Here is a 56,224-nt window from a genome sequence, read left to right as displayed (position 1 = left end):
CCTGTCGGCCGTCGGCGCGGGTGACCTGGACGACGTCGCCGGGCCGGAGCCGGCCGAGGTCGAAGAAGACCGCCGGACCGGTCTGCGAGTCGACGTGCCCGACCAGCACCGCGTTGCCGGCTTCGCCGGGGGTGGCGCCGTGGCGGTACCAGCCGGCCACCTCGGGCCGGTCCAGCGGCGGCACCTCCAGGGCGCCGTCGCTGTCGGTGGCCACCGGGACGATCTCGGCGTTGACGCCGATCCGGGGGACGGTGATCCGGACCGGTTCGGACCGGGGCAGCACCGGCCCGGGCGAGCCGGAACGTTCGCCGGTAGGGGCGGCCGAGGCGCCCGGCTGGGGCGGCCGGACGGACGTGGTGCCCAGGCCGGCGGCGACCAGCCCGGCCCCGGTCGCGCCGGTCAGCGTGACGGCCGCGACCACCGCGGCGGTGCGGGCCCGCGACGGCCCGCGCTCGGGGTTGCGCTGCGGCGACAGGTTCCCACCTCCGTCCGACGTGGGCGCGGTGCCCGCACCGGTCACGCCGGCGCGGGCACCCTCGCACAAGGGATGGTGTGTGGCGACGCCTCAGGCGACGACGGAGGCGCGGCGCCGGCGGCGCAGCAGCACGTACGTCCCCCCGGCGACGGCCCCGGCGGCCAGCGCGCCGCCCGCGACGAGGACGCCGGTGTCCGGCCCGTGGCCGCCGGCGCCGGCCGGGGCGCCGCCGATCGGCGTGACGGTGAACTGCGCGGTGCCGCCGTTGCTGCCGTCGCCGCAGGTCGTCGTGACCGTGTACGTCCCGAGGGTGAACCCGGCGGTGAAGAGTTCGGCGCTCAGGCCGCCGCCGGCCGCCGCGGTGGTGGAGCGGACGTTCTGATCCCGGTTGGGCCCGGTGACCCGGAAGATCGCGTCACCCACCTTCGGGTTGCAGGTCGTGGTGAGCACGACGGTCCCGCCGACCGGGGTGGTCGCTGGTGAGACGGTCGTGGTTTGCGCGAGCGCGGCGGCCGGGAGCAGGAGTGTGCCGAGGCCCACGCCGAGCGCCGCCGATCCGAGAATTGACTGTGCCTTCATGCGCGTCTTCCCTCACTTTTCGTCCGCTGTCTGCGTGGGACGTTGTTCGGGTGGCCAACTCCGTGACTAGCACCGGTGTGGCCAACACTAGGAGGGTTGGGGTGCCCGTCCGGTGTAAATGAGAAATCTTCGTTGCCGTCACGTGTTCCCCCTCCCGCCGGGGAGCTGCGGAAATGCCCACCCAGGACCGCCCGTAACGCCCGGCGCTCGTGGTCCCTCGTGGGGCGTCCGTCCGGTTCGTGCCCGCTCGGGCCGCCGCGGCCATGCGCCCGGTGCGACCGCTCCTGTCCTCAATGTCCGAAACCCCGGCGAGGAGCCCGGCGGCCCCGGGTGCGCCCGCCGGCCGGTGCCCGGGCGGAGCCGGCTCGCGCCCGCCGACGTGACCGGCGGTGGGTGACCGTGGCCGGGCGCGGCGTATCCACAGTGGAGGATCTCCATCCCGACCTGCCGCTCGCCGCCCGGAAGGCACCGTTCGCCGCACCGGGCCGACCGCTCCCGGCGACTGTGCCGTCACTCAGGTCGGGGCCCGACCGGCGAGAACTACAGTCGGCAGGAGCACACCGGATAGATCGCGACACATGTCACGGTGAGGAGCGAGTCGATGGCCAACCCTGCGGGCGTCGAGGTCACGGGACCGATGCACCCCCGGTACGACGAGATCCTCACCCCGGAGGCGCTGGCCTTCCTCGCCGATCTGCACCACGCCTTCGACCCGCGCCGCCGGGACCTGCTCGACCGCCGGCGGCGACGCGAGGCCGAGCTGGCCGACGGCGCGCTGCTGGACTTCCTGCCCGGGACCCGGGAGATCCGCGAGGCCGACTGGCGGGTCGCCGAGCCGGCGCCCGGCCTGGTCGACCGCCGCGTCGAAATCACCGGCCCGACCGACGCGAAGATGACCATCAACGCGCTGAACTCCGGCGCGAAGGTGTGGCTGGCCGACCACGAGGACGCCAACACCCCGCTCTGGGAGAACGTCGTCTCCGGGCAGCTCAACCTGCGCGACGCCATCGACCGCAAGCTCGACTTCACCTCCCCGGAGGGCAAGCAGTACGCGCTGCACGACGGCGAACTGGCCACCATCGTGGTCCGTCCCCGCGGTTGGCACCTCACCGAGAAGCACATCCTGGTCGACGGCGAGCGCACCTCCGGCAGCCTGGTCGACTTCGGGCTCTACTTCTTCCACTGCGCCCGCCGGCAGCTCGACCGGGGCGCCGGCCCCTACTTCTATCTGCCCAAGATGGAGAGCCACCTCGAGGCGCGGCTGTGGAACGACGTCTTCCTGGCCGCCCAGGAACGGCTCGGCATCCCGCGCGGCACCATCCGGGCCACCGTGCTGATCGAGACGTTCCCGGCCGCGTTCGAGATGGACGAGATCCTCTACGAGCTGCGCGAGCACTCCGCCGGGCTGAATGCCGGCCGGTGGGACTACATGTTCAGCGTGATCAAGAAGTTCCGCACCCGGGGCGCGGACTTCCTGCTGCCCGACCGCAACTCGGTGACCATGACCGTGCCGTTCATGCGCGCGTACACCGAGCTGCTGGTGCGGACCTGCCACCGGCGCGGGGCGCACGCCATCGGCGGGATGGCCGCGTTCATCCCCAGCCGGCGCGACCCGCAGGTCAACGAGACCGCCCTGGCGAAGGTCCGCGACGACAAGACCCGCGAGGCCACCGACGGCTTCGACGGCTCCTGGGTCGCCCACCCGGACCTGGTGCCGATCTGCCGGGAGGTCTTCGACCGGGTCCTCGGCGACCGGGCGAACCAGCTCGACCGCACCCGCGACGACGTCCGGGTCGCCGCCGCCGACCTGCTGTCCGTGCACGCCACCCCGGGACCGCACACCGAGACCGGGCTGCGCAACGCGGTCAGCGTCGGCGTGCAGTACCTGGCCGCCTGGCTGCGCGGCTCCGGCGCGGTCGCCATCTTCAACCTGATGGAGGACGCCGCCACGGCGGAGATCTCCCGCAGCCAGGTCTGGCAGTGGCTGCACAACGACGTCACCCTCGACGACACCGGCGAGCGGGTCACCCGGGAGCTGGTCGAGCGGATCGCCGACGAGGAGATCGGCAGACTCCCCGGCGACCCGGGCGACTACGCCGACGCCCGGGCGCTGTTCATGGAGGTCGCCGTCGCCGACGACTTCGCCGACTTCCTCACCGTGCCCGCGTACGAACGGATGCCCTGACCGACGACCGACGCGGAGGTGTGCGATGAGCACGACCACGACGGACCTGGCCGCCCTCGCCACTGCGCTGCGGGCCGCCATCGGCGCCGACCGGGTGATCAGCGACCGGCAGGAGCTGCGCACCTACGAGTGCGACGGGCTGGCCCAGTACAAGGTCGTGCCGGCGCTGGTGGCGCTGCCGGCCGACGCCGCGCAGTGCGCCGCGGTGGTCCGGGCCTGCGTCGCCGCCGGCGTGCCGTTCGTGGCCCGCGGCTCCGGCACCGGGCTCTCCGGCGGCGCGCTGCCGCACGCCGACGGGGTCCTGATCGTCACCTCGCGGATGCGGGACATCCTGGAGGTCGCGCCCTCCGACGAGCGGGCCGTGGTGCAGCCGGGCGTGATCAACCTGGCGGTCAGCCGGGCCGCGAACCCGCACGGCTGGTACTACGCGCCCGACCCGTCCAGCCAGCAGATCTGCTCCATCGGCGGCAACGTGGCGGAGAACTCCGGCGGCGCGCACTGCCTCAAGTACGGCTTCACCACCAACCACGTCACCGGGGTCGAGCTGGTCACCCCCGACGGCGATCGGGTACGCCTCGGCGGCCGCGCCCCCGACGCCCCCGGCTACGACCTGCTCGGCGCGTTCGTCGGCTCGGAGGGCACCCTCGGCATCGCCACCGAGGTGATCGTGCGGCTGACCCGGCTGCCCGAGTCGGTGCGGACGCTGCTCGCCGCCTTCGAGAGCACCGACCAGGCCGGCGCGGCGACCTCGGCGATCATCGCGGCCGGGGTGGTGCCGGCGGCGGTGGAGATGATGGACGCCCTCGCCATCTCCGCCGCCGAGGCAGCCGTGCACTGTGGCTACCCGGCCGGCGCCGGCGCCGTGCTCATCGTCGAGCTGGACGGGCCGGAACCGGAGGTGGCCGCCCAGTTCGACCAGGTCGAGCGGCTCTGCCGGGACAACCGGGCGTTCGAGATCCGGATCGCCGTCGACGACGCCGAGCGGGCGCTGTTCTGGAAGGGCCGCAAGTCCGCGTTCGCCGCCGTCGGGCGGATCAGCCCCGACTACATCGTCCAGGACGGGGTGATCCCGCGCACCGCCCTGCCCGAGGTGCTGCGCCGCATCGGCGAGCTCTCCGCCGAACGCGGCATCCGGGTCGCCAACGTCTTCCACGCCGGCGACGGCAACCTGCACCCGCTCGTCCTCTTCGACGCGTCCGTCGACGGGCAGACCGAACGCGCCGAGGAGGTCTCCGGCGCGATCCTCGACCTCTGCGTCCGGCACGGCGGGTCGATCACCGGCGAGCACGGGGTCGGCATGGACAAGGCGAAGTACATGCCGCGGATGTTCACCGACGACGACCTGGACACCATGCAGCTGCTGCGCTGCGCGTTCGACCCGGCCGGGCTGGCCAACCCGGGCAAGGTCTTCCCGACGCCCCGGCTCTGCGGCGAGGTCCCCGGGAGACGCAGTGGGGCCCACCCCGCGCAGGAGGCCGGCCTGGCGGAGGTCTTCTGATGCCCGCCGACGGGGTCCTCGACCGGCTCCGCGCCGCCGCGGCCGGCGGCGGGCCGCCCGGCCCGGATTCCGTCCGGGCCGCCGACGAGCAGGACACCATCGCCGGGGTGCCGGCCCGGTACGTCGCCGCGCCCCGCGACACCGCCCAGGCCGCGGCCCTGTTGCGGGCGGCGGCCGACCTCGACCTGGCCGTCACCGTCCGGGGCGGCGGCACCCGGCAGGACTGGGGGAGCCCACCGCGCCGCCTCGACCTGATCCTCGACACCACCGCGCTGGCCGGCGTGGTCGAGCACGCCGCCGGTGACCTGATCACCGTGGTCCGGGCCGGCACCCGCCTCGACGAGCTGGCCGCCACCCTGGCCGGCGCCCGCCAGCAGCTCGCCCTCGACGCGCCGCTGCCCGGCGGCACGATCGGCGGGGCCGTCGCCACCAACGCCACCGGCCCCCGCCGGATGCTCTACGGCACCGCGCGGGACCTGCTCATCGGGGTCACCCTGGTCCGCGCCGACGGGGTGGTCGCGCACGCCGGCGGCAAGGTGGTCAAGAACGTCGCCGGCTACGACCTGGCCAAGCTGGTCACCGGCGCGTACGGCACGCTCGGGCTGGTCACCGAGTGCGCGTTCCGGCTGCACCCGCTGCCGGCCGCCGTCGCGTACGTCACCCGCCGGGTCGGCGACGCGGCCGAGGCGGGCCGGCTGGCCGGCGCGGTACGCGCCGCGCAGCTCGTGCCCGCCGCGCTGGAGGTGGACGCGCCGCCCGGTGGGGGAGCGGCGGTGACCGTGCTGCTGGAGGGCACCCCGGCCGGGGTGGCCGCCCGCGCCGAGGCCGCCCGGCGGCTGCTCGGCGCCGACGCCACCGCCGCGGACCGGGCCCCCGACGGCTGGGGCCGGTACCCGTGGCGGGGCGGGGACACCGGGCTGAAGCTGACCGCCGCGCTCTCCGGCGTACCGGGACTGCTGGCCGACGCCCGCGCGGCGGCCGACCGGCACGGCCTGCCGCTCGCGCTGCGCGGCTCGGCCGGCGTCGGCGTCCTCCACGCCGGGGTGCCCGGCACCGCCGACCCGGAGCGGGTCGCCGGCCTGGTCGACGCGCTGCGGACGGCGACCGCCGCGGTCGCCGGGCACGCCGTGGTGCTCACCGCGCCCCCGCCCGTGCAGGACCGGGTCGACCTGTGGGGGCCGGTCGACGGCCTGACGCTGATGCGCCGGGTCAAGCAGCGCTTCGACCCGGACGCCCGGCTCGCGCCCGGCCGATTCGTGGGAGGGATCTGAATGACCATCCCCCAGCAGCCCGACGACCGTCCGGCCCCGGTCACCTCGCCCGGCGGCACCTTCCCGGCCAGCGGACCGCGCGACGTGCTCGGCCTGGCCGCCCGCCCGCCCGGCGAGGGAGCCTTCGACGCGCACCACCCGCCCGCCGCCGAGCTGGTCTCGGACTGCGTGCACTGTGGCTTCTGCCTGCCCTCCTGCCCCACCTATGTGCTGTGGGGCGAGGAGGCGGACTCGCCGCGCGGGCGGATCTACCTGATGAAGGAGGGCCTGGAGGGCGAGCCGCTGTCGGACTCGATGGTCGCCCACTTCGACCGCTGTCTGGGCTGCATGTCGTGCGTCACCGCCTGCCCCTCCGGGGTGCGCTACGACCGGCTCATCGAGGACACCCGCCAGCAGGTCGAACGCCGGCACACCCGCGGCCCCCGCGAGCGGGCCCTGCGCGCGGCGATCTTCGCCCTCTTCCCGTACCCGCGGCGGCTGCGGCTGCTGCGCGGGCCGCTGCGCGCGTACCAGGCCAGCGGGCTGCGGCGCCTGGTCCGGCGGACCGGGCTGCTGCCCCGGCTCGCGCCCACCCTCGCGGCGCTGGAGTCGCTCGCGCCCCGGCTCGGCCGGGCCACGCGCCCGCCGCAGCGGGTGCCCGCGGTCGGCGCCCGGCGGGCCGTGGTGGGCATGCTCACCGGCTGCGTGCAGTCCGCGTTCTTCCCCGAGGTCAACGCGGCCACCGCCCGGGTCCTCGCCGCCGAGGGCTGCGACGTGGTCATCCTGCCCGACCGGCAGGGCTGCTGCGGCGCGCTGAGCGTGCACAACGGACGCGAGGCGGAGGCACGGCGCTTCGCCCGCCGGACGCTGGACACGTTCGCCGCCGCCGGCATCGACTTCTTCGTGGTCAACGCGGCCGGCTGCGGCTCCACCCTCAAGGAGTACGGCGACCTGCTGCGCGACGACGCCCGCTACGCCGCGCTCGCCGCCGACTTCGCCGGCCGGGTCCGCGACCTGTCCGAACTCCTCGACGAGCTGGGCCCGGTCGCCACCCGGCACCCGCTGCCGGTGACCGTGGCGTACCACGACGCCTGCCACCTCGCCCACGCCCAGGGCGTCCGCGCGCAGCCCCGCCGGCTGCTGCGCGACATCCCCGGGCTGGAGCTGCGGGAGATCGCCGACCCGGAGATCTGCTGCGGCTCCGCCGGGATCTGGAACGTGCTCCACCCCGGGCCTGCCGCCGAACTCGGCGACCGCAAGGCCCGCACCGTACTGGCCACCGGGGCGCGGCTGCTCGTCACCGCCAACCCCGGCTGCCTGATGCAGGTCGCCGCCTCGGTGACCCGCGCCGGGGGCGACATCGCCCTGGCGCACACCGCCCAGGTCCTCGACGCCTCCCTCCGCGCCCGTCCGGTGGAGGAGCTGCTGTAGGGCCGAACCCACCCCCACCGTCCCCAAGCGTCGAGGTGACCCATGTTCGACCAGTTCAGAGTCGTCACCGATCCCGTCGGTGACTCCGTCGCGCTCTCGGCCATCTTCGCGGTCCTGCCCCTGCTCACCCTCTTCGTCCTGCTCGGGGTGCTGAAGGTCAAGGCCTGGCTGGCCGGGCTGATCTCCCTCGCGGTCGCGCTGGTGGTGGCGGTCGCCGTCTACGCCATGCCGGTCGGGCAGGCCCTGCTCTCGGCCACCGAGGGCGCCGCGTTCGGCTTCTTCCCGATCCTGTGGATCGTCATCAACGCCATCTGGGTCTACAACCTCACCGTCGAGAGCGGACACTTCGACGTGCTGCGCCGCTCCTTCGAACGGGTCAGCCCGGACATGCGGATCCAGGCGATCATCATCGCGTTCTGCTTCGGCGCGCTGCTGGAGGCCCTCGCCGGCTTCGGCACCCCGGTCGCGATCACCGTGGTGATGCTGATGGCGCTCGGCTTCCGCCCGATCCACGCCGCCTCGGTGTCGCTGCTGGCCAACACCGCGCCGGTGGCCTTCGGCGCGCTCGCCACCCCGATCGTCACGCTGGCCAGCGTCACCTCCGGCGCGAACGACGACTCCCGGCTCACCGTGGACACCCTCGGCGCGATGGTCGGCCGGCAGACCCCGATCCTCGCGGTGGTCGTGCCGCTGATGCTGGTGGCCCTGGTCGACGGGCGCCGCGGCATCCGGCAGACCTGGCCGGCCGCGCTGGTCGCCGGCGTGAGCTTCGGGCTGGCGCAGTTCGTCGCGGCGAACTACATCTCGGTGCCGCTGACCGACATCGTCGCCGCGCTGGTCTCGGCCGCCGCCGTGGTGCTGCTGGTCCGCGTCTGGCGCCCGGTCACCCCCGCCGACCTGGGCCGCGAGCCGGCGGCCGTGCCCGCTGCCAGGGGGCCCGCCGAGGCCGAGCTGGCCGATCCCGGCACGGTCCGCGCCGCCGCCGCCAGTCGCTCCGGTACGACCACCGCCGCGCCCGCCCTGGACGGACCGGGTGGGGAGACCCCATCGGGTGACCCCCGCATCGACGCGACCGCTCCCGTCGGGCGGCATCGCACCGACGGCGACGACCTGGCGCCCCGGCCGGCGGACCAGGCTCGCGCCGCGACGGCGGGCGGACGGCGGCTCGCCGACACCCCGGCCGAGGTGGTCCGCGCCTACGCGCCCTACCTGATCATCATCGCGATCTTCTCCGTCGCCAATCTCGGGGCGGTGAAGGACGCCCTGGCGACGGAGCCGTGGACGGTGAAGTTCGGCTGGCCCGGCCTGGACATCCTGGGCGGCAACGGCAAGCCGCTGTCGTCGGTCACGTTCACCCTCAACTGGCTGCCCGCCGCCGGCACGCTGATGATCCTCGCCGGCATCCTCACCGCGCTGGTGCTGCGGGTCTCGGCCGGCCGGGCGCTGCGCGCGTACGGCCGCACCTACGTCGAGCTGCGGTACGCGATCGTCACCGTGATGGCGGTGCTCGCCCTGGCGTACGTGATGAACCAGTCGGGGCAGACCAACACCCTCGGCGCGTTCCTCGCCGCGGCCGGCGGGGCGTTCGTCTTCCTCTCGGCGATCCTCGGCTGGATCGGGGTCGCGGTGACCGGCTCGGACACCTCCGCCAACGCGCTGTTCGGGGCGTTGCAGGTGCAGACCGCGGCCCGGGCCGGGCTGGACCCGGTGCTGCTGGCGGCGGCCAACTCCTCCGGCGGCGTGCTCGGCAAGATGATCAGCCCGCAGAACCTGGCGATCGCCGCCGCCGCGGTCGGGATGGCCGGCCGGGAGGGGGAGATCTTCCGCAAGGTCTTCGGTTGGAGCCTGCTCCTGCTGCTGTTCATGTGCGCGCTGGTCGCGTTGCAGGGCTCGCCGGTGCTCGACTGGATGGTGCCCTGACCGGACGGTGCGGCGGTCCGGGCGCCGGCGAGGGGCCCGGGCCGCCACCGTGGGGAGGAGGATGGCAGGCATGCGTGACGACGAGCCGCTCGCCGCCGAGCTGACCGCCGCGATCGTCGACGGTGAGGTCGAACGGCTGGCCCGCCTGGTGCGCGAGCATCCGCACCTCGCCACCGAGCCGGTGCAGGACCGCGACGGCGGATTGCGATCACCGCTGCACCTGCTGGCCGACGCGCCCGGGCAACGCCCTCGGGCGGCCGAGACCGTCCGGGTGCTCGTCGCCGCGGGCGCGCCACTCGAGGCGCCGGCGGTGGGGATGTGGCACGTCGAGCGGCCCCTGCACTGGGCGGCCAGCAACGACGATGTCGTACTCGTCGACGCGCTGCTCGACGCCGGCGCCGACGTCGAGGCTCCCGGCTCGTCGATCGACGGCGGCCCGCCACTGTCCAGCGCGGTCGGCTACGGGCAGTGGCGCGCGGCGCGCCGACTGGTGGCGCGGGGCGCCCGCACCGAGCTGTGGCACGCCGCCGCGGTGGGCCTGCTGCCCGTCGTCGCCCGTCTCGCCGAGGACGCGACCGACCTGAACGTTCCGCTCTGGAACGCCTGTCGCGCCGGTCAGCTCGGCACCGCGAAGCTTCTGGTCGCGCGCGGCGCGTCACCGCGGTGGCCGGCGCCCTGGTCGGGGCAGACCGCCGCCGACGTGGCCAGGACCAGCGGTAACGAGGAGCTCATCGCCTGGTTGGCGTCGCGCCCGACGTAGCGGGCGCCCTCGGTTCAGGGGTGATCGTGGGTGGGCGGGGTGGCATCGATCTTCAGCTTGTAGATCCAGACGGGGTAATCGACGGACCGCGCACCACCGGCCAGTCCCGGGGTCCGGTTGAGCTGGGCGGCCGGGATCCAGAGGTGCCCTGATCCGTCGATCCACATCGCGTCGCCCCAGATCAGGCGCGGATCGGCGACGAGGGTGTCGACCTGCCGGTCGGGCGTGATGGTGAGAATCCGGCGTTGTTCCACGTCGCTGAGGTAGATCGTGCCGGCCGCGTCGATGGCGAGATCGATCGCGATCAGCCGCGCGCCGCCGGCGACGGCGGGTAGGCCGATGCCGGGGGCGCCGGCGTCAACGACCCAGAGCCGCCCGTCGGGACCTGTCCGCAGCCCGTTGACGCAGACGAACGCCCCGACCGGGTCGTGGTCGTCTGCGGGCCTGGTTCCACCCCGCATTCGGATAGGGGGCGAACCGGCCGCCGGGCCTGGCCTCCGCTACCTGGAGGCCGGGACCGTCCGCGGACGGGAAGCTGACGAATATCCGCCCGTCTTCGGTGGTCGTGACACCGGTCCAGACCCGGTCGGCGGACAGCACTGGCATGAGGCGGTGGTCCTCTTGCTGGGGTAGAACCACAATCCGCGTACTCCTCATGTCCGCGGGCCCGCCGCCCCGTTCCTCCTCAGGCGCCGCCCCGGTCGTTCGCTACATCCCCCCGAGGGCGGCCGTGGCGACCTCATGGTCCTGATCAGGGGTGCCGCCACCGGCGCCGATCGCTCCGATCTCCCGGCCGTCGACGTCGGTGACGAGATCTGGGCCACAGCGGGCATGGGCGCACCTGCGGAAGGCGACGGCTACCCGCCGTCCCGCGCCACAAACCCGGTCGACTGGCCCCGTCCAGTCAGTCCGTGAGGCCGTTGGAGTGGTGGATTGTGGATGACGCGCCGACCGGGTCCTGGCGATCTACCGGGCCGAGCCTGGCTTGTGGCGGTCGACCCGGTTCGGACCGGCGTCGGCTCGCCTTCGGCCGACCCGCGCCGCTGATCGCCCCGTGTCCCCGCCGCCGGTTGTCCTCAGCCGGCCGGGGCGGCGGGGACCGGCTCCGGCAGCGGCTCGCCGGTCTCCAGCAGCGTCTTGAGGCTGGCCAGCAGCTCCGGCCAGCCTCCGCTGCCGTCGAGCTGACCGCTGATCGCCCGGTGCATCTCGCTGTCGGGGGAGAAGTCGTCGTGGGTCACGGTCAGCCGGACCGTGTCGCCGTACGGCTCGATCTCGAAGGTGACCTTGGACCGGCGCTCGCAGAGGCGGGCGGCCAGTTCCTCGTCGGACCAGCCGAAGTGCGCGGCGTGCTCCGGCTGGAAGCCGTGCCAGCTGTAGGAGAGCCGGCGGTACGGCTCGGCCGCCAGCACCCGCTGGCCGAGGTCCTTCGCCTCCGCGTCCGGAGCGTCCTGCCAGAGCAGCGGCGAGCCGGGCCGCCAGTCGGAGACCAGCGTGACGCCGCCCCAGTAGCGGCGGGTGAACTCCGGCCCGGTCAGCGCCCGCCAGAGCTGTTCCGGGGTGGTCCTGATGTAGGTCGTGTAGACGAACGTCGGGTTCTGCATGGGCTCGGACTCCAATGCTGTCTGCAGGTCGGCGAGGGCGCGCGCCCGCTCCCGGTCGTACCGGCCGATCCAGCGGTCGGCGACGGCGTTGATCGGAGCGGCGTTGAGGTGGTGTAGCTTCTCGCGGCCCCGCCGCGTGGTGGTCACCAGGCCGGCGGCCTCCAGCACCGCCAGGTGCTTGCTCACCGACTGCCGGGTCATGTCGAGCCCGGCGCAGAGCTCGCGCAGGCTCTGCCCGTTGCGCGCGTTCAGGCTGTCGAGCAGCCGGCGCCGGCTGGCGTCGGCCAGTGCCCGGAACACCTCGTCCACCCTGTCACCGTCCTCAAATAGGCAACCGTTTGGCTGCGCTTCAGACAATAGGCAACCACGTGGCTGCCTGTCCAGTCCTCCCGGCGCCCCCGGCTTCGAGGCGGCTGAGAGCTAGCCTCCTAGGATGCCCTAGAGGTAGTGACGTGCCGCGTCAGAACAAGGGACGCCACCGCAGCGGTCGAGGGACGGGTCACCGCTCCGGGATGGCGCCGCCGGCGTGGCCGTCGATCACCTGCCGGTCCGCCAGCGGGCGGTCGAGCCGGATGCGGATCCGCCACTCCGCCGCCTCGTCGCCGCCGGACCAGAAGAGCCGGGACGGCCGCACCGAGACGTCCACGACCACCGAGCCGGCGTCCTCGGTGGTCGCCACCCGGGACACCACGTACCCCGGGTCCTTGTGCAGGTGCGCCACGATCACCTGCGGATCGTCGGTGCGGTCGTACGCCTCGACGGAGATCTGCTGGTCGTCGGGGCGGAGCACGTCCCGGGCCACCGGCACCGCGCCGATCAGCAGGACCGTGCCCAGCAGGATCCAGCCCGCGCCGCGTCGCCGCCACCAGCTCATCGCGGGGCCTAGGGGAGGAGTCCGGCGCGGCGGGCGGCGACCACGACCTCCAGGCGGGTGTGCGCGCCGAGCTTGCGCATCGCCGAGCGGAGATAGCTCTTCACCGTCTCCGGTCGCAGCCCGAGCTGGTCGGCGACGTCGGCGTTGGTGCAGCCCAGCGCCACGCAGGCCAACACGTCGGTCTCGCGTGGGGAGAGCGGATTCGCCGGAGCGGGCCCGCCGCCCTCGGGCCGGGTCACCGCGCCGGCGAGCCGGTCGGCCACCGCGTCCAGCCGGTCCCGCAGCTCCGGGTCGTCGATCCGGCGCAGCAGTCCGCGCAGCTCGGCGTGGGCCTGCCGGACCTCTTCCCAGTCCGGCCCGGCGGCACCCGGATCCAGCACCGAGCCGGGGGAACGGCCCCGGTCCGCCGGTCGGGGGGCGGCCGTCCGCAGGGTGGTGAGCGCGGCCCGGGCGGCATCCCGGTCCGTCAGCCGTCGTTCCAGCTCACGGCCGGCGTCCACGGCGGTGGCCACGAGGCGGTCGCCGAGGGCGAGCCGTTGGCGGACGGCGCCGTAGAGCACCGCGCGGACCTCCCGGCGCACCACCACCGGCACGGCGACGACCGAGCGCAGCCCCTCGGCGGCGACCGGGCCGTCGTACTCGTGGCTGATCGAGCGGGCCAGCGGGTAGTCGTCGACCCGCAGCGGGAGGCCGAGCGCGAGGGCCTTGCCGCCGAGGCCGGCGCCGGCGTTGATGGCCAGGCCGCGCAGCGCGGCGGTGGTGGTGCCGGCCAGCTCGCTGATAGTCATCCGGGGCGGGCCACCCGACTGGACCATGCCGCCGAAGGCCACCGGCAGCCCGGTGCCGCGCAGCAGGGTCAGCAGGGCGCGACGGATCGGGTCGCCGTCGTCGCGCGGATACAGCGGCTCCAGCGTCCTCACCTCCCCGGCGACCGGGCGTCCCGTGGCCACCCCCGTCCGGGGGTGGTGAGACCTGCGTCACCCGACCGAGGATCAGGGTACTGCGCGCGGCGCCGTCCCTGCCCGGCCGCGCGCCCGGTGACAGGAAGGACACCCCCATGGCCACCGCCGGCACCGACGCCTTCCGCGAGGCGCGCGACTTCCTGCTCGCGCACCGCGAGGATTACGACACCGCGTACGAGAAGTTCCGCTGGCCGCGCCTGGCCGAGTTCAACTGGGCGCTGGACTGGTTCGACGTGCTCGCCGAGGGCAACGACACCCCGGCGCTCTGGATCGTCGAGGCCGACGGGGGAGAGGGACGCTGGTCGTACACGGAGCTCTCGGCCCGCTCCAACCGGGTGGCGAACTGGCTGCGCGGCCAGGGGGTGCGCGCGGGGGACCGGCTGATCCTGATGCTCGGCAACCAGCTGGAGCTCTGGGAGACGATCCTGGCGGCGATCAAGCTGCGCGCGGTGATCATCCCGGCGACGCCGCTGCTCGGCCCCGCCGACCTGGCCGACCGGCTGGAGCGGGGCGCCGCCCGGCACGTGGTGGTCGGGGCGGAGCACACCGGCAAGTTCGCCGAGGTGCCCGGCGACTACACCCGGATCGCGGTCGGCGCACCCGTCGACGGCTGGCACCCCTACGCCGACGCGTACGACGAGCCCGACGTGTTCACGCCCGACGGGGTGACCCGGGCCGACGACCCCCTGCTGCTCTATTTCACCTCCGGCACCACCGCCCGGCCCAAGCTGGTCGAGCACACCCACTCGTCGTACCCGGTGGGGCACCTGTCCACCATGTACTGGATCGGGCTGCGCCCCGGCGACGTGCACCTCAACATCTCCTCGCCCGGCTGGGCGAAGCACGCCTGGAGCAACGTCTTCGCGCCGTGGAACGCCGGCGCGACGGTTTTCGTCTACAACTACTCCCGCTTCGACCCGACCGGGCTGATGGCGGCGATGGACCGGTGCGGGGTGACCAGCTTCTGCGCCCCGCCGACGGTGTGGCGGATGCTGATCCAGGCCGACCTGAGCCAGCTGCGCACCCCGCCGCGGACCGTGGTGGGCGCGGGGGAGCCGTTGAACCCGGAGGTGATCGAGCAGGTCGAGGCGGCCTGGGGGGTGACCGTCCGGGACGGGTACGGGCAGACCGAGACGACCGCGCAGATCGGCAATCCGCCCGGGGCGCCGGTGAAGCCCGGCTCGATGGGGCGGCCGCTGCCCGGCTACGTGGTGAGCCTGCTCGACCCGGTGACCGGCGAGCCCGGCGACGACGGCGAGGTCTGCCTCGACCTGGCGCACCGGCCGACCGCGCTGATGGTGGGCTACCACGGCGACGACGAGCTGACCGGAAGCGCGATGCGCGGCGGTTACTACCACACGGGCGACATCGCCTCCCGCGACGCCGACGGGTGGCTCACCTACGTGGGGCGCACCGACGACGTGTTCAAGGCGTCGGACTACCGGATCTCGCCGTTCGAGCTGGAGAGCGTGCTGCTGGAGCACGAGGCGGTGGCCGAGGCGGCGGTGGTGCCGTCGCCGGACCCGGTGCGGCTGGCCGTGCCGAAGGCGTACGTGGTCCTCGCGCCCGGGTGGGCGGCCGGGGAGGAGACGGCGGGAGCGATCTTCGCGTACTCGCGGGAGCGGCTGGCGCCGTACCTGCGGGTGCGGCGGCTGGAGTTCGCCGAGCTGCCGAAGACCATCTCCGGCAAGATCCGGCGGACCGAGCTGCGCTCGGCCGAGCGGGACAAGCACGCCGACGCGCAGGCCCGTCCGGCCGGCGAGTACCGCGAGGAGGACTTCCGGTGAGCCTTCCCTCCTACGCCAGCGGGATCTCCGACGCCCCGCTGCTCGGCGACACCATCGGCGCGAACCTGGCCCGGGCGGTCGAGGCGTACCCGGACCGGGAGGCGCTGGTGGACTGCCCCAGCGGCCGGCGGTGGACGTACGCCGAATTCGGCCGCGCGGTGGACGAGCTGGCCCGCGGCCTGCTCGCGGCGGGCGTCGGCAAGGGTGACCGGGTCGGTATCTGGGCGCCGAACTGCCCGGAGTGGGTGCTGGTCCAGTACGCGACCGCGGCGATCGGCGCGATCATGGTGAACATCAACCCGGCCTACCGGCGGCACGAGCTGGAGTACGTGCTGAACCAGTCCGGGGTGAGCCTGCTGGTCTCCTGGCCGAGCTACCGGACCAGCGACTACCGGTCGATGATCGAGCAGGTCCGGCACGTCTGCCCGGGGTTGCGGCGGGTCGTGTACATCGGGGAGTCGAGCTGGGACGATCTGGTCGGTGGCGCGGTGGGGGTGCCGGCGGCGCGGCTGGCGGAGCGGGCGGCGCAGCTCTCCTGCGACGACCCGATCAACATCCAGTACACCTCGGGCACCACCGGGTTCCCGAAGGGCGCGACGTTGTCGCACCACAACATCCTCAACAACGGCTACTTCGTCGGCGAGCTGGTCCGCTACACCGAGCAGGACCGGGTCTGCCTGCCGGTGCCGTTCTACCACTGCTTCGGCATGGTGATGGGCAACCTCGGTGCGACCAGTCACGGCGCGTGCGTCATCATCCCGGCGCCGACCTTCGACCCGGCCGCGACGCTGCGCGCGGTCGCGGCCGAGCGGGCCACCTCGCTGTACGGGGTGCCGACCATGTTCATCGCCGAGCTGGCCCTGCCGGACTTCGCGAGCTACGACCTGTCTTCGCTGCGCACCGGGATCATGGCGGGCTCGCCGTGCCCGGTGGAGGTGATGAAGCGGGTCATCGCCGAGATGAACATGGCCGAGGTGTCGATCTGCTACGGCATGACCGAGACCTCGCCGGTGTCGACGCAGACCCGGCACGACGACGACCTGGACCGGCGCACCGCCACGGTGGGGCGGGTGCTGCCGCACGTCGAGGTGAAGGTGGTAGACCCGGCGACCGGGGTGACCGTGCCCCGGGGCGAGCCGGGGGAGCTGTGCACCCGCGGGTACTCGGTGATGCTCGGCTACTGGGAGGAGCCGGAGAAGACCGCCGAGGCGATCGACCCGGCGCGGTGGATGCACACCGGTGACCTGGCGGTGATGCGTGAGGACGGCTACCTGACCATCGTCGGCCGGATCAAGGACATGATCATCCGGGGTGGGGAGAACGTCTACCCGCGCGAGATCGAGGAGTTCCTCTACCGGCACCCGAAGATCTCCGACGTGCAGGTGGTGGGCGTCCCCGACGAGCGGTACGGCGAGGAGATCCTGGCCTGCGTGATCCTGCGCGACGGGCACGACACCCTGACCGTCGAGGAGGTCGCGGAGTTCTGCCGGGACCGGCTGGCCCACTACAAGGTCCCCCGGTACGTCCGGGTGCTGGACGCCTTCCCGATGACCGTCAGCGGCAAGGTCCGCAAGGTCGAGCTGCGCCGCGAGGGTCTGGGCGCGGTGGGCGAGGGCTGACGCTCTACGCTTCCCGGTCGGACGGCCCCACGTGCGGCCGTCCTACGGGGCAGGTCGACGTGGGTCGACACATCAGGGCGTGGGTGCCAGCGATGCGGCCTCCCATGCAAACCCGTCCGGGTCGGTGAAAGGCCCGGCATCGCCGCCGATCATGAGCCGGTGCGATCCGGTGCCGTCGGGAGCGACGCCGACGTCCTTGGCAAGGGCACGGCGCCTGTACAGCGCCAGCTTGACGGGACTCGACCCAGCAGCGAACTCGACGTACATGCGGCCAAAGCTCTTCGCCACGGCGAGGCCGCGCTCGACGTAGAACCGCTTGCTCGCGGCCACGTCCGCGACTCCCAGCAGGAGCACGATCTCGTCGATCTGCCGGGTGGCCGGGCCGGTGTCCTTCTTCGCCGAGGTCGCGACCTTCCAGATCGTCCCGTCCGGGGCTTGTACGACACCGCCGTAACCCCAGAGCGACTTCGCGGCAGGCTTCAGCGGCGTGGCACCGGCGTCCAGGGCGGCGCCGATGAGGCCGTTGACGGTGGCCGGCTGGGACACGGTGAGCGCCAGCGTGAACCCACGGAAGCCGGTCGTCGGTGCCTCCGAGGCCCGCAGGCGTATCTGCGTGTCCAAACCGAAGGCGGCGGTGTAGAAGCGGTTGGCGGCCGTGGGGTCGGCCACGTCGAGGGTGACGGATTCGATGGATGCCATGGCCATCACGCTAGTTGCGGCTCGGCGACCGGCGCTTCTTGATTCCTGACCGGTCTTGTCACCTGCTTCGCCACACACGGCGGCATCCCCGCCGCAGCGCCCGTTGCGCGGCGCCGGTAGGCGCTGGGCGGCATGCCGACCAGTTCGGTGAAGCGGGTGCTGAAGATGCCCAGCGATGAGCAGCCGACCGCGAAACAGACCTCGGTGACGCTGAGGTCGCCACGACGCAGCAGCGCCGTCGCGCGCTCGATGCGCCGGGTCATCAGATAGGCGTACGGCGACCCGCCGTAGGCGAGCCGGAACTGGCGGCTGAGGTGCCCGGCCGACATGTTCACGCCGCGGGCGAGCGCCTCGACGTCCAGCGGTTGCGCGTACTCCCGGTCGATCCGGTCGCGGACACGGCGCAGTCGCGCGAGGTCGCTCAGGCGCTGCGCCGCGGCGAGTGCGCGCCCCCACGAGGGGTGACACATGAGAGAACTCCTTCCATCGATGTCCGCGAGCACCTGGGTTACCTGCCGAGGAGGCGGCGAGGTGCTCGATGACGATGACCGACTTGCCGGAGTCGACGAGCCGGTCGAGCAGGCCGAGCAACTGCTCGACGTCGGCCAGATGGAGGCCGGTGGTCGGCTCGGCGAGGATGTAGACGCCGCCCTTGTGGGCGGCCGGGGTGCGCGCCTCGCCCTCGGTGAAGAACGCCTCGGCCGGGCGGCCGACATCGCGAGCACCTCTACGATGGTGCGGCCGCCGAGGGTGTGCCCGAGGACAGCGGCCTGAAAGCGCTGGCCGCCGCATTCTTCGCAGGTGGTCGCGACGCCGGCCATCATGGCCGAATCGATGACCGGACGGCTCAGCGAAGCTCCTGGATGCGGACCAGGTTGCCCGCGGGATCGCGGAAGGCGCAGTCGCGGACGCCGTACGGCTGCTCTGTCGGCTCCTGGACGACCTCGGCGTCGCCGGCCTGCAGCTTCTCGAAGGTGCCGTCGAGGTCCCGGGTGGCCAGCAGGATCCAGCCGTAGGTGCCCTTGGCCATCATCTCGACGATGGTGCGGCGCTCGTCGTCGGTGACGCCGGGGTCGGCGGCCGGCGGCGCCAGGAGGATGGACGTGCCGGGCTGGTCGACGGGGCCGACCGTGATCCAGCGCATCTTGCCCTGTCCGACGTCGCTGCGGACCTCGAAGCCGAGGGCGTCGCGGTAGAAGGCCAGGGAGGCGTCCGGGTCGACATGCGGGAGGAAGCTCGTGTGAATGGTGATGTCCATGACGATCACGCTAAGTGCGGCTCCATGACCCGCACTTCTCGATTCCTGATCGATCTGGCCACTTGTTTCGCCACACACGGTTGCATCCCCGCGGCCCGGGCCGGCGTGACCGGCTGCCACGGCTAGTGCTCTGACCACAAACGTTGACCGGGTTGGTAGGGGTTGGGGAAAGTGTCGTAGGGGTGGTGTTGGCTTCGGTTCGTGCCTCGTCGTCGGGATCCCGCCGCCCCGCGGGTCGTGCACCGCACCGCGCGCGTCGCGTTGCGGGTGACGCCCGGGCAGCGGCGGCGGTGTTTCGGGCTGCTGCGCTCCGCCGGTGACCTGTGGGCGTGTGTGTTGGAGGCCAACACGTGGCGCCACCGCCGTGGCGACGCGCCACTGGTCGGCTATCAGCAGCTTTGCCGGGAGTTGGCCGCGTCGGGGCCGGGCACGTTCGCGGAACTGGATTCCACGGGTGCCCGGTCGGTGTTACGTCGGTTTTCGGATGCGTGGTTCACGGCGGCGAAACGCCGCAGCGCCGGCGACCTGTCGGCCCGGTTCCCGCGTCGCCGGCGGGGGTTGGTTCCGGTGCGCTGGTATCACGGCACGTTCACCCTCGACAGGCGCCGGGTCCGAATCCCCACAGCCAGAGGCACTACCCCGTTGTGGGTGCGCCTGGCGCGGGAGGTGCCGTATCCGGGCGAGCAGGTCCGGTCGATCACCCTGCTGTGTGAGGGAGGTCGGCTGTTCCTCGATGTGACCGCCGAGGTGCCGGTGGTGGTCTACCCGCCGGGTGAGGGACCGGATCCCGGCCGGGTGGCCGGGGTGGATCTGGGGATCATCCACCCCTACGCGGTGGCCGGCCCCGGCGGGGAGGGGTTGTTGGTGTCCGGGCGGGCGATCCGCGCCGAACACCGCATGCACCTGGCCGACACCAAGGGCCGGCATCGTGCCGTGGCCCGTCGGGGCCCGAAGCCGGGTGAGAAGGGGTCGCGGCGGTGGCGGCAGTACCGGCGTCGGGCACGCCTGGTGGAGGGCCGGCACCGGCGGCGGATCCGTCAGGCCCAGCACGAGGCCGCCCGCGGCGTCGTCTCGTGGGCGGTGCGGCAGCGGGTGGGTGTGCTGCACGTGGGCGACCCCCGCGGGGTGCTGAATCTGCCGGCGGGGCGGCGGCACAACCTGCGGTTGCGGCAGTGGCAGATCGGCCGGCTCCTGCAGGTCCTCACCGACAAGGCCACCCTGGCCGGTATCACCGTCCGGCTGGTCGACGAACGCGGCACCTCGTCGACCTGCCCCGCCTGCCGCAAACGTGTACCGAAACCTCGTGGGCGGACCCTGTCCTGCCCGCACTGCGGATTCTCCGGCCACCGTGACCTGGTCGCGGCGGCCAGCATCGCCACCCGTGTCCCGGGCGGCGGATCCACCACCCCGACAGCCGTTGCGCTGCCGCAGGTGGTCACGCACCGTCGAGCCGGCCGGCATCTCCCCGGTGCCGGCCGGTCCCGACGTGACCCCCGCCGCCCACCAGGGCGGCGCGAGGATCAGTTGGCCCGCGGAGGCCCGCCCCACCAACCGGTGGGGAGTCGCTCGCCCTCAAGGCGAGGATCCACAACACTCACCGCAAACCCCGGTGAACGTTAGTGGACACCGCACTAGGCTGCCCGGCATGGGATCGTCGGACGAGGCCGGGCTGCGCGGGTCGGGAGTGCTACGGCACGCCGCCCGGGAACGTGGGTGGGAGCCGGCCGGCGCCGGTGACCCGGACACGGCCGAGGCGATCGAGCGGCACATCGAGCACCACTTCGGACCGATCGCGTTCGTCTGGCACGAGCTGGCCTCCGACCTCGTCCACGTCGACGTGCACGTGGTCGCGCCCACTCCGGCCCGCCCGTTCCATACGTTGGTCACCTCCGGCATGAGCGACCTGCCGATGGCCGTCCCGCCAGCGGCCGGCGTCAGCCCGTACGCCGAGCTGATGCTGTGCCTGCCGCCCGACTGGCCGCTGACCGCGGAGGCGTTCCGGGACGACAGCGCGTACTGGCCGATCCGGCTGCTGAAGACGGTCGCCCGGCTGCCCCACGAGTACCACACCTGGATCGGGGAGTGGCACTCCGTCCCGAACGGCGACCCGGCCGAACCCTACGCGCCGGACACCCCGTTCGTCGGCGTCGCCGTAACCCCGATGCTCAGGTGCGCGCCGGACGCGCGGGTCGTCACGACCGGCGCCGGCAAGGAGATCTCCCTGCTCGCCCTCGTGCCCCTGCATCCCGCCGAGGTGCGGTTGAAGCTGGCCGAGGGCACCGACGCGCTGCTGGAGGCCTTCGACCGGGTGGCGGTCAGCGAGCTGTTCGACCCGGCCCGGCCGAGCAGCGTGTGACCCCGGCCGGGCGTGCCCGGGTGCTGACCCGCCTGGCCGACCGCCTGCGGAACCAGCGGGTGTCGCATCCCTTGCGGGTCGCCGTCGACGGTCCCGACGCCGCCGGGAAGACCCGTCTGGCCGACGACCTGGCGCACCTGTTGCGCCCGGAGCGGGACGTGATCCGGATCGGCGTGGACGGCTTCCACCGGCCGGCTGCGGTCCGCCGGCGTCGGGGTTCCCTGTCAGCCGAGGGTTACTACCTGGACTCCTTCGACCACAAAGCCATCATCGCGGAGGTCCTGCGACCGCTCGGCCCGGCCGGTGACGGCCGCTACCTGCCGGCCGCCTACGACCACCGCCTCGACAAGGCGGTGCCACCGTCGCACCGGCGGGCCACGCCGGACGCCGTCGTGCTCTTCGACGGCGTGTTCCTCCTGCGCCCCGAACTGTGGGACCACTGGGACGTGACGCTCTACCTGCACGTCGAGCCCGACGTAACGCTGCGCCGCGCCCTCGTCCGGGACCTCGACCTGTTCGGCTCGACCGCTGCGGTGCGGCAGCGTTACCGCGAGCGGTACCTGCCCGGGCAGGAGCTGTACCGGGCCGAGGCGCGACCGCTGGAGCGGGCGGACATCGTGCTCGGCATGGACGACCCGCTCGACCCGGTCGTGCTGAAGTGGGCGGACTGAGCCCGGGTCAGCTCCGGCGCCGGGCCTGGAGGGTGTACGTCTGCGCCAGCCGCCAGGGCCGGTCGGCCAGGCGCCACTCGCCGTGCGCGTCGCGGACCGTGGAGCCGGGCAGCGCGTCCCAGGGCGCGCTGTCGTGCTCGACCAGCATGGTGAGGTCCAGCCCCGCCTCGAGCAGGGCGGTGACCACCTCGCCGAGGCCGTGGTTCCACGAGTGCGAGACGGTGTGCTCGAAGGTCACCTCGGTCTGCACGTACGTCCCGGGCCCGTCCCACACGAGGGGCGCCGGCCGCTCGAAGTACGGGTACTCGACAGCGAGCGTGCCGTCGGGGCGGGGGTCGTCGAGGGTGGCGAGCATCGGGTGCCCCTCGCGGAGGAAGAGCCGCCCGCCGGGGCGCAGCAGGTCGGCGACGACACCGGCCCAGCGCCGGACGTCGGGCAGCCAGCACAGCGCGCCGATGCCGGTGTAGACGAGGTCGAAGCCGCCGCGTCCCAGCACCTCCGCCGCGTCGTGCACGTCGGCCTCGACGAAGTCGACCGCCGCGCCGGTCCGCTCAGCCAGGGCGCGAGCCTGGCCCAGGGAGGCACCGGAGAAGTCCAGGCCGGTCATCCGGGCCCCGAGCCGGTGCAGGGAGACCGTGTCGGTGCCGATGTGGCACTGCAGGTGCGCCCCGCGCAGGCCGGTGACGTCGCCCAGCCGGGACAGGTCGAAGCGGACCACCTCGCTGAGGTAACCGGGGTCGGTGAGGAAGCGGTCCACCGCGTAGTCCGGCGACGCGGCGTGGGCGGCGGCCCGCTCGTCCCAGCTGGCCCGGTTGATCGTGCGGTAGTCGGTCACCGACCGACCCTCGCACGGACGCGGCGGCCGGCTCAACGGAGATCCGCCTGGTAGGTTCGCTCGCCGTGACGGGGACAACGGGGGAACGGCTCGACGGGCGCTTCGCCCGGCTCTGGGCGGCCAGCACCATGTCGGCGCTGGGCAGCGGGATGGCCACCGTGGCCGCGCCGCTGTTCGTCGCCGCGAAGACCGACGACCCGTTGACCGTGTCCGCGGCCTCGGCGGTGGCGTGGCTGCCGTGGCTGCTCTTCGCCCTGCCCGGCGGCGTCCTCGCCGACCGGGTCGACCGGCGCCGGCTGATGGTCGCCATCGACTGGGTGCGCGTCGTCGCCCTGGCCGTGCTGACCGCCGCGATCGTCACCGGCCGGGCCGGCGTCGCCCTGCTCTACGCGGTGCTCTTCGTCGTCAACACCGGCGAGGTCGTGTTCCGTACCGCCGCTCAGGCGATGCTCCCGGCGGTGGTGCCCCGAGCGCGGCTGGAACGCGCCAACGGCTGGCTGGGCGGCGGCACCACGCTGGCGCAGGGCATGATCGCCGGTCCGCTCGGCGGTTTCCTCTTCGTGCTGGCGGCGAGCATCCCGTTCGGCGTCAACGCCGCCACGTACGCGCTCAGCGCCGTCCTCATCGGCCTGGTCGCCGGGTCGTACCGAGCAGGGTCCGGCCCGGAGCCGGGCGGGCGCCGCTCGGCCCGCGCGGAGGTCGTCGAGGGGTTCCGCTGGCTGATGTCGCAGCGGCTGCTGCGCACCATGACCCTGCTGATCGGGCTGCTCAACGTCACCCTCACCGCCGCCATCGCGGTGCTGGTGCTGCTTGCCACGCAGCGGCTGGGCCTCGGCTCGGTCGGCTACGGCGTGCTCTTCACCTGCATGGCGGTCGGCGGGCTGCTCGGCTCGGTGGTCGGCGACCGACTGGTCGCCCGGATCACCGCCACCTGGACCATCCGGATCGGGCTGCTGATCGAGGCCGGCCTGCACCTGGCCCTCGCGGCGTCCCGCAGCGCGGTGGTCATCGCGGTCGCGCTCTTCGCGTTCGGGGTGCACGGCGCGCTGTGGAACATGGTGTCGAACTCGATGCGCCAGCGGTTGACCCCGGCCGCGTTGCAGGGGCGGGTGGGCAGCACCACGCTCTTCATCGCCGCCGGCGGCAACTGCCTGGGCGCGCTGCTCGGCGGGGTGGTCGCCGCCCGGTTCGGGTTGACCGCGCCGTACTGGGTGGGGTTCGTGGTCGCCGTGGCGGTGACCGCGGTGACCTGGCGGGTCTTCGACCGGTCGACGGTCGCCGCCGCGTACGCCGACCCCGCGCCCGCGCCGGACGACCGCCCGGCCGCCGTCGCCTAGCGGGCCGACGGAAGAAGGGCCATGGTCAGGCGAGCGGCGGGACGGGCAGCACCACACCCTCGGCGGCGGAGCGGTGCGCCAGCTCGATCAGCGTGACGGTGGCGACCGCGTCGCGCGGGTCGACCGGCATCGGCGTGCCGTCGCGCAGCGCCGCCGCGACCTGGGCGTAGAAGTCCTGGTAGCGGCCCGGCTCGGTGGGCACCGGGCGGAGGTCGCCGTCGGCGCCGAGCTGGCCGTACCCCTCGGGCGGGACCTCGCCCCAGCCCGGCTTGTCCGGTCGGCCGCCGTCGCGCAGCGCCGCCTCCTGCACGTCCAGCCCGTACGTGGTGTAGCCGGCGCGGTCGCCGAGGACCCGCATCCGCGGCCCGAGCTGCGGGGTCACCGCGCTCATCCACAGGTGCGAGCGGACGCCGCGGGCGTGGGTCAGCGCGACGAACGCGTCGTCGTCGACCTCGGCGCCGGGACGGCGGCGGTCCACCTCCGCGTAGACGCGCTCCACCGGGCCGAAGAGCTGGACGGCCTGGTCGACCAGGTGCGCGCCGAGGTCGAACAGCGCGCCGCCGGCCTCGCCGGGCGCGGCGCTCTCCCGCCAGCCCGGCTTGATCGCCGGCCGCCAGCGCTCGAACCGCGACTCGAAGCGGCTCACCCGCCCCAGCTCGCCCGCCTCGACGAGGCGGCGGACCGTCAGGAAGTCGCCGTCCCAGCGGCGGTTCTGGAACACGGTCAGCGGCACCCCCCGGCGGGCCGCCTCGTCGACCAGCGCGCGGCTCTCCGCGGCGGTGGGGGCGAGCGGCTTGTCCACCACGACCGGGAGCCCGGCCGCCAGCGCCGCCCGGGCCATCGGCGCGTGCTGCCGGTTCGGCGTCGCCACCACGACCAGGTCGAGGGTGTCCGCGGCGCGCCACAGCTGGTCGGCGTCGTCGAGGAGCCGGGCGTCGGGGTGCTCCTGGCGGGCCTGCTCCCGTCGCTCCGGGTTGGCCGTGACGATGGCGTCCAGCCGCAGCCCGGGGGTCGCGGCGACCAGCGGGGCGTGGAACACCCGCCCGGCGATCCCGTACCCCAGCAGCCCCACTCGCAGCGGCGCCTGCGCCATGCCGTCCCCCCGTTCCTCGGTGATTCCCCGAATCTACGCGCCGCCCGGGGCGCGGGTCGGCGGGTCCCCCGGTGGGCGGCGGCCGGGGGTGTGGCAGCGTGGCGGGGTGGACGCATCCCCGGTCGACGTCGACCTCGCGCTGGTGGGCGGCGGCGGCGCCGCCTCCCTGGTGCTGGCCGCCCTCGACCGGCACGGGGTCTCCGGGCTGCGGGTGGCCGTGGTCGACCCGGTGCACAAGCGCGGCCAGGACCGCACCTGGGCGTTCTGGGGCGCCCCCGGCAACGACCTCGACCCGCTGCTCAGCGCGAGCTGGTCGCGGGTCGACGTGGTCACGCCCGCCGGCCGCCGCGTCCTGTCGCTCGCCCCGCTGCGGTACGCCATGCTCCGCTCGGCCCCGGTCTACGACCGGGCTGCCGAGGCCGGACGCCGCCTCGGCGCGATCCGGATCGGCGCGGCGGCCGGCGCCCTCGACGACGACGGTCACCGGGTGGCGGTCCGCGACCCCGACGGCCGGGTGCTGGCCCGGGCCGGCTGGGTGCTTGACTCCCGGCCCCGCCCGCCGGCGCGGCCCGGCCGGACGAGCTGGTTGCAGCACTTCCGTGGCTGGTGGCTGGAGGCCGACACGCCGACGTTCGACCCCGACCGGGCGGTGCTGATGGACTTCCGCACCCCGCAGCCCGCCCGGGGGGTCTCGTTCGGCTACGTGCTGCCGGTCAGCGACCGGTACGCCCTGGTCGAGTACACCGAGTTCGCACCCGACCTGCTCACCGACGCCGGGTACGACGCCGCGCTGCGCGGCTACCTCGACCTGCTCGGCCTCGACCCGGCGGTGCTGCGGGTCCGGGAGGTGGAGAACGGGGTGATCCCGATGACGGACGGCCCGTTCGTCGCCCGCCCCTCGCCCCGGGTGGTCCGGCTCGGCACCGCCGGGGGCGCCACCCGCCCCTCCACCGGCTTCACCTTCTCGGCGATGCACCGCCAGGCCGAGCAGGTCGCCGCGGCCCTCGCGGCGGGTCGGCCACCGGTGCCGCGGGCCGCGTACCCCGGACGTCACCTGTGGATGGACGCGGTGGCGCTGCGCGCCCTGGACCGGGGGCACGTCGGCGGGGTGGAGTTCTTCGACCGGCTCTTCGACCGCAATCCGGCCGGGCGGGTGCTGCGCTTCCTCGACGGGTCCACCTCGCCGGGGGAGGACCTGGCGGTGATGCGGTCCAGCCCGCTGCTGCCGATGGCCGGCGCGGTGCTCGGCGACGCCGTCGGCCGGCTCCGCGCCCGGCTCCGCCGCCCCTCATGAGGTGACGTCCAGCAGCAACAGCGGGGCGGTGCTGGACTCGCGGCTACCGTAGCTGCTCGACGAGGCGCCGTTCGAGGTCAGACCGACGGTGAACGTGCCGTTCCCGCTGACCAGGGGCGTGATGTCGAGGGTGGCCCAGGTGCCGGTCGTCGTCCGACCGGTGGCGGCGATCGACGTGTCGTCGATGAGGGGGGCGTTGTTCCAGTTCGTCAATGCCTCCGACCACGTCGAGTCCGCGACAGGGCGGACCACGAAGCCGCTGGACGAGCCGGCCGCGACCCAGACCTTCAGGCGCGCTCGAAGCACCACGCCGGTCTGCCCGGACACCGTGAACTTCAGATAGGCGTTCGTGGCCGGATCTCCGTCGACCCGCAGGACCGTGGCGCTCCCGTATCTGCTCGTGGGGCTGGACGCCTTGACGTAGGTGTCCGCCACCGCCAGGACCGGCGTGGCGGCTGGCGTGGTGACCAGGGCCGGCGCGCTCGGGCCGGAGAAGTTGCCGGCCGCGTCGAAGGCGGAGACCAGGTACGTGTAGGAAGTCTCCGAGAGGGCCGTGGTGTCGGTGAAGGTCGGGCCCGTGGTGGTACCGAGGATCGTGCCGTCGCGGTAGACCATGTACGCGGCCACGCCGACGTCGTCCGTCGCGGGCCCCCACGACAGCTCGACCCGGTTGGGTCCGGTGGCCGAAGCCTGCAGGTTGGTGGGCGCCGTGGGTGGGCTGGAGTCGGCGGCGGTGACGGTCACCGGGTTACTGGGGCCGGAGACGTTCCCCGCGGCGTCGACAGCGGTGACCAGATACGTGTGTGACGTGCCGGTGGTGCCGACCGTGTAGTCGGAGAAGGTCCGGTCCGGCGAGATCCCCGCCAGGAGGTTTCCGTCGCGGAACACCTGGTACTGCGCGACCCCGACGTTGTCGGTCGACGCGTCCCAGGCGAGGCTGACCGCGCCTGGCTCCACGCCGGTGACCCTCAGGTTCGGCGGGGCCGACGGTGCCAGCGTGTCGCGCACCGCGGTGACGACGTTGGATTCGGCGCTGGCGTTCGCGGCCGCATCCAACGCGCGCACGGTCCAGGTGTGCGACTCGTCCGCCGGGACGGCGTTGTCGGCGTATGTCGCGTCCGTCACGGTCGCCACCACCACGCCGTCGCGCAGCACCGTGTACCCCGTGACGCCGACGTTGTCCGTCGCCGGGGACCAGGTGAGCGTGACCGCATCCGGGGCGGCTGCGGCGGTGAGCCCGCCCGGAGCGGTAGGAGGCGTGGTGTCCGGGCCGAGGGTCGTCACGGCCACCGGTGGGGTGCGGGTGGAACGGTTTCCGGCGGCGTCGACGGCATCGACCGTGTATTCGTACCGGGTCGCGCCGGCGACGGAGGCGTCCGTCCACGAGGTCGCGGTCGCGGCCAGGTCGGCCACAGCGGTGCCGTCGCGGTAGACGCGGTAGCCGGTCACGCCATAGTTGTCGGTCGCACCGTTCCAGACAAGACTCACGGACGGGGTCGGGTTCACGGTCGCGGTCAGGTCGGCGGGTGGGGTCGGGGCCAGCCCGTCGGCGCCCTTGCAGGAGACGGTCGACGAGTCGACGAGGGTCGTGCCGGTGGCGCCCGCCGCGTGGTACCGCACATCGGCGCGGTTGCCGAAGAGTTCCATGCGCACCGCGCCGTAGCTCTTGTTCGTCTTGACCACCCGGGCGTCCGAGCTGGCGAAGCCCTGACTCGAGTGGCCGCCGCCGCCCACCACGAGTTCGACTATGCCGTCGCCGGCGAGCTCGCCGCCTGCGCCCATGGGCGCCCACCGCTGGTAGTTGTGGTCGTGTCCGGTGACGAGCAGGGTGACGTGGTGGGAGGCCATGAGGTCCCACATGGCCTGCATCCGTGGCGCGGGGTCCTCGGACCCGACCGAGAAGAGGGGATGGTGCCAGAACACCACCGTGCACGGGCTGCGGTTGGCGGCGAGGTCCGCCGCGAGCCACTCGTACTGCGGCGTGCCCGGCGCGACCTTGTTGTAGTTGCTGGTCGAGTCGATGGCGATGAAATGCCAGCCGTTGGCGTCATAGCTGTAGTAGTGCGGAATGTTGTCCCAGAAGTGGAAATAGCCCTCAGCCACCGAACCGTTGTATTCGTGGTTCCCGATGACCGGAGTGGTGACGCCGCGCAGCCGACCGTAGAATGCCGTAGCGCCCCCGTACCAGTTGTTGAACTCCGTCAGGGTGCCCTCTTCGTACACGTCGCCGAGGTAGAGGAAGAGGTCAGGGTCCCACCCGACGAGTGCGTTGGTGACGTTCACCGCGTTGGTTTCGCCGCCGGCACCGTCGCCGACGGCGGCCACCACGAAGGGTTCCTGCGGACCGCGAGCGTGGATGGGCGGGACCGACCATTGCCGGGTGTTCGGCGGGGTGGTGGCGTTGCCGTTGGCGAAGGTGGCGGTGATGACTGCCGCCGGGGTGACGTACCCGTCGCGCATCTTCGCCGAGACGGCGAGCGCGTATTCGCCGTCGGCGAAGTCGGCGGTGGACAGGGTGAACTGGTGCGGCGACTGGAAGTCCGTGAGCAGGTGCTCGCCGTCCAGGGTCCACTCCGTCTTGGCGACGCCGGGGCTCGTGCCGACCGTCACGTTGACGGTCGCCGTCACGAGGGTGTCGCCCACGATCGTGCTGTCACTCGACGGCTGGGTGAGGCAGACCAGCACGGTGTAGAGCCCGCCCGGCGCGTTCGACGTTTGACAGGTGGGGGAAGCGCTTTCCGCGCGGCCGCTCAGGGACAGGTTCAGTCCGGCGGCAATGAGCACAGCGACGACTGCGGACGCGGCCCTGGGACGGGTCGCTCTGCCTAGGTTCATCGGGAGTCCTCTCCCTGTTCAGCGGCTGGCTGAGGGGTAGATGGTGCCGGTGCCGACGTCTCGGATCGGACCGACGAGGTTGCCGGTGAGCACGTTGTCCGGGCCGACCACGGTCGAGTGGCACAGCGTCGAGGCGATGTTCAGGCCGTACTTCTGCGTCCTGGTGGTCTGGTCGTCGGTCGCGAGGTTGCCCCACACGCGGTTGCCGTCACAGGAGACCGCATCCGTCGAGGTGATACGGATGCCATCGCGGCCGGACGTGTCGTCGGAGCTGTCGGTGATGGTGTTGCCGGTGATCTCGTTGTCGTCGCCGCTGGTCACGTTGATGCCGTCCTGGCCGGCCTGGGTGATCGTGTTGCCGGCGACGACGTTGCGGGTGGCCTTCTTGTTCGGCTGGTCCGCCGTGGGCGAGGACTTGTTGATCTGGATACCGTGCCCGCCGACGTCGGTGATGCGGCAGCCGGTGATCGTGTCGCCGCTGGACGCGAGCAGTTCGATCCCGTCGCCGGGGACGCCGACGACGACGCAGTCCCGGACGGTGTTGCCCGTGGACGTCCAGTCCGCGTTCTTGCCGTCGAACACGATGCCCCGACCTCGCGCGGCGGTCACCTTCACCCGCTCCACGAGGACGTCGTTGCCCTCGTCGAAGTCGAGCGCGTCACTGGTGGACCGGGTCGGACCACCGGCCGAGACGGTCAGGTCCCGGACCGTGACCCCGAACGCGCCGGTGAAGTTGAAGGGTTCGGTGTCGCTGGCGGTGCTGCTGTAGTTGCGGATGACCGTCTCGTCGACGCCGGCGCCAGCGAACGCGATGTCGGAGATCTGCACGAGTTTGAAGTACTCGGCGCCGAGCTCGAACACGCCGGCGGCGAACTGCACCGTCCCCCCACCGGTCTCGTTGAGGTCGCTTACGGCGCGCTCCACCACGAACTTCAGGCTCCCGGCGTACGTCTGTCCGGTGGTCTGGGAGACCGCCTGGTAACCGCCGGAGGTGGCGGTGACGACGAACGGTGAGGGAGACGACGGCGCCGGCACGAGCAGTTGGGGCTTGTTCGTGCCCTCGCGGCTGGTGATCCGGACGGCGGTGTCGTCGGTGGTGGTGAGAGCGATGGTGACCGGGCCGTCGTCGGGCACCATCGCCGACACGTTCAGCGACACCCAGGTGCCGGCGCTGATCGGACCGCTGGCGTCCACCGCGGCGCCCACGGCGGGCGCGTTGGTGTAGGTGACGGTGGTCTCGCCCCAACCGTTGTCACTGACCTGGTGCGCCTCCACTCCGGCGCGGAGACTCGACTCCGCGTAGAACCGCAGCACCGCCGACGCGCCGGGCTCGACGCCCTGGACGTCGAAGCGGAGATAGGTCACCTGCCGGGGGGAGGCATCGGCCTTGAGGTAGACCTTCGAGCCAAAGTTGGTGCCCGGGTCGGCGCTGGTGACGAAGGTGTCGGCCACCGGGATGAAGGCGGACGCGGCGTGGGCTGGCTCCCCGATGGTCAGCGTCGCCGCGACGAGCAGGGCGACCAGGGCGGCTCTGCCCACCGTCGCCCGACGGTGCGTCCGTGACATGGAATCCCTCCTGACAAGAAAATGTGGGCGTGGAACTAGCGGAGCCGCGCGCACGGCAATGCCGCGCCCTCCCCAGGAGCGGATCGTCATCAGAGATCGGCGAAACTACCCTCCGTTCCGGCGCCGGATGGGCGGTCGCGAGGGGCCGGCGTGGAGCGACGTCGTTGGAAGGCCACGCCGAGCGGTAACAGCACCACCGCCGCGCCGGCGACCAGGAGCGCGCCCCAGGCGCTCAGCCCCCAGTGGGCGCCGTCGCCCGGCTCGCTGCTGTCCACCGGTACGTCCACGTCGACGCCCACCCCGAGCAGGTCGGCCAGCACGTTGATGTCGGCGGCGCCGAAGCGTTCGCTCGGCTCGATGTGGGTGTTCTCGCTGAACTCGTTCCAGCTGATCACCCCGAGCGCGTCGGGTTGGGAGAGGCGCGCCGCGGCGAAGGAGGCCCGCAGGGTGTCACCCGCGCGGCGGGGGACCTCCCGCTTGCCGCCGACCAGGCGGGCGTCGAATCCGGGCGTCACCGGGGCGATCCACAATCCGCCCCGCCGGTGCACGGCCTGGGCCATCGCCGCCAGCTTCCGCCCGGTGGTACCGGTCACCGGGTCCACCGAGGACCAGTAGTAGGCCTGCCCGTCGAGCGCAGCCTGACTCGATTCGACATCCTCGAGGCTCTTGGCGTTGCCGAGGACCAGCAGCTTGCCGCGTACGCCGCCGACCGTTTCCTTGATCTGCTCGGCGGTGAAGCGGTCGCTGCCGGTCCAGATCACCACTGGCCGGCCGAAGATGTCGAAGACGGGGTCGGTGGCGTAGCGGGTGGCGAAGAACGACAGGTCCGTCCGGACGGTGTCGAACGCCAGCGGGGTGCGGGAGAAGTCGAGCCCCTGGTACACGATGCCCAGGCGGAACTTCTCCTCCCGAGCCACCTCGACCAGCTTGGCCAGGCGCTCGTCGAGCTGCGGCGTGTGTTTCCACGACACCAGGAACCCGTTGATGCCGGCGGTCTTCGCCATCCGCACGTGCCGCCGCATGATCTCGGCGTCGTCGCTGGAGTATCGCCCGAGCAGCGGGTAGTCGATCTTCGCCCGGTTCCAGGACGTCGGGTTGAACCAGATGTAGTAGTAGGCGAGGACCGGGACGGGAGCCACCGACGGGTGGGGGGCGTCCCGCCGGTGGCCCACCTCGGCGTGCGCCGTCCCCGGCGGCAGCAGGGCGATCGCGAGCGCGGCGAGCAGCAGCAGCAGGGCGACTCCGCCCCGGGCCGGTGCCGGCCGCCGGTCGTCCCCGGCCTGAACCTGCTGTTGGCGTGCGGCCGCGGATTCCGTCCGCAACCGCCTGCGGTGCCGGGATCGGGGGCGCCGTGCCCGGGTCACGGCCATCAGGACGCTGCCGGCGCGGCGCAGCCGGCCGAGCAGATGCGGCCGTCCGAGCAGGACCAGGCCCACCGCGACGACCAGCACCGCTACCGTCACCAGGGTCAGGTCGGCCGGGCTGATCACGGTGAGCGTCACCTCCTGGTCCTTGCTGATGCTGACCGGACGTCCGAACGACACGCCGCCGCCGAAGACGGTGATCGTGTACGTGCCGCGCGGCAGGTCGGGCACCAGGGCCGTGCCGTCCCGGCCGAACGGCAGCCGCTGGACGCCGCCGTCGGCGCGGGTGAGCTCGATGCCGTCGCCGACCTGCTGGGTGAAGAACATGTCGGTCGCCGAGAACGAGACCCGGAAGAAGAGCAGCTGCACCACCCACGCCTGCTGCTCCCACGGCACGAACCGCTGTCCCGCGCGGTTGACCACCGAGGTGCCGTCGACCATCGCGCTGTCGACCACGTAGTAGAGCTGCTTGGACGCCAGGCCCTGCGGGCCCTGCTGGGTGCGGCTCTCCGAGACCCAGCGGGGCTGGGCCAGCTCGGCGCCGCTCAGGTCGTGGATCTCGCCGGTGTTGCTGCGCAGCCGCATGGCGGTGACCCGGTCCACGGGCACCGTGTTGCCGAAGCGGTCGATGAAGCTCCAGGAGACCAGCCGGGCGGTACGCAGACCCAGCTCCACGACCTTGCCGCGCACGCCGGCATCGGCGTTCCCGCGGAAGCGGTCGAAGACGACCTTGCGGTCCCGGCTGATCCGGGTCTCCGGGACGACGACGCGCTTGTTCAGGTCGATGAAGTTGCGGACGTGGACCCGGATCCGGCCCTTGGTGTCGGACGTGGCCACCTCCCCGTCCACCTTCACCACCACGCCGGGCAGCGGGGGCACCGTCTGCAGGTGCAGCGTTCCCGGCTGCGCCGAGGCGGGCCGCGCAGCTGCGGCGGTGGGTAGCACGACCACCGTCAGCACGGCCGCGAACAGCGACAGGACGACCGCCCGCGCGATCCGCCGGGTCACGTCCATCGCCGCCGCCTGAGTGCCGCGGCGCCGACCAGCGCCGCCACGAGGCTGCCCGTGACGGCGTACGAGGCGTACACCGGGACCGGGTCCGGTCTGGTGACGACAGGGGCCGTGCGTTCGGTGCTGAGGAAGGCCGCCGGCCGCGGCGGTCGATCGAAGTCGAAGGAGTCGAGGAACGTGTCCGCCTTGCGATCCCGGTCGGCCAGCGGCTTCAGCCGCCAGTTGACCTCGATGAACTTGAGCACCGAGGTGAAGTCCAGTGTGGTGGATTCGACGTGGCCGCGTCGGGCGTACGGGCTCACCAGCAGGGCGGGCACCCGGAAGCCGTATCCGTAGGAGTCGACCTGGGGAGGCGCGACGTGGTCGTACCAGCCGCCCCAGTCGTCGTAGGACCACAGGAAGGCCGAGGAGTCCCAGTTCGGTGAGCGCATCAGTTGGGTCAGCAGCGTCCGGACGAGGTTCTGACCGGCACGGATGCTGCCGGGCGGATGCTCACTGTCGCCGGCCGGGGCGATGAAGGAGACCGCGGGCAACTGGCCCTTGGCGGCGTCCTCGTAGTACTCGTCCAGGTCCACGATCTTGCCGAACAACCGCGGGTCGTCAACGTAGCGCGCGTAGGCGAGCAGCGGCACCCAGATGACCTGCGCCCCCCGGTCGATGTCCTCTTCACTGCTGCGGGACCGGAACGTGATCGTGGGGTCGTAGTTCTCCACGTAGAACTTCCAGCTGATCCCGGCGGCCTCCAACCGGTCGAAGATGGTCGGGATGTCGCCCCAGCCCTCCTTCGGGATGGACTCCGAGGCGCCGGTGGCGCCCGGACCGCCGGTCACCCGGAACATGTGGTTGCGGATGCTGCCCGAATTGGACGAGCTGAAGAAGCGGTCGAAGAGCACGTACTCGTCGGCGACGTTCCAGTAGTACGGCAGGTCGCGGTCGTCGTAGTAGGCCATCGCGAGCTTGCCGTCCTTGCCCTGCGTACTCACTCCCTCGACGAAGCCGTCCATCCGGCCCTTGTTGTACTGCACCCGGAACGCCTCCGCGGTGTGGTCGAGGTCGAGGCTGCCCAGCTCGCCCAGGTGGAAGGGCTTGACGCAGGGCTCGGCCTGGCCCCGGCGCACCGGCATGCAGGTGCCCGAGGGGATCCCGTCGACGCCGGGTCGGGTGCCGAAGTAGTTGTCGAAGGTGTGGTTCTCCTGCATCAGGAAGACGAAGTGGTCGATCGGTGTGGTGGGGCTCGGCGGGGGGGCCGTCCGGGGAGCGGCGTGCGCGGCCGCGGCCGGGTTCGCGAGCGCCAGCAGGCAGGCGACCAGCAGCGCGCGGGTCAGCAGGCGACGGGCGCGGCTTCCGTGCGGGCGGGTGGGGTCGGTCATGGACGCACCTCGTAGATGATGACCACGGGAACCGGGACCCGAGCCCCCGTGGAGTCGGTCCCGTCGACGTACTCGGTGTGCACGACGCGCCCGTGGTAGCGGCGGATCAGGACCATCAACCGCTCGGAGAAGAATGCCGAGCGTCCGGCGGAGAACGAATCCCAGACGACGTACTGCAGATCGTTGTGGCGTAGCCACCAGTCGGGGTTGGGCAGCGGCGCGTACGACGGGTTGCGCCGCAGCGGGTTCGGGCTGACCGAGAGCCCGTAGCTGCGGCGGTGGCCGTAGTACTGGATGATGTTGGCCATCGAGGGGCCAAGGGTGAGCACGACCGACCCCTGCGGCGTGTTCGCTGCCAGCCACCGGCCGGCCTCCCGGCCCCCCGGCACCCCGCCGGACCCGGCGAGGAAGGTGGCGTTGTCGGCCCGGTTGACCGCGTTCCAGCTGGGGACGAGCAGGCTCAGGGTGACCACCGCGATCACCGCCGTCCGCGCCGCACGTACCGCGTACGACGGCCCGGCGTCCGGTGACCGGACGGCCCGGCGGAGCAGGCGGCCGATCCGTTGGGGTACCGGTAGCGCGGTCAGCGCCCGTGCGGCGAGCACCGCCACGGGCGCGGCGGCGGGCAGCAGGTACTGGAAGCCCTTGACGGGCCACAGCTGGAAGAACACCACCGGTGCGGCGATCCACGACAGCAGCAGCGTCTCCCGCCAGGAGCGCCGCCGGCGCAGCCACCACAGGCCGCCGACGGCGGCGGCCACCACGAGAAGCCCCATCGCCGTCGGCACGGTCTCGAGGTAGAACCCCATCGAGTGGTTGGGCCGCCGGAACAGCTGCCACACGAGATAGCTGCGGCCGGTTTCGGTGCGCCCGGCCAGCGCCTGCGAGACCGGGTGTGTCGCGAAGACCACCGCCATCGGGGCGAGGGCCAGCAGCGACATCCGCACCGGCCGACGCACCGCCGGCGTCAGCGCCAGGAACGCGTAGACACCGCCGGCCAGCACGATGCTCGTCTCCTTCGTCAGCATCGTCACGCCCAGCATTGCGCCGGCCGCGACGTACCAGAGCACCTGCTGGCCCTGGACGAAGCGCACCAGGCAGTACAGGGTGAGCGTCGCGAACAGGACCATCGGTCCGTCCAGGAGGACCTGGCGGGTGACGACCACGTGGTACGGCATGACGGCGATGAGCAGCGCCGCGACCAGCCCGACGCGCCGGCCGTAGAGCCGGGCACCCAACAGGTGGACGGCCAGCACGGTCGCCACGCCCAGCACCGCCACCACCACCCGCCCGGCCACGTCGACCTCGCCGGTGCGGAAGAACGGCGACAGGAGGGTCTGGAAGAGCATCGGATGGGCCCGGAAGACCGGGAAGAACGGCGAGTAGTTCGGGTTGCCGGCGAGCGAGGCGGCCTGCCCGGCGTAGACGGCCTCGTCGCTGTTGAAGCCGAGGGCGTCCAGCTGCCACACCCGCAGGAGCAGCGCCAGCGCCGCGATGCCGACGAGGGCGCCGTGCGCCGCCCACCGGCGCCACCAACGTTCCTGGCCGGTGCCCCCGGGCCGCGACGCCGGCAGGGCTGACGGATGGTCGACGGGGCGGAGCACGACCGTCGTCGCGCAACGGTCGTGCTCCACCTCCTCCACCGAGGATCGGGTCACGCTCACGCACGAGCTCCGCTCGGAGCCAGCGCCCCACTCCACCGCGGCCAGGCCGGAAGTACCGCCGTCTGCACGGTAGGCGCATCCCCGCGTTCCTCCCGCAGCAGGCGCGGGATCTCGTCGGCCCATCCGAACCTGTCCGAGGCCACCACCCGGCTGCGGATCTGGGACAGGAAGCCGGTGAGGATCTCCCGCTCCCGTTGGCGCAGTTGCGCGTACCCCTGCTCGCCGATGGTGATCGCGGGCGCCAGGTAGCGGAACGGCGGGAACCCGTACGCGTCGTCGGTGTTCTGGATCATCCGCTCCAGCGTCTCGGCATGGTCGAGGTCGCTGATCCGGGGCGTGCCGCGCTCGATGATGAACAGCTCCTCCACCTGCGTGGTGGTGCCGATGCGGCAGGGAACCAGCCGGTCGACGCTGTACTTGGGCGGCGGGACGAGCCGCTGGGTGATGGCGTTGATGCCCATGATCGGCACGTTGAACCGGCTCAGGGTCAGGGCCAGCGACCGGCCGCCCTTGGAGTGCAGCCGGCTCTGGAACTGCAACCGGCGCCACTCGGCCGGGGTCAGGTCCTGGGCCTGCACGGCGCGCAGGGTGTGCGCGCTGATGGTCAGCGGCTTGGGGAAGCACGTCGCGATGCCGTCGGGGCTGATCAGGGTCATGTCGTCGGAGAGGAAGAGCCCGCCGTGGTCGCGCAGCAGGCGCAGCACCGTGGCCGTCTTGCCCGTGTCGGTGAGGGCGGAGAGCATCACCCCGACGCCGTTCAGGCTGACGCACGCCGAGTGCAGCAGCATGTGACCCCGCGACACGAGCACGAACCGCAGCAGCGCTTCGATGATGTTGGTGTAGACCACGTGCGGTGAACGGGCGAGCAGCGGACCGACCTGGATGTCGATCGGCGAGCCGAGTTGGATCCGGAAGTTCGCGCCCAGCCGGCCCAGGTGCTCCTCGTACCGCAGGACGGACTGGTTGGCGTACTCGGTCATGGCGGCCCGGCGCCGCGGCCCCCGGCCTCCCACGTCACTGACCCGCACCGCGATGTCGACATCCGAGTCGGCGATCCACTGGGCGCGGAAGAACTCCAGCTCCGGCAGCATGATCTGGGACCCGATGGTGACCACCCCGGCCACGTCGTACCGGTACTTGAGGTACTGGTACCGCTTGCGGGACGGGGTGGCGGCGGCCTCGGGGGCCTCCAGGTTGACGAGCATGCGTACGGGATCGCGCCGGCCGGTGCTGCCCCAGGCGTAGATGACCCGGTCGTTGACCAGGAACCGGACGAGGAACAGTGCGACCAGCGTGAGCGCGTTCGCCGTCAGGATTCCGACGCCGGCCCAGACCAGGGCCTGCAACATCGGCAGGCGCAACAACAGCAGCAGATTGTTCAGCAGGAAGAAGCGGCCCGCTCGTCCGGCCAGGGAGCCCTGTCGGTTGCGCCGGTAGATGAGGGCGTCGACGAGGACGAAGTTCCACGCCGTCGAGAGCTGGGTCGCCAGTGTGGCGCCCAGCAGGTGGTGCAGGTTGGCCGGCTCGTAGAAGAACCACAACGCGGCCGTGTTGACCACCAACCCGGACAGTCCGACGAGTCCGAAGGCGATCATCCGGCCGAGCTCCCGCAGCCGGTCCCGGGCGGCGGCCGGGCCTTCGCGCATCTGGCCGACCAGCCGCTGACTGCGCAGCCGCCACAGGTGCCGCAGGAAGGTCAGCCCCTCCCGCACCGACGCCTTGGAATGGCCGGCGTGCCGGGGAGCCATCTCGTATGCGACTTCCGCGACCCGGGCGCCGGGGTGGCGGACGAGCAGTTCCAGCAGGACCTTGAAGCCGATCGGGTTCACGCGGTCCAGGTCGACGGCGGCCCGGCGGAAGGCGAACAGGCCGCTCATCGGATCGGTGATGGTGTTCAGGCGGCGCGGGAACAGGCTCTTCGCCAGCCGGGTCGCCCACGACGAGGTGGCCTCGCGGGCGGTGCCGCCGAGCCCCTCGTTGGAGCCCTCCCCGGCGTAGCGGGTGCCGACCACCACGTCCACGTCGTGCCGCAACGCGATGCCCGCCAGCATGCCGGCCGACTCCGGCGGGTGCTGGAGGTCCGCATCCATCACCAGGATCCACTCGCCGCGGGCGTGCCGCGCGCCGAGCACCACCGCGCCGCTCAGCCCACCGGTGCGCGCGCTCGGCGGCCGGTGCAGCAGCCGTACGGCGACCGGGGCGTCAGCCGCGTGCCGGGCCAGAACGGCCGGCGTGTCGTCCTCGCTGTCGTCCACGACGATGATCTCCGCGTGGAGCGGCTCGAGAGCCGGGCCCAGTCTGGACAGCAGCGCGGGAATGTTCTCCGCCTCGTTGCGGGTCGGCACGATGACGCTCAAGCGGACCTGCTGGTCCGATGCGGGACGGTGCAGATAGTGCGGTGCGAGGTCTGACTCGTGCCCGTTCTGGCGTCGCCGGAGTTCGCTGCCCGGATTTCCGGGCTCTTCGTCGTCCTTACCAATCGACGCTGTCTCTGCAACCTCGGTCATTCGACCCTCCATCAGTTGCGCTTCTGGGCAGTAACGAGCCGCCGGATATCCGGCTCAGGAACGGGCGGAAGAAGCGTGCCGTACGGGAAATGTGCGCCGGACCGACACTGGTTCGGCGTCAACGCGATCGGAATTGACGGGGTGGCCGCGGGTTTCGTCAGAGGTTACGAAAGGTGAACATGACGTGTCCAACACTCAACGAGTCGTGAACGCGACAGGAACGCGCACGGAAATTCAGCCGTTCGGCCACCCCGCCCACCTGCGCAGACTGCGGAGTGATCATCGCCTGCTGCGCTGAGTAATCGTCGGGCGACGCCGGCGAGGGCGCTCCGCGGGTCGTCCCGGTGGGGCGGACGCCTTTTCATTCAAGGGTGTCCGACATCGGAGCGACCGGATCAGTGGGCCGCGGTGCTGCCATCCGCGTTCACTGAACGCGACGGCCGGGGAATTGTCTCAGTGGAGCCCGGGTGACCGTTCGGTTGAACGCCCGCCTCCGGAAAGCGCTGTCGCCGTCCACCGGGTAACTCGAACATGTTCACCGAATGATGTGCTGCGTCGGCCGGTCCGGCGCGGGCTCTGATGTCCGAGCGGACCATTGAGGACCGGGCCGCTCGGTACGGTCCGGTATCCGATCGGCGGGACCGACCACCTCGACGGGCCTGATCGACCCGAACGCGTTGCCTTCGCGGGGCGCGGAGGTGCTGATTTGGCGGCGAATCGTCCGTGGGGGAGCGGCGGACCCGCCACACCGGAGGGAGCCGGGCATCCTCAGCACCCACCCCGGGGCCGCCCCGCCCCGGTCCACTCAGGCCGATCCGGCGATCACCCGTCACGGATGAGCGTCCGCAGGCCCTCCATCGGGTCCCCGTCGCCCGCGCCGAGCCGGTTGCGCACCGCGACCAGCTCGCCGGGCGCCCAGCGCGGCCGCGCCGCCGCGACCAGCGCGCACATCCGCTCCCAGTCGGCGAAGCCGGCCGGGGTCACGTCGGCGGGCAGCGCCGGCACCCCGGCGGTGTGGGTGAGCGCGTGCCGCAGGCCGTACGCGGGTCGGGTGGTCCCGCCAGCCGGCGTACCCGGTAGGTTGCGGGCATGGTGGAGGCGGCGGCCGGCAGGGTCGTGGAGATCTGGACGGACGGGGCGTGCAGCGGCAATCCCGGCCCCGGCGGCTGGGGCGTGCTGCTGCGCTGGGGCGACCACGAGCGGGAGCTGTGCGGCGGGGAGGCGACGCCGACCACCAACAACCGGATGGAGCTGACCGCGGCGATCCAGGCGTTGGAGAGCCTGACCCGGCCGGTCACCGTCCGGCTGCACACCGACAGCACGTACGTGCGCAACGGCATCACCAGTTGGCTGGCCTCGTGGAAGCGCAACGGCTGGCTGACCGCCGCGAAGCAGCCGGTGAAGAACGCCGACCTGTGGCAGCGGCTGGAGGCCGCCTGCGCCCGGCACGACGTGACCTGGCTCTGGGTGAAGGGGCACAACGGCCATCCGGAGAACGAGCGGGCCGACGCGCTGGCCAACCGGGGCATGACCGAGGCCCGGGCGGAGGTGGCCGCCGTCCGGTGAGGCGACGGGTTGTGTCGAGTCCGGGCGATGGGTAACGTAGTGGATCGATCTCGTTACCGACAGTCGCCGCCCGGAGGTCACCCGCTGGACGCGGCGGAGCGGCACCGCTTCCAGGGGCCCGTCACCCGGGTCCGGCTCCGGGTCGGGTCACTCCTCGGCGTTGGGGTCCCCGGCGCCCGAGACGGCGTCGACGTCGTAGCCGGCCCGGCTGGTCTCCCGGGCGGGTCGCGCCTCCTCGGCCGGCAGGTCGGCGAAGTCGTCGCCGGTGTCGTCGGTGGAGCGCAGGGAGTCGCCCGGTGCCCGCAGCGACGCCTGGTACGCGGTCGCACCGTCCGGCTCGTCGGTCTCCGCCCGGCCGAAGGAATGCTCACTCGTCATGTCGCCCTCCTGCCCGCGTCCGGCGACGGCAAACGTCGTCCGGCCGGGGCCGATCAGCGGGGCGCGTCGGGGTGCCCGGCCATGCCGGAGCCGCCCGAGCTGCTGCCCGCGGCGCCGCCGGCCACCCCGGAGCCGTCGTCCTCGGTGACCACGTCCGGCTTCGGCGCGCCGTCGTCCGGCGCCGGGACGTCGGTGTCCGCCCCGACCTGGACCAACCGGGCCTGACCGGCCTCGTCCTCGGCGTGCGCCGGATCGACCGGTTGCTTGCCCTGCCGTGCCCGATATCCCACGGTCGCCTCCCTGGTGCCGCCGACGCAGTGATGGCGGCGGCAGTTCCGGCTACCCGACGGCACCGCGGCGAAACGTCACCGCCCACGGCGGCGGGGGTCAGCGCCGGCGGCGCGCGTCCGGGCGTCCGGTCCGGGGGCGGGCCGGCGTCACCGTGAGCGACCAGTGCGCGGGGCGGCGCAGTGCGGCGGGCAGGGCCGTACGGTGATCGCCGCCGGCCGCGTCGAGCTGCGACTGGTGCAGGAAGAGGCAGCCGCTCAGGTCGGCCCCGCGCAGGTCCGCCCCGCGCAGGTCCGCGCCGGTCAGGTCGGCCGCGCCGAGGTCCACGCCGCGCAGGTCGGCGCCGATCAGGCAGGCGCCGCGCAGGTTCGTCCCGGCCAGGTCCGCCCGGCGCAGGTCCGCCCCGATCAGCACCGCCCCGCGCCGGTCCGCGCCCGCGTGGCCGGCCCGGGCCCGCTCCCCGGCGCGGGAGAGCAGCGCGTTGACCCGACCCCGGTGGGCGTCCACGTCGAGGGCGAGCAGCTCCTCCGGGGTGCCGTCGGTGAGCCGACCCGTCTCCTCCAGCGCCCGGGTCAGGTCGTCGCGCAGCGGACCGGGCGGGGTCAGGGCCAGCGCCTCGGTCAGGTACCAGAGCAGTTCGTGCAGCGGCCGCATCACCGCGAAGGTGTCGAACATCCGGCGCGCCGTCGCCGGGTCGGTCCGCCAGTCCCGCCCGCCGAAGGTGACCTGGGCGACCTGCTGGCCGGCGCCGAAGCAGTCGAAGACCGTGCAGCCGGGAAAGCCGCGCTGGCGCAGGTCGCGGTGGATGCCGCAGCGGGAGTCCGGACCCAGGTTCGGGCAGGGCTGCCCGGCGGGCTTGTCGAGGGCGAAGTCGGCGGAGGCGGAGAAGGCGGGCGCGACGCAGCAGAGCCCGAAGCAGCGCGCGCAGTCCGCGCGCAGCTCCCGTCCGCCGACGGTCGCCGACGACTGCTCTTCCGTCTTGCCCGCCACGCTGAACCGGCCTCCCGCCGCTCGGAGTCGCTGAGGGTGCCCGCGGCGAGGTGGCCGCGACCGGACCCATTCTCCGCCCACCCGCCGGAGGCGATCCCGGCGGCCCGGGCGCCCCGGCCGGTCGTGCCGTCCGTTCGCCCACGCCGTCGCCCCGGACCTTCGTATCGTGGCCGTAACCGGCACGAAGGGCGGCGGGATGGACGAGCAGGCACGGGAGCAGGCGCTGCTCACCGCCCTGACCACCGAGCATTTCGTGCTGCAGACCTCCCGCAGCGCCACGATCGCCGAGTCGGTCGGCCGGGCCACGGTGTTCCTGACCACGCTCTCCGCCGCGCTGATCGGGTTGGGTTTCGTCTCGACCAGCGGGCAGTTGCTCAAGCCGTACCTCGGCGCGGTGGTGCCGACCCTGGTGATCACCGGCCTGTTCACCTTCGGCCGGCTGGTGCAGACCATGGTGGAGAACGAGCTGGATCTCCAGCGCATCCAGCGCATCCGCGCCTACTACCACCGGCAGTTCGCCGGCGAGCGCGACTTCTTCGCCGACGCGGTCCTCGACGGGGACCTGCAGCGCGCCGGTTGGGCGGCGGTCGGCAACCGGCCGAGCCGCTGGCAGTTGCTGCTCACCACGGCGGCGATGGTCGGGGCGGTCAACGCGCTGCTGATCGGGCTGGCCGCCACCCTGCTGACCGGCCTGACGGGCGGCTCAGCCACGGTGGCCGTCGCGGTCGGGGTGGCGGTGGCGTTGGTGGCCTTCGGCGCGCAGGTCGCGTACATCCAGCGGGCCTCCATCTCGCTCGGCTGAGCGGTGGCGGCGACCGCGCGGGCGCGGGCGCCGCCGGCCGGTCAGAATTCGAAGAGCGCGCCGGTGCCGCGCCGCAGCGCGCAGCGGTCGTCGAAGGTCCGGGTGTACGACACCGGCAGGTCGTGCCAGAAGCCGACGGCGCGCACGGTGAGCGGGGCGTGTTCCAGCGTGCACGGGCCCGGCTCCACGTCCAGGGCGGCGAGGTCGCCGTCGACCCGCGCCACGAGCCGGCAGGCGGTCGTCGGGTCCGGGTGCAGGCCGTCGCGCGGGGCCCGTTTTCCTCGACCTTGTCCGAACGGCTGACAACCAAACCAGGGGCCCACCGTCAATGGCTTTCCACCTCGCCGGGCAGTTGGCCGAAAGGATGACAACCGAATCCCGTCGTTATTGCACAGCGTCATTCACGAAACCAGATCGTTGTCGATCGCTGACAACCGATCCCGCCGTTACCGGAACGATTCATAGCGCTCTGGAAATCCGGTTTACCTTCGGTGAGAAGGACGTATTCGTCGCCGCCGAGGGGGCCCGTCATGAGCGACATGTCCCACCCGCCATCGCTCTCCGCCGCCGGTGACGCGACCGTGGCCGACCCGGCCGTCGAGGTCAACTCGCCGGCCGATCCGCCGCCGTCGACCGACCGTCGGGAGATCGTCGGGCGCTCGCCGAATCAGCTCGCCTGGCTGCGGCTCAAGCGGGACCGGACGGCCCGCGCCAGCGCCCTGACCCTTGTCGTCGCGGCGGTCGTCGCGGTCTGCGCGCCGCTGCTCGGCTGGCTGACCGGAATTGATCCGACGGACAAGTTCGTCGATCGTCTCAACGATTTCGGAATGCCGATCGGCTATGCCGGAGGTATCGGCGCCGAGCACTGGCTCGGGCTCGAGCCGGGCAGTGGCCGGGACATCCTGCTCCAGTTGGTGTACGGGTTGCGGACGTCATTGTTCATCGCCTTCGCCTCGGCCCTGCTGGCCTCGCTCATCGGGGTGGCGGTGGGCGTGGTGGCCGGCTGGGCGCGGGGCTGGCTGGACAGCGCGGTGAACTGGGTGATCGACGTGACCCTGGCTTTCCCGTTCCTCATTTTCGCGCTCGCGGTCATCCCGATCCTCGAGGACCGCTTCTACACCGACCGGGAGGCCCCGCCGCCGGCCTTCCGGGTGGCGCTGATCATCGCCACCTTCGGGCTGTTCAGTTGGACGTACACCGCGCGGCTGGTGCGCGGTCAGGTGATATCCCTGCGCGAGCGGGAGTTCGTCGAGGCGGCCCGGGCGGCCGGCGCCGGCACGGGGCACATCCTGTTCCGGCAACTGCTGCCGAACATCTGGGCGCCCATCCTGGTCACGGTCTCGCTGAACGTGCCGCAGTTCATCGCGGTCGAGGCGGCCCTGGCCTTCGTCAACATCGGCGTCACGGAGCCCACCCCGGACCTCGGCCGGATGATCTACAGCAGCGTCGGCTACGTGGCGAGCGACCCCTGGTACACCCTGTTCCCCGGATTGACGATCTTCCTGCTGGTCCTGGCGTTCAACCTGTTCGGCGACGCGCTGCGGGACTCGCTGGATCCCCGGTCGACCCGGTAACCCCCGGCCATCAGGCACGTACGCCCGGCCGGCGGGGGCCGCCGGGCGGGAAGGGAGCACACCATGCGAGCGAAAACCCGGACCCTGACCTACGGGGTCCTCGCCGCGGCGCTCGTCGCCGCCGGCTGCAGCCCCACCACCGACTCCGGCGGTGGCGGGAACGACGACAAGGCGAAGACGCAGACCGGCTCGATCTCCTACGACGCCGCCGACAACCAGGGACCGGCCAAGGCGGTCGACGGGGCCGCCAAGGGCGGCACCCTGACCGTCATGCAGGTGTCCGACTTCGAGCACCTCGACCCGGCCCGCAACTACGTCAACGTCCAGCAGGTCACCGGCGGGCTGATCTACCGGTCGCTGAACGGCTACAAGGAGGACGGCACCGGCAAGCTGCTGCTCGTCGGCGACCTGGCCACCGACCCGGGCAAGGACGTGAACAAGGACTGCAAGGTCTGGGAGTTCACCCTGCGCGAGGGGGTGAAGTACGAGGACGGCTCGCCGGTGACCAGCAAGGACGTCGCGTACGGCATCGCCCGGTCGTTCTCGGCCAACCTCAACGAGGGGCCGCACTACATCCAGCAGTGGCTCTACCCGGGCGGGGCGTACAACGCGAAGTACCAGGGGCCGTACGACGGGGGCAGGCCCGCGCCGGAGGGCCTCGAGACGCCGGACGACCGGACCATCCGGTTCACCTTCCAGGAGCCGCACTGCGACATGCCGTACGCGGCGGCGCTGCCCACCAGCGCCCCGGTCCCGGCGGCCAAGGACACCCGGGCCAACTACGACCTGCGGCCCTTCTCGTCCGGCCCGTACCGGGTGAAGTCCTACCAGCGCGACGTGGCTCTGGAGCTGGAGCGCAACCCGAACTGGGACCCGAACACCGACCCGCTGCGCACCGCCTACCCGGACGCGATCAAGGTGACGTTCGGCCTGGAGCAGGCGCAGATCGCCGAGCGCCTCGTGGCCGACGCGCCGGCCGACCAGGCCTCGCTGAGCTGGACCGACGTGCCGCCGGCGGTGCTGCCCCGCACCACCTCCGGCACCGTCGCCGAGCGGGTGATCAAGGGTCCGACGCAGTACACCTGGGTGCTGGACATCAACACCCAGCGGGTCACCGACCTGAACGTCCGCAAGGCGCTGAACTACGCGGTGGACAAGGACGCCGCGCTCAAGGCGATCGGCGGGCAGGCCGCGGGCTCACCGGCCACCACGCTGATGTCGCCCACCACCGCCGGTTGGAAGAAGTACGACGTCTTCAACGCCCCGGTGACCGGTGACAAGCAGAAGGTGCAGGAGCTGCTCAGCGGGAAGGGCCCGAAGCTGGTGCTGGCCCACGCCAACACCGAACTGCGTACCCAGCAGGCCGAGGCGATCCGGAAGAACCTCACCGACATGGGCTTCACCATCGTCATGAAGCCCATCGAGCAGAGCAGCTACTACGACGAGATCGGCCGGAAGAACAACCCGTACGACCTCTACCTCAGCGGCTGGGGCTCGGACTGGCCGACCGGCTCGACGGTCATCCCGCCGCTCTACGACGGTCGGGAGATCGGGCCCGAGGGCAACAACAACCTCTCGTACCTCAACGAGCCCGGGGTGAACGGGGAGATCGACCGGGTCCGGAACCTGCCCGCGGCCGAGCAGGACGCGGCCTGGATGGCCCTGGACGAGAAGATCATGCGGGAGCACGCGCCGGTGGTGCCCTGCTACTACGACGCCACCTACGAGCTGCGCGGATCGAAGATCGGCAACGCCTTCCTCAGTGACGCCTTCGGCATCATCCAGCTCAACACCATCTACGTGAAGCAGTGACCGACGGTGGGGGCGGCGCGAATGCCGCCCCCACCCCGGGCCCCCGGGGAGGTGTTCGTGTTCCGATTCATCGTCCGGCGACTGCTCGTCGCGGTCGTCACCCTCGCCGTCATCAGCCTGGTCACCTTCGGGCTGTTCTTCGCGGTGCCCAGCAGCCCGGCCAAGGTGATGTGCGGCAAGAACTGCACCGCCGAGGACATCGCCCAGGTGGAGCAGCGCCTCGGCATCGACCGGCCGCTGCCCCGGCAGTACGTCGACTTCGTCCAGGGCATCGCCGTCGGCCGCACCTACGGCTCGGGGGACTTCCGGCAGGAGTGCCCGGCGCCCTGCCTGGGCTACTCGTTCCGCAACAACCAGCCGGTCACCGAGATCATCACCCAGCGCGCCCCGGTGACCTTCAGCATCGTCTTCGGCGGCGCGGTGATCTGGCTGCTGCTCGGCGTGTCGCTGGGCATGGTCTCGGCGTTGCGCCGGGGGACCGTCTTCGACCGGGCCGCGATCGGCGTCACGCTGGCCGGGGCGTCCATGCAGGTCTACTTCTTCGGCCTGATCCTGCTCTACCTGCTGGTCTACTCGACCGGGCTGCTGCCGTTCCCCAACTACACGCCGCTGACCGAGAACCCGGCCCGCTGGGCGGTCGGGCTGCTGCTGCCCTGGATGACCCTCGGGTTCCTCAACTCGGCGCTCTACGCCCGGCTGTCCCGCGCGCAGATGCTGGAGACCCTCTCCGAGGACTTCGTCCGCACCGCCCGGGCCAAGGGGCTGTCGGCGCGGCAGGTGCACACCCGGCACGCGCTGCGGGCCGCCATCACGCCGATCGTCACCATCGCCGGTCTGGACATCGGCACCAGCCTCGGCGGGACCTTCATCACCGAGACGATCTTCGGCCTGCAGGGGCTGGGCAAGGCCACCGTGGAGGCGGTGCAGTTCCTCAACCTGCCGGTGGTCATGGCTACCGTCCTGCTGGCGGCGGTCTTCATCGTGGTCGCCAACATCGTGGTCGACGTGCTCTACGCCGTCATCGACCCGCGGGTCCGGCTGAGCTGACGAGAGGAGCAGGTGATGACCGGAAGGGACGTACCCGCGCCCCGGCAGGGTGGGGATCCCTACCTGCGGGTCGACGACCTGCGGGTGTACTTCGACACCACCGACGGGGTGGTCCGCGCGGTGGACGGGGTCTCCTTCGCCGTCGACCGGGACCGCACGCTGGGCATCGTGGGGGAGTCCGGCTCGGGCAAGAGCGTGACCTCGCTGGCCGTGCTGGGCCTGCACGACGCGCGGCGGACCCGGATCTCCGGCGGAATCTCCGTGGGCGGCCGTCAGTTGGTCGGTCTGCCGGAGGAGGAGGTGCGGCGGCTGCGGGGCCGGGACATGGCGATGATCTTCCAGGATCCGTTGTCGGCGCTGCATCCGTACTACACGGTGGGTAAGCAGATCGCTGAGGCGTATCGGGTGCATCACCGGCGGGCGGGGAAGCGGGAGGCTCGGCAGCGGGCGGTGGACATGTTGGGTCGGGTGGGGATTCCGCAGCCGGCGCGGCGGTTCGATCAGTTTCCGCATGAGTTCTCGGGTGGGATGCGGCAGCGGGCGATGATCGCGATGGCTCTGGTCAACGATCCGGATCTGCTGATCGCCGACGAGCCGACCACCGCCCTGGACGTGACCGTGCAGGCGCAGATCCTGGACCTGCTGGCGGATCTGCAGGCGGAGTTCCACTCGGCGATCATCCTGATCACCCACGACCTGGGGGTGGTCAGTCAGGTGGCCGACGACGTGTTGGTGATGTACGGCGGCCGGGCGGTGGAGCACGGGAGCGTGGAGCAGGTGTTGCGGCGGCCGCAGCATCCGTACACATGGGGGTTGTTGTCGAGCGTGCCGTCGTTGCGCGGTGACGCGGACGCGGACCTGGTGCCGATCCCGGGTAACCCGCCGTCGTTGATCAATCTGCCGTCGGGGTGCGCGTTCCACCCGCGTTGCCGCTACGCCGGCCGCAACGGCAACCGCTCCTTCACCCAGGTGCCCGAGCTGAGGCAGGTGGTCGAGCGCGGTCACCTGGTGGCCTGCCACCTGCCGGAGGCCGAACGGCAACGCATCTACCGCGATGAGATCTCCCAGGTGGGGGTGGCCAGATGAGCACGGAGTCCGGCGCCGGCCGGGCCGGCGGCATCCCGGCCGGCCCGGTGCTCACCACCGCCGGCGACCGGCCGGCCCGGCCCGAGGCGGAGCCGCTGCTGCGCGTCCGCGGCCTGACGAAGCACTTCCCGGTCCGCGGCGCGTTCCGCAGCCGGGGCCTGGTGCGGGCCGTGGACGGCGTCGACCTCGACGTCCGGCCGGGGGAGACCCTGGGCCTGGTCGGGGAGTCGGGGTGTGGGAAGACGACGACGGGTCGGATGTTGGTGCGGCTGTTGGAGCCGACCGCGGGGTCGATCGAGTTCGCGGGGCGGGACATCACCCATGCGCGGCGGGGTGAGCTGCGGCCGTTGCGGCAGGACCTGCAGATCATCTTCCAGGACCCGTACGCGTCGTTGAATCCGCGACACACCGTCGGCCGGATCGTGGCGATGCCGCTGCAGGTCAACGGCATCAACCCGCCCGGCGGGATCAGGAAGCGGGTCCAGGAACTCCTGGAGCTGGTCGGGTTGAACCCGGAGCACTACAACCGGTACCCGCACGAGTTCTCCGGCGGGCAGCGCCAGCGCATCGGCATCGCCCGCGCCCTGGCCCTGCGGCCGAAGCTGATCGTCGCCGACGAGCCGGTCTCGGCCCTGGACGTGTCGATCCAGGCGCAGGTGATCAACCTGCTGCGCGACCTGCAACGCGACCTGGACCTGGCGTTCGTGTTCATCGCCCACGACCTGGCCGTGGTCCGGCACTTCTGCCACCGCGTCGCGGTCATGTACCTGGGCAAGATCGTCGAGATCGGTGACCGCGACGACATCTACCAACGCCCCCAGCACCCCTACACCCGGGCGCTGCTGTCGGCGATCCCCGACGTGACCACCCTTGGCCCCGCCGGGCGGATCCGGTTGACCGGGGATGTGCCCACCCCACTCAACCCCCCTTCGGGCTGCCGGTTCCGCACCCGCTGCTGGAAGGCCCAGGACCGCTGCGCCATCGAGGAACCCGCCCTGGTCAGCCGCGACGGCGGCCGGCAACTCACCGCCTGCCACTACCCGGAGCAGGGCCCGGTCGCCGCCGCCCCCGATGTCGCGGAGACGCTGGGGTGACCCGGCGTCGACCCACCGGGGACGGGCCTGCTGGCCCATCGCGGCCAGCCCGGGGGCGACCACGGCCGGGACTCCGGCGAGCAGGCGACGGCCGGCGGTGACCCGGCGCGGGCGAGGTCAGGGGCGACGGGCCGCCCAGGCGGTCCGGCTGCCCCGGACCGTCAGGTCGCGGCGGCGCAGGAGGCTGTCGGGGTTGTCCTCCGCCAGGAGACGGTCGAGGGTGCCGAGGTCGTCGCTGGCCAGCCGGCCGTCGACGGCCGAGCGGATGCGGCGCAGGTAGGCGTGCGCGTAGCGCCCGGTGCTCGGCGGCGCCGGGGTCGCCTCGACGGTGAAGCTGCGCTGCGCGGCGATCTCGAAACCGGCCCCCGCCAGGTGCGGCCGCCAGTTCGGGTGCGCGTTCCAGCCCGCCTGCGCCAGGGCCTCGTGGCAGCGTGACTCCAGGCCGGGCCGGCCCAGCCCGACGTCGTCGGGCAGGAAGCGGGGCAGGGCGTCCATCTCGACGACCACCAGCAGGCCACCGGGGTTCAGTGCGGCGTGGACGTCGCGGAGCACCCGGTCCGGGTCGGCGACCTCGTGCAGCGACGAGGCCGCCCAGACGACGTCCGCCGCGCCGACCTCGGGCCAGGCGACGTCCAGGTCGGCCCGCACCACGCGCAGCCGGTCGCCCAGCCGCTGCTCGGTCGCCGCCGCGCGGAGGCGGTCGAGCATCACTGCCGACCTGTCGATCGCGACCACCGCGGCGGAGCCGAACCGGCGCGCCAGCGCCTGGCTGCCGGTGCCGGTGCCCGCACCCACGTCGACGACCGTGCGCGGCGCGTCCGGGGCGTGCCGCCCGACCCACGCGGTCACCTCGTCCAGGTACGGGCCGAGCACCTCCGCGTCCAGGTCCAGCAGGTCCGCCAGCCCTGCCTCGTCGTGGTGTGCCGGCCCGGCGTGGCGATGGTGGGGAGAGTGGTGTGCCATGCCCGCAACGCTAACCGCCCTGTGCGCATACGGCATACACTCTTGCGTATGACGCAAGAAGTCGTCCTGGACGCCGTGATCCGCCAGCGCATCCGCGGCCTTCGACTGGCCCGCGGCTGGTCGTTGGACGCCCTCGCCGCCCGCTGCCACCTCAGCCCCTCCACCCTGAGCCGCCTCGAGACCGGGCACCGCAGGATCGCCCTCGACCAGCTGGTCCCCATCGCCCGGGCGCTCGGCACCACGCTCGATCAGCTCGTCGAGGCCGTCGACGACGAGGACGTGGTGATCCGACCGCAGCCGACTCACACCCGTGGGCTGACGACCTGGCTGCTGTCCCGCGAACGCGCTCTCCACGGCGTGACCGTGGCGAAGATGCGGATCACGCCCGAGCGGCCGACCGGCGCGGAGCACCTGGGAGTGCACCCCGGCCGCGAGTGGTTCACCGTCCTGTCCGGCACCGCCCGACTGCAGTTGGGTGAGCGGACCATCCTGATCCGGGCGGGCGACGCCGCCGAGTTCTCGACCATGGTCCCGCACGCCATCGGTGCCCATGACGGCCCCGTGGAGATCCTCACCATCTTCGACCACGACGGGGAGCGGGCCCACCTGCACGCCCCCGACGACGCCCCGCAGCGGTGATGTCGGCCGCGGGTGGAGGCGCCGGCCCCCGTCGCGGCAACCTCAGACCGACCGCCAGTCGTCAGACGGCAGGGCGGCGGCCTGCGGACCCATCAGCAGCATCCCCCCGTCCACCACCCACGACGCCCCCGTCACGTACGCGGCGGCGGGCGAGGCGAGGAACGCCACCACCGCGGCGATCTCCCGCGCGTCCCCCGGCCGCCCGACCGGCACCCCCGGGCGCTCCTGCGTGAACGGGTCGACGTCCTCCTGCCCGGTCATCGGGGTGGCGATCTCCCCGGGGGCGACCGCGTTGACGGTGATCCCGTCCGCCGCCAGCTCCTGGGCCATCACCCGGGTGAGCAGCCCCAGCCCACCCTTCGCCGCGCAGTACGCCGACGAGCCGACCCGGGGCGCGTGCTCGTGCACGCTGGTGATGTTGACGATCCGGCCGCCCCTGCCGGCCGCCCGCATCCGGCGGGCGGCCCGCTGCGAGCAGAGGAACGGCCCGTCCAGGTCGATGCTGAGCACCTCCCGCCACTGCGCCCACGCCACGTCGACGAAGGGCGTGGCCATCCCGGTGCCGGCGTTGTTGACCAGCACGCCGATCCCGCCGAGCCGGTCGGCCAGCTCGTCCACCACGGCGGTGGCGTCGGGCAGCCGGGTCAGGTCCAGCTCGGCGACCTCGCAGCGCCGGCCGGTCCCGCGTAGCTCGGCGGCGGTACGCTCGGCGCCCGCCGGGTCGCCGTACCAGGTGATGCCGATGTCGAAGCCGGCCGCGGCGAGCGCCACCGCGCTGGCCTTGCCGATCCCGGAGTCCGCGCCGGTGACGACCGCGGTCCTCGGGTAGTCCTCGCAACGCTGGGGCATGCTGGCCGCACTACCCGGACCGGACGAGCTCAACCAGGTCGGGTGTAACCGCTCCGGGCCGGGGTAGCCGGGGCGGCATGGAGCTGGTCGAGGAGTCGCCGTACCGGTTCCGGATCGACCGGCACGATCCGATGCGGGTTCCAGGCGTGGTCTTCGCCTCCCGCTCGCTGTTGCCGGACGCCGGGGCCGACAAGTCGCTGGACCAGGTGGCGAACGTGGCCACCCTGCCCGGCATCGTCGGCGCCTCGTACGCCATGCCGGACGTGCACTGGGGTTACGGCTTCCCGATCGGCGGGGTCGCGGCCACCGACATCGAGGACGGCGGGGTGGTCTCGCCCGGCGGGGTCGGCTTCGACATCTCCTGCGGGGTGCGGCTGCTCACCGCCCAGCTGGACCGCGCCGCGCTGCGGCCCCGGCTGGACGCGGTGATGGACGGCCTCGGCGCGGCGACCCCGCGCGGCATGGGCAAGGGCGCGGTGTGGCACCTGACCGACCGCGCCGAACTCGACGCGGTGCTGCGCGGCGGCTCCCGGTACGCCGTCGAGCGGGGGTACGGCGTCCAACGGGACCTGGACCGGTGCGAGGACTACGGCGCGGTCGACGACGCGAACCCGGCACAGGTGAGCGAACGGGCGGTGGAGCGCGGCGCGCGCCAGGTCGGCAGCCTCGGCTCCGGCAACCACTTCCTTGAGGTGCAGGTCGTCGAGGAGGTCTACGACGAGGCGGTGGCCAGCGCGTTCGGGCTGCGGGCCGGCCAGGTCTGCGTGATGATCCACTGTGGGTCGCGCGGGCTGGGCCACCAGATCTGCACCGACTACGTCCACGAGATGGAGAAGGCGATGCGCGGGTACGGCATCCACGTGCCCGACCGGCAGCTCGCCTGCGCCCCCGTCTCGTCCCACGAGGGGCGGGCCTACCTGGGCGCGATGGCCGCCGCGGCCAACTACGCCCGGGCCAACCGGCAGCTGCTCCACCACGCGGCCCGACAGGTCTTCCAACGGGTCACCGGCAGTGACCTGGACCTGGTGTACGACATCTCGCACAACCTCGCCAAGATCGAGACGCACCAGGTGGACGGCGCGGCGCGCCGGCTCTGCGTGCACCGCAAGGGCGCCACCCGGGCGCTGCCGCCCGGCCACGCCGACCTGCCGGACGACCTGCGCGGGGTCGGCCAGCCGGTCCTCATCCCCGGCTCGATGGGGACCGGCTCGTACGTGCTCACCGGCGTCCCCGGCGCTCCGGCGTGGGCCTCCACCTGCCACGGCGCGGGCCGCGTGCAGAGCCGCAAGCAGGCCACCAAGGCGGAACGCGGGCACGACCCGCGGCGCGAGCTGGAGGCGCAGGACATCGCGGTGCGCGGGGCGTCCCGGCGCGGGCTGGCCGAGGAGATGCCGGCCGCCTACAAGGACATCACCGCCGTGGTGGCGGCGGCCGAGGGCGCCGGGCTGTGCCGGCGGGTGGCACGGCTCGTCCCCATCGGCGTCGTGAAGGGCTGAGGCGGCCTCACACGTCCAGGGTCACCGCGCCGGACCAGCCTTCCTGGTCACGGCCGAAGCGCAGCTCGTGCAGCGACACCGCCTTGGGCACCGCGCCGACCAGCTCCACCGTGTCGGTGCCGGTGGTGTGCCACCGCACCAGCAGGCCGCCGTCGTCGGCCGCCCGCACCTCGGTCGCGAGCGGCACGTCACCCTCCGTCTCCAGCCGGAAGATCACTTCATCGAGGACGCCCACCAGCAGGTCCGGGTCGTCGCCCGGCGGGACCTGGAACTCCACCGTGGCCTCGGGGGTCGCGCCGGTGGCATCGACGAAGGTGTCGACCAGCGCGGTGACCGCCTCCGCCACGCACCCCTCCCGGTCCGGCGCCCACGCCTCGATCCGGACGTCGGCGGTGTGCGGCACCATGCGGTGCCCCCGCGGCGGTCGTCGGTCCATCCCCCGATCATGCCGGCCCGCCACGGCAGGTCACGGTGAATTGTCGGAGCCGGCGACTAGGTTGCGGGCATGATCGCAGACGACGCCGACGCCGTGACCGTCATCTTCCGCAGCATGATGCGGGCCGTCCTGCGCAGCGAGAAGGTCGGTGAGGACACCCTCGGCCGCACCGTCGAGCTGGCCCGGCGGTGGGTCACCGGCGACGCCGCCGACGCCCAGCTGGCGGTGGCCCTGCGGGAGCTGCACGGCGAGCCGGTCGACATCGCCGACCCGCGTCAGGTCGCCGACGAGGGGACGGCGATCCTCGCGGACGAGGGCCTCCTTCCCGAGCCGGACGCGCGGGGCGCGGCGATGGCCCGGTTCGCCGCGAACGCGCGCCGGCTGCGGGCCGGGGAGCTCAGCCCGGCCGAGTTCGAGGAGCTCACCGGCGGCGATGCTGGCCCGAGCCGCCAGGATCCGCAGCGGCGCCCCGGCGACTGAGGGGCACACCGGGTCGCGCGACGACGGTAGGTTCCGGCGGGTGCGGATCACCAAGTTCACCCATGCCTGCGTCCGGATCGAGCACGACGGCCGGGTCCTCGTGATGGACCCGGGCACCTGGAGCGAGCCCTCCGCCCTTGTCGGCGCGGACGCGGTGCTGGTCACCCACGAGCACACCGACCACGTCGACGTGTTGCGGCTGGCCGGCCTCGGGGTGGCGGTCTTCGCGCCCCGGGAGGCACGACTGCCGCCGGTGGCTCCGCTGCCGGTCACCCGGGTCGAAGCCGGCGACCGGTTCACCGCCGCCGGCTTCGCCGTCACCGCGGTCGGCGGTCGGCACGCCACCATCCACGACGGGGAGCCGGACTGCGCCAACCTCGGCTACCTGGTCGAGGAGGCGCTCTACCACCCGGGGGACTCGCTGCACCCGCCCGGTCGACCGGTCGACACGCTGCTGGTGCCGGCCCAGGCGTCCTGGCTGAAGCTCACCGAGGCGATCGACTTCGCCGGGGCGGTCGACGCGCGCCGGGTCGTCCCGATTCACGACGCCCAGCTCAACGAGCGGGGACTGGCCAGCGTGAACGGCTGGTTCGGCGAGACCCTGGGCGACCGCTACCGCTACCTCGCTCCGGGCGAGACCGCCTGATCCGCCACCGCGCCCGCGTCAGGTTGGCGGCGCGGCCGTCCGGTGTCCCGGCCGCCCCGGCCCGGCCCCCCACGCCGGCCGGTCGCCGAGCGGAACTCCGCCCGGCGACCGGGGTCGGCGGTGGGCTGCCGTGGCCGTGGCACCGACCGGCTCAGAGCTCCGCCGGCAGGCCGAACGCGGGGAACAGCGCGTGGCCGAAGGTGGTGATCTCCGCGATCCGCCCGTCCCGCACCCGCAGCACGTCCAGCTTGAACGCCCGGAACACCTGGTCGCCGGGGCGCCGAAGGTAGCTCGCCGCGGCCGGCAGCCGGTTGGCGTACGTCGGCAGCAGCCGCCAGTCGCCCTCCCGCTCCGGCCCGAAGGCCCGTTCCAGCAGCGGCACGATGGTCGCGACCCCGTCGAAGCACATCGGCGCCGGCGGCATGGTGATCCGGAGGTCCGGCGCCGCGGCGGCGAGCGCGGCGGTGGCGTCGCAGCGTTCATGGGCGTCGATGAACCTGGCCAGCAGCTCCCGTTCCCGCTCGTCGGCCGGGTTGGCCGCCCAGTCGGCCCGCCGGGCCGGCAGGTGGGACTGCAGGGTGGCCCGGGCCCGCTGCAGGGCGCTGTTCGCCGCCGCCACGCTGGTCTCCAGCAGCTCCGCCGTCTCCGCCGCCGACCAGCCGAGCACGTCGCGGACCAGGAAGGCGGCCCGCTGCCGGGCCGGCAGCACCTGCATGGCGGCGAGGAACGCCAGCTCGATGGTCTCCCGGGTCACCGCCACCGCGTCCGGCTGCTCGTCGCCCGGCGCTACCCGGTCCAGCAGCCGGTCCGGGTACGGCTGCAACCACGGCACCTCCGCGTACGACCGCACGGCGCGCGGCTGCCGGCCGGTGCGGCGCAGCAGGTCCAGGCAGACGTTGGTGGCGATCCGGTAGAGCCAGGCCCGGGCCTGCGCGCCGTCGAAGCCGTCCCGCCCCCGCCACGCCCGCAGGTACGTCTCCTGGACGGCGTCCTCGGCGTCGTCGAAGGAGGCGAGCATCCGGTAGCAGTGCACGTGCAGCTCACGCCGGTGGCGTTCGGTGAGCGCGGCGAAGTCGGGGTCGGCCGGCGCGGGGCGCAGGTCGGCGGTCACGCTGCCGCCGCCCCGGCCCGGCCGACCTCCTGGACCAGCCACTCGTTGCCGTCCGGGTCGCGCAGCGACAGGAAGGAGCCGTAGTCCCGTCGCTCCGGGTCGGGCCCGGGGGTCTGTACGCCGCCCGCCGCGAAGTGGAAGACCTCACTGGGCTTCGCGCCCCGGT

General features: G+C 72.9%; 51 protein-coding genes and 1 pseudogene (2 of these 52 running past the window's edge). 24 read left to right on the top strand and 28 right to left on the bottom strand.

The window, feature by feature from the left end; genetic code table 11:
- Positions 1-475 carry the 5' portion of a class F sortase gene (locus ACTWO6_RS18115; RefSeq protein WP_446220693.1) on the bottom strand. Its footprint begins 176 nt before the window's first position, so only the first 475 of its 651 coding nucleotides appear in the window; the start codon lies at positions 473-475; the stop codon falls past the left edge of the window.
- 90 nt (positions 476-565) lie between these two features.
- Positions 566-1,054: a hypothetical protein gene (locus ACTWO6_RS18110; protein WP_446215009.1), complete on the bottom strand. Its 489-nt coding sequence runs from the start codon at positions 1,052-1,054 to the stop codon at positions 566-568.
- Positions 1,055-1,655: 601 nt separating this feature from the next.
- Here ACTWO6_RS18110 and aceB point away from each other — a divergent pair.
- From aceB to ACTWO6_RS18080, 6 genes are all read left to right on the top strand, one after another.
- On the top strand, positions 1,656-3,239 hold the full coding sequence (aceB, locus tag ACTWO6_RS18105; protein ID WP_446215008.1) for a malate synthase A: 1,584 nt from the start codon (positions 1,656-1,658) through the stop codon (positions 3,237-3,239).
- Positions 3,240-3,264: 25 nt separating this feature from the next.
- Entirely contained in the window at positions 3,265-4,737 is a 1,473-nt protein-coding gene (locus tag ACTWO6_RS18100; RefSeq protein ID WP_446215007.1) for an FAD-linked oxidase C-terminal domain-containing protein, read from the top strand.
- Complete coding sequence (locus ACTWO6_RS18095) at positions 4,737-6,008, top strand: FAD-binding oxidoreductase (RefSeq protein ID WP_446215006.1); 1,272 nt, start codon at positions 4,737-4,739, stop codon at positions 6,006-6,008. Before ACTWO6_RS18100 ends, ACTWO6_RS18095 begins: the two co-directional genes overlap by 1 nt.
- Entirely contained in the window at positions 6,009-7,418 is a 1,410-nt protein-coding gene (locus ACTWO6_RS18090) for a (Fe-S)-binding protein (RefSeq protein ID WP_446215005.1), read from the top strand.
- A gap of 42 nt (positions 7,419-7,460) precedes the next feature.
- Entirely contained in the window at positions 7,461-9,338 is a 1,878-nt protein-coding gene (locus ACTWO6_RS18085; protein ID WP_446215004.1) for an L-lactate permease, read from the top strand.
- A 70-nt stretch (positions 9,339-9,408) separates the two neighbouring features.
- Positions 9,409-10,098, top strand: coding sequence for an ankyrin repeat domain-containing protein (locus ACTWO6_RS18080; protein ID WP_446215003.1), 690 nt, complete (start codon positions 9,409-9,411; stop codon positions 10,096-10,098).
- A gap of 14 nt (positions 10,099-10,112) precedes the next feature.
- On the opposite strand, the gene ACTWO6_RS18075 is transcribed toward ACTWO6_RS18080, so the two are convergent.
- The 4 genes from ACTWO6_RS18075 to ACTWO6_RS18060 form a co-directional block, all read right to left on the bottom strand.
- Positions 10,113-10,559 carry a hypothetical protein gene (locus ACTWO6_RS18075; protein ID WP_446215002.1) on the bottom strand — a complete coding sequence of 149 codons (447 nt, stop codon included), beginning with the start codon at positions 10,557-10,559 and terminating at the stop codon, positions 10,113-10,115.
- A gap of 615 nt (positions 10,560-11,174) precedes the next feature.
- Positions 11,175-12,008 carry an ArsR/SmtB family transcription factor gene (locus ACTWO6_RS18070; protein ID WP_446215001.1) on the bottom strand — a complete coding sequence of 278 codons (834 nt, stop codon included), beginning with the start codon at positions 12,006-12,008 and terminating at the stop codon, positions 11,175-11,177.
- Positions 12,009-12,198: 190 nt separating this feature from the next.
- Positions 12,199-12,573 carry a hypothetical protein gene (locus tag ACTWO6_RS18065; protein ID WP_446215000.1) on the bottom strand — a complete coding sequence of 125 codons (375 nt, stop codon included), beginning with the start codon at positions 12,571-12,573 and terminating at the stop codon, positions 12,199-12,201.
- Between the two features lie 8 nt (positions 12,574-12,581).
- The gene (locus tag ACTWO6_RS18060) at positions 12,582-13,493 is read right to left on the bottom strand and encodes a response regulator transcription factor (RefSeq protein ID WP_446214999.1); all 912 of its coding nucleotides are present in this window, start codon (positions 13,491-13,493) and stop codon (positions 12,582-12,584) included.
- Positions 13,494-13,630: 137 nt separating this feature from the next.
- Here ACTWO6_RS18060 and ACTWO6_RS18055 point away from each other — a divergent pair, with 137 nt between their 5' ends.
- Both ACTWO6_RS18055 and ACTWO6_RS18050 read left to right on the top strand, forming a co-directional pair.
- Positions 13,631-15,322: an AMP-binding protein gene (locus ACTWO6_RS18055; protein WP_446214998.1), complete on the top strand. Its 1,692-nt coding sequence runs from the start codon at positions 13,631-13,633 to the stop codon at positions 15,320-15,322.
- Complete coding sequence (locus tag ACTWO6_RS18050; protein ID WP_446214997.1) at positions 15,319-16,941, top strand: AMP-binding protein; 1,623 nt, start codon at positions 15,319-15,321, stop codon at positions 16,939-16,941. The genes ACTWO6_RS18055 and ACTWO6_RS18050 overlap by 4 nt, the downstream gene beginning before the upstream one ends.
- A 72-nt stretch (positions 16,942-17,013) precedes the next feature.
- Here ACTWO6_RS18050 and ACTWO6_RS18045 read toward each other — a convergent pair whose 3' ends face one another.
- The 4 genes and pseudogenes from ACTWO6_RS18045 to ACTWO6_RS18030 form a co-directional block, all read right to left on the bottom strand.
- The gene (locus ACTWO6_RS18045; protein WP_446214996.1) at positions 17,014-17,640 is read right to left on the bottom strand and encodes a glyoxalase; all 627 of its coding nucleotides are present in this window, start codon (positions 17,638-17,640) and stop codon (positions 17,014-17,016) included.
- A gap of 5 nt (positions 17,641-17,645) precedes the next feature.
- Positions 17,646-18,110, bottom strand: a complete 465-nt coding sequence (locus ACTWO6_RS18040) for a helix-turn-helix transcriptional regulator (RefSeq protein WP_446220692.1) — start codon at positions 18,108-18,110, stop codon at positions 17,646-17,648.
- 43 nt (positions 18,111-18,153) lie between these two features.
- Positions 18,154-18,473: pseudogene (locus ACTWO6_RS18035) on the bottom strand (excinuclease ABC subunit UvrA); the annotation flags it as partial.
- A gap of 14 nt (positions 18,474-18,487) precedes the next feature.
- Complete coding sequence (locus tag ACTWO6_RS18030; protein ID WP_446214995.1) at positions 18,488-18,898, bottom strand: VOC family protein; 411 nt, start codon at positions 18,896-18,898, stop codon at positions 18,488-18,490.
- 201 nt (positions 18,899-19,099) lie between these two features.
- Here ACTWO6_RS18030 and ACTWO6_RS18025 point away from each other — a divergent pair, with 201 nt between their 5' ends.
- From ACTWO6_RS18025 to ACTWO6_RS18015, 3 genes are read left to right on the top strand one after another with little or no spacing between them, the layout of a single operon-like run.
- A complete protein-coding gene (locus ACTWO6_RS18025) occupies positions 19,100-20,518 on the top strand; it encodes an RNA-guided endonuclease InsQ/TnpB family protein (RefSeq protein ID WP_446214994.1) in 1,419 nt (472 codons plus the stop codon).
- Between the two features lie 25 nt (positions 20,519-20,543).
- Positions 20,544-21,254 carry a suppressor of fused domain protein gene (locus ACTWO6_RS18020; protein ID WP_446214993.1) on the top strand — a complete coding sequence of 237 codons (711 nt, stop codon included), beginning with the start codon at positions 20,544-20,546 and terminating at the stop codon, positions 21,252-21,254.
- A gap of 59 nt (positions 21,255-21,313) precedes the next feature.
- Positions 21,314-21,925 carry a uridylate kinase gene (locus ACTWO6_RS18015; protein ID WP_446214992.1) on the top strand — a complete coding sequence of 204 codons (612 nt, stop codon included), beginning with the start codon at positions 21,314-21,316 and terminating at the stop codon, positions 21,923-21,925.
- Between the two features lie 7 nt (positions 21,926-21,932).
- On the opposite strand, the gene ACTWO6_RS18010 is transcribed toward ACTWO6_RS18015, so the two are convergent.
- Positions 21,933-22,760, bottom strand: coding sequence for a class I SAM-dependent methyltransferase (locus ACTWO6_RS18010; RefSeq protein ID WP_446214991.1), 828 nt, complete (start codon positions 22,758-22,760; stop codon positions 21,933-21,935).
- A 65-nt stretch (positions 22,761-22,825) separates the two neighbouring features.
- Between ACTWO6_RS18010 and ACTWO6_RS18005 the strand changes: the two genes are divergently transcribed.
- Positions 22,826-24,097 carry an MFS transporter gene (locus ACTWO6_RS18005; RefSeq protein ID WP_446214990.1) on the top strand — a complete coding sequence of 424 codons (1,272 nt, stop codon included), beginning with the start codon at positions 22,826-22,828 and terminating at the stop codon, positions 24,095-24,097.
- A gap of 25 nt (positions 24,098-24,122) precedes the next feature.
- On the opposite strand, the gene ACTWO6_RS18000 is transcribed toward ACTWO6_RS18005, so the two are convergent.
- Complete coding sequence (locus ACTWO6_RS18000; protein ID WP_446214989.1) at positions 24,123-25,190, bottom strand: Gfo/Idh/MocA family protein; 1,068 nt, start codon at positions 25,188-25,190, stop codon at positions 24,123-24,125.
- Between the two features lie 88 nt (positions 25,191-25,278).
- Between ACTWO6_RS18000 and ACTWO6_RS17995 the strand changes: the two genes are divergently transcribed.
- Entirely contained in the window at positions 25,279-26,484 is a 1,206-nt protein-coding gene (locus tag ACTWO6_RS17995) for a lycopene cyclase family protein (RefSeq protein ID WP_446220691.1), read from the top strand.
- On the opposite strand, the gene ACTWO6_RS17990 is transcribed toward ACTWO6_RS17995, so the two are convergent.
- From ACTWO6_RS17990 to ACTWO6_RS17960, 7 genes are all read right to left on the bottom strand, one after another.
- Entirely contained in the window at positions 26,479-29,319 is a 2,841-nt protein-coding gene (locus tag ACTWO6_RS17990; RefSeq protein ID WP_446214988.1) for a CBM96 family carbohydrate-binding protein, read from the bottom strand. The genes ACTWO6_RS17995 and ACTWO6_RS17990 overlap by 6 nt on opposite strands.
- An 18-nt stretch (positions 29,320-29,337) precedes the next feature.
- Positions 29,338-30,885, bottom strand: a complete 1,548-nt coding sequence (locus tag ACTWO6_RS17985; protein WP_446214987.1) for a CBM96 family carbohydrate-binding protein — start codon at positions 30,883-30,885, stop codon at positions 29,338-29,340.
- Positions 30,886-30,974: 89 nt separating this feature from the next.
- Complete coding sequence (locus ACTWO6_RS17980; RefSeq protein WP_446214986.1) at positions 30,975-33,263, bottom strand: hypothetical protein; 2,289 nt, start codon at positions 33,261-33,263, stop codon at positions 30,975-30,977.
- Positions 33,254-34,630 carry an alkaline phosphatase family protein gene (locus tag ACTWO6_RS17975; RefSeq protein WP_446214985.1) on the bottom strand — a complete coding sequence of 459 codons (1,377 nt, stop codon included), beginning with the start codon at positions 34,628-34,630 and terminating at the stop codon, positions 33,254-33,256. Before ACTWO6_RS17975 ends, ACTWO6_RS17980 begins: the two co-directional genes overlap by 10 nt.
- Entirely contained in the window at positions 34,627-36,294 is a 1,668-nt protein-coding gene (locus ACTWO6_RS17970) for an ArnT family glycosyltransferase (RefSeq protein ID WP_446214984.1), read from the bottom strand. The genes ACTWO6_RS17975 and ACTWO6_RS17970 overlap by 4 nt, the downstream gene beginning before the upstream one ends.
- A complete protein-coding gene (locus tag ACTWO6_RS17965; RefSeq protein ID WP_446214983.1) occupies positions 36,291-38,651 on the bottom strand; it encodes a glycosyltransferase in 2,361 nt (786 codons plus the stop codon). The genes ACTWO6_RS17970 and ACTWO6_RS17965 overlap by 4 nt, the downstream gene beginning before the upstream one ends.
- 972 nt (positions 38,652-39,623) lie before the next feature.
- Positions 39,624-39,998 carry a serine hydrolase gene (locus tag ACTWO6_RS17960; RefSeq protein WP_446214982.1) on the bottom strand — a complete coding sequence of 125 codons (375 nt, stop codon included), beginning with the start codon at positions 39,996-39,998 and terminating at the stop codon, positions 39,624-39,626.
- Here ACTWO6_RS17960 and rnhA point away from each other — a divergent pair.
- Positions 39,891-40,367 carry a ribonuclease HI gene (gene rnhA / locus ACTWO6_RS17955; RefSeq protein WP_446214981.1) on the top strand — a complete coding sequence of 159 codons (477 nt, stop codon included), beginning with the start codon at positions 39,891-39,893 and terminating at the stop codon, positions 40,365-40,367. The genes ACTWO6_RS17960 and rnhA overlap by 108 nt on opposite strands.
- Positions 40,368-40,514: 147 nt before the next feature.
- Here rnhA and ACTWO6_RS17950 read toward each other — a convergent pair whose 3' ends face one another.
- From ACTWO6_RS17950 to ACTWO6_RS17940, 3 genes are all read right to left on the bottom strand, one after another.
- Entirely contained in the window at positions 40,515-40,745 is a 231-nt protein-coding gene (locus tag ACTWO6_RS17950; protein ID WP_446214980.1) for a hypothetical protein, read from the bottom strand.
- 53 nt (positions 40,746-40,798) lie between these two features.
- Positions 40,799-41,035 carry a preprotein translocase YidC gene (locus tag ACTWO6_RS17945; RefSeq protein ID WP_446214979.1) on the bottom strand — a complete coding sequence of 79 codons (237 nt, stop codon included), beginning with the start codon at positions 41,033-41,035 and terminating at the stop codon, positions 40,799-40,801.
- A gap of 97 nt (positions 41,036-41,132) precedes the next feature.
- Complete coding sequence (locus tag ACTWO6_RS17940) at positions 41,133-42,023, bottom strand: pentapeptide repeat-containing protein (RefSeq protein ID WP_446214978.1); 891 nt, start codon at positions 42,021-42,023, stop codon at positions 41,133-41,135.
- Between the two features lie 166 nt (positions 42,024-42,189).
- Between ACTWO6_RS17940 and ACTWO6_RS17935 the strand changes: the two genes are divergently transcribed.
- Positions 42,190-42,825 (top strand): hypothetical protein, encoded by a 636-nt coding sequence (locus tag ACTWO6_RS17935; protein WP_446214977.1) that lies wholly within the window; start codon positions 42,190-42,192, stop codon positions 42,823-42,825.
- A gap of 41 nt (positions 42,826-42,866) precedes the next feature.
- Here the strand turns inward: ACTWO6_RS17935 and ACTWO6_RS17930 are convergent, their stop codons facing one another.
- A complete protein-coding gene (locus ACTWO6_RS17930) occupies positions 42,867-43,049 on the bottom strand; it encodes an SSI family serine proteinase inhibitor (protein ID WP_446214976.1) in 183 nt (60 codons plus the stop codon).
- 306 nt (positions 43,050-43,355) lie between these two features.
- Here ACTWO6_RS17930 and ACTWO6_RS17925 point away from each other — a divergent pair, with 306 nt between their 5' ends.
- From ACTWO6_RS17925 to ACTWO6_RS17905, 5 genes are all read left to right on the top strand, one after another.
- On the top strand, positions 43,356-44,399 hold the full coding sequence (locus ACTWO6_RS17925) for an ABC transporter permease (protein WP_446214975.1): 1,044 nt from the start codon (positions 43,356-43,358) through the stop codon (positions 44,397-44,399).
- Between the two features lie 63 nt (positions 44,400-44,462).
- The gene (locus ACTWO6_RS17920; protein ID WP_446214974.1) at positions 44,463-46,211 is read left to right on the top strand and encodes an ABC transporter substrate-binding protein; all 1,749 of its coding nucleotides are present in this window, start codon (positions 44,463-44,465) and stop codon (positions 46,209-46,211) included.
- A gap of 57 nt (positions 46,212-46,268) precedes the next feature.
- A complete protein-coding gene (locus ACTWO6_RS17915; RefSeq protein WP_446214973.1) occupies positions 46,269-47,258 on the top strand; it encodes an ABC transporter permease in 990 nt (329 codons plus the stop codon).
- Between the two features lie 15 nt (positions 47,259-47,273).
- A complete protein-coding gene (locus ACTWO6_RS17910) occupies positions 47,274-48,344 on the top strand; it encodes an ABC transporter ATP-binding protein (RefSeq protein WP_446214972.1) in 1,071 nt (356 codons plus the stop codon).
- Positions 48,341-49,438 (top strand): ABC transporter ATP-binding protein, encoded by a 1,098-nt coding sequence (locus tag ACTWO6_RS17905; RefSeq protein ID WP_446214971.1) that lies wholly within the window; start codon positions 48,341-48,343, stop codon positions 49,436-49,438. The genes ACTWO6_RS17910 and ACTWO6_RS17905 overlap by 4 nt, the downstream gene beginning before the upstream one ends.
- Before the next feature lie 117 nt (positions 49,439-49,555).
- On the opposite strand, the gene ACTWO6_RS17900 is transcribed toward ACTWO6_RS17905, so the two are convergent.
- Complete coding sequence (locus ACTWO6_RS17900) at positions 49,556-50,401, bottom strand: class I SAM-dependent methyltransferase (protein WP_446214970.1); 846 nt, start codon at positions 50,399-50,401, stop codon at positions 49,556-49,558.
- A gap of 48 nt (positions 50,402-50,449) precedes the next feature.
- Here ACTWO6_RS17900 and ACTWO6_RS17895 point away from each other — a divergent pair, with 48 nt between their 5' ends.
- On the top strand, positions 50,450-51,040 hold the full coding sequence (locus ACTWO6_RS17895; protein ID WP_446214969.1) for a helix-turn-helix domain-containing protein: 591 nt from the start codon (positions 50,450-50,452) through the stop codon (positions 51,038-51,040).
- A 42-nt stretch (positions 51,041-51,082) separates the two neighbouring features.
- On the opposite strand, the gene ACTWO6_RS17890 is transcribed toward ACTWO6_RS17895, so the two are convergent.
- Positions 51,083-51,889, bottom strand: coding sequence for an SDR family oxidoreductase (locus tag ACTWO6_RS17890; RefSeq protein ID WP_446214968.1), 807 nt, complete (start codon positions 51,887-51,889; stop codon positions 51,083-51,085).
- Between the two features lie 77 nt (positions 51,890-51,966).
- Between ACTWO6_RS17890 and ACTWO6_RS17885 the strand changes: the two genes are divergently transcribed.
- A complete protein-coding gene (locus ACTWO6_RS17885) occupies positions 51,967-53,385 on the top strand; it encodes an RtcB family protein (protein WP_446214967.1) in 1,419 nt (472 codons plus the stop codon).
- Positions 53,386-53,392: 7 nt separating this feature from the next.
- Here ACTWO6_RS17885 and ACTWO6_RS17880 read toward each other — a convergent pair whose 3' ends face one another.
- The gene (locus tag ACTWO6_RS17880) at positions 53,393-53,821 is read right to left on the bottom strand and encodes an archease (protein WP_446214966.1); all 429 of its coding nucleotides are present in this window, start codon (positions 53,819-53,821) and stop codon (positions 53,393-53,395) included.
- 69 nt (positions 53,822-53,890) lie between these two features.
- Here ACTWO6_RS17880 and ACTWO6_RS17875 point away from each other — a divergent pair, with 69 nt between their 5' ends.
- Both ACTWO6_RS17875 and ACTWO6_RS17870 read left to right on the top strand, forming a co-directional pair.
- On the top strand, positions 53,891-54,301 hold the full coding sequence (locus tag ACTWO6_RS17875; protein WP_446214965.1) for a hypothetical protein: 411 nt from the start codon (positions 53,891-53,893) through the stop codon (positions 54,299-54,301).
- Between the two features lie 40 nt (positions 54,302-54,341).
- Positions 54,342-54,947, top strand: coding sequence for an MBL fold metallo-hydrolase (locus ACTWO6_RS17870; RefSeq protein ID WP_446214964.1), 606 nt, complete (start codon positions 54,342-54,344; stop codon positions 54,945-54,947).
- Between the two features lie 151 nt (positions 54,948-55,098).
- Here the strand turns inward: ACTWO6_RS17870 and ACTWO6_RS17865 are convergent, their stop codons facing one another.
- Entirely contained in the window at positions 55,099-56,058 is a 960-nt protein-coding gene (locus ACTWO6_RS17865; protein ID WP_446214963.1) for an RNA polymerase subunit sigma-70, read from the bottom strand.
- Positions 56,055-56,224, bottom strand: the 3' portion of a protein-coding gene (locus tag ACTWO6_RS17860) for a VOC family protein (protein WP_446214962.1). 253 nt of this gene lie beyond the right edge of the window; only the last 170 of its 423 coding nucleotides appear in the window; its start codon lies beyond the right edge, outside the window; it ends in the stop codon at positions 56,055-56,057. The genes ACTWO6_RS17865 and ACTWO6_RS17860 overlap by 4 nt, the downstream gene beginning before the upstream one ends.

This window comes from Micromonospora sp. IBHARD004, from assembly GCF_052814115.1.
Note: the sequence above shows the minus strand (reverse complement) of the source record. Positions and strands in the feature narration are given on the sequence as shown.

Bases quoted from the DNA above. Each gene is read 5' to 3' on its own strand.
- ACTWO6_RS18000 (WP_446214989.1), bottom strand. From the start codon at position 25,190: ATGGCGCAGGCGCCGCTGCGAGTGGGGCTGCTGGGGTACGGGATCGCC.
- ACTWO6_RS17900 (WP_446214970.1), bottom strand. From the start codon at position 50,401: ATGGCACACCACTCTCCCCACCATCGCCACGCCGGGCCGGCACACCAC.
- ACTWO6_RS18100 (WP_446215007.1), top strand. From the start codon at position 3,265: ATGAGCACGACCACGACGGACCTGGCCGCCCTCGCCACTGCGCTGCGG.
- ACTWO6_RS17880 (WP_446214966.1), bottom strand. From the start codon at position 53,821: ATGGACCGACGACCGCCGCGGGGGCACCGCATGGTGCCGCACACCGCC.
- ACTWO6_RS17910 (WP_446214972.1), top strand. From the start codon at position 47,274: ATGACCGGAAGGGACGTACCCGCGCCCCGGCAGGGTGGGGATCCCTAC.
- ACTWO6_RS18110 (WP_446215009.1), bottom strand. From the start codon at position 1,054: ATGAAGGCACAGTCAATTCTCGGATCGGCGGCGCTCGGCGTGGGCCTC.
- ACTWO6_RS18030 (WP_446214995.1), bottom strand. From the start codon at position 18,898: ATGGACATCACCATTCACACGAGCTTCCTCCCGCATGTCGACCCGGAC.
- ACTWO6_RS18040 (WP_446220692.1), bottom strand. From the start codon at position 18,110: ATGTGTCACCCCTCGTGGGGGCGCGCACTCGCCGCGGCGCAGCGCCTG.
- ACTWO6_RS17980 (WP_446214986.1), bottom strand. From the start codon at position 33,263: ATGGACGTGACCCGGCGGATCGCGCGGGCGGTCGTCCTGTCGCTGTTC.
- ACTWO6_RS17885 (WP_446214967.1), top strand. From the start codon at position 51,967: ATGGAGCTGGTCGAGGAGTCGCCGTACCGGTTCCGGATCGACCGGCAC.
- ACTWO6_RS17975 (WP_446214985.1), bottom strand. From the start codon at position 34,630: ATGACCGACCCCACCCGCCCGCACGGAAGCCGCGCCCGTCGCCTGCTG.
- ACTWO6_RS18020 (WP_446214993.1), top strand. From the start codon at position 20,544: ATGGGATCGTCGGACGAGGCCGGGCTGCGCGGGTCGGGAGTGCTACGG.
- ACTWO6_RS17985 (WP_446214987.1), bottom strand. From the start codon at position 30,885: ATGTCACGGACGCACCGTCGGGCGACGGTGGGCAGAGCCGCCCTGGTC.
- ACTWO6_RS18085 (WP_446215004.1), top strand. From the start codon at position 7,461: ATGTTCGACCAGTTCAGAGTCGTCACCGATCCCGTCGGTGACTCCGTC.
- ACTWO6_RS18055 (WP_446214998.1), top strand. From the start codon at position 13,631: ATGGCCACCGCCGGCACCGACGCCTTCCGCGAGGCGCGCGACTTCCTG.
- ACTWO6_RS18080 (WP_446215003.1), top strand. From the start codon at position 9,409: ATGCGTGACGACGAGCCGCTCGCCGCCGAGCTGACCGCCGCGATCGTC.
- ACTWO6_RS17875 (WP_446214965.1), top strand. From the start codon at position 53,891: ATGATCGCAGACGACGCCGACGCCGTGACCGTCATCTTCCGCAGCATG.
- ACTWO6_RS17925 (WP_446214975.1), top strand. From the start codon at position 43,356: ATGAGCGACATGTCCCACCCGCCATCGCTCTCCGCCGCCGGTGACGCG.
- ACTWO6_RS18065 (WP_446215000.1), bottom strand. From the start codon at position 12,573: ATGAGCTGGTGGCGGCGACGCGGCGCGGGCTGGATCCTGCTGGGCACG.
- ACTWO6_RS17990 (WP_446214988.1), bottom strand. From the start codon at position 29,319: ATGAACCTAGGCAGAGCGACCCGTCCCAGGGCCGCGTCCGCAGTCGTC.
- ACTWO6_RS17950 (WP_446214980.1), bottom strand. From the start codon at position 40,745: ATGACGAGTGAGCATTCCTTCGGCCGGGCGGAGACCGACGAGCCGGAC.
- ACTWO6_RS17890 (WP_446214968.1), bottom strand. From the start codon at position 51,889: ATGCCCCAGCGTTGCGAGGACTACCCGAGGACCGCGGTCGTCACCGGC.
- ACTWO6_RS18075 (WP_446215002.1), bottom strand. From the start codon at position 10,559: ATGCGGGGTGGAACCAGGCCCGCAGACGACCACGACCCGGTCGGGGCG.
- ACTWO6_RS18090 (WP_446215005.1), top strand. From the start codon at position 6,009: ATGACCATCCCCCAGCAGCCCGACGACCGTCCGGCCCCGGTCACCTCG.
- ACTWO6_RS18095 (WP_446215006.1), top strand. From the start codon at position 4,737: ATGCCCGCCGACGGGGTCCTCGACCGGCTCCGCGCCGCCGCGGCCGGC.
- ACTWO6_RS18045 (WP_446214996.1), bottom strand. From the start codon at position 17,640: ATGGCATCCATCGAATCCGTCACCCTCGACGTGGCCGACCCCACGGCC.
- ACTWO6_RS17905 (WP_446214971.1), top strand. From the start codon at position 48,341: ATGAGCACGGAGTCCGGCGCCGGCCGGGCCGGCGGCATCCCGGCCGGC.
- aceB (WP_446215008.1), top strand. From the start codon at position 1,656: ATGGCCAACCCTGCGGGCGTCGAGGTCACGGGACCGATGCACCCCCGG.
- ACTWO6_RS17895 (WP_446214969.1), top strand. From the start codon at position 50,450: ATGACGCAAGAAGTCGTCCTGGACGCCGTGATCCGCCAGCGCATCCGC.
- rnhA (WP_446214981.1), top strand. From the start codon at position 39,891: ATGGTGGAGGCGGCGGCCGGCAGGGTCGTGGAGATCTGGACGGACGGG.
- ACTWO6_RS17920 (WP_446214974.1), top strand. From the start codon at position 44,463: ATGCGAGCGAAAACCCGGACCCTGACCTACGGGGTCCTCGCCGCGGCG.